Below are 57671 nucleotides of genomic sequence, written 5' to 3' on the forward strand. Positions count from 1 at the left end.
TGTCGTTGAGCAAATACCATGGTTCGCCCTTAAATATGGTCTGCATTCAATAACCAAGCAATGATATTAGTCTTTCAATATTTAATGATCTTCTATCCCAAAACGGGACACGTATCTTATTTCAAACCTACAGATTACGCCGATGCTAAACAGGTGAGACGTGGACGGACTTGAACAACATCCCTATTCAACGGTCAGTTCGCCATCCATAGCTCTCGTTCATAAGCTCAGAAACCCTAGGTTTCTATTCACCGTGTTGGCGAGCAAATGCCATGGTTCATCCATCAATCGGCTCCAGCTTTTAAATGTCTTACCAATAAGTCATTTGGTGGCACAAACCTTCCCTCTTTACCCTACAAACTCCCAAATACAAAAAAGCGGTAGCGCTTTATGCCCTACCGCTTTTTACAACGCATAATCACAGAATCGAGAATTACAATCTGCGCGCTTCTATCACGCTATCGACTTGGGAGAGCTTAGATAACACCCGCGATAAGCCATCGAGGTTGTATAGCTCTAATTCCAGCTCGATGGCTGCCGTCTGATTCTTAATATCCGATGAGGAGCTCATGGCGAGCACATTGGATTTTTCGGCGGCAAGTACCGAGGTGAGATCCCGCAATAAGCCGCTGCGGTCATGGGCTAAGACGCGCAAGCGCATACGATAACCACCAGAGTAATTTTCGCCCCAAACCACATCGACGCCACGTTCTGGGTGAACGCGCATTAACTCTTTCACCTGCTCACAGTCGGAGCGATGTACCGAAATACCTCGCCCTTTGGTGATAAAGCCTAAAATTTCATCCCCTGGCACGGGCTGGCAGCAACGGGCGATATGACTGAGTAAGTTACCCACGCCATTCACTTCCACCTGCCCACGGCTGTTGGTGCCAGATTTAGGTTGGCTCTTCTTAACTAATTCTTCAACCGCATCTTCTTCACTGGCTTCATCGAGGCGCAACTTACTTTGGATATGGTTAACAACCTGATGTAAACGAACATCACCGCCACCGATTGCCGCAAGCAAGTCGTCCATACTCGCCATATTAAAGCGCTCAACGGCAATGGCGGCATCTTTGATTTTAAGGCTGACTCGCGCCAGCTCGGCTTCGAGCATTTCTTTACCGGCGATAATATTTTTATCGCGGTCTTGCTGCTTAAACCAATGCTGAATTTTCGAGCGCGCCCGCGAGGTGCGGATATAGCCTAAGTTTGGATTGAGCCAATCGCGCTTAGGATTGGGGTGCTTCGAGGTAATGATCTCGATGCGCTCGCCCGTTTCAACCTGATAAGTAAAGGGCACAATGCGGCCATCAACCTTAGCACCAATACACTTATGACCGACCTGCGAGTGAATATAGTAAGCAAAGTCGAGCACGGTTGAACCGAGCGGCAAGTCGACCACTTCACCGCTTGGGGTAAAGACATAGACTCGGTCTTCAAACACTTGGCTGCGGACTTCTTCGACCAAGTTGCCGCTTTCGACCACGTCTTCCTGCCATTGCAGAATTTTACGCAGCCAATTGATTTTTTCTTCGTAACCGCTTTGTTTGCCGGAGTGATTGCCCTCTTTGTATTTCCAGTGCGCGGCAACCCCAAGTTCGGCATCTTCATGCATATCTTGGGTACGAATTTGAATTTCAACGGTCTTGCCCTCAGGGCCTACAACAACGGTATGAATCGATTGATAACCGTTAGGTTTAGGATTGGCCACGTAGTCGTCGAACTCGCGTGGAATATGGTGCCAAAGTGTGTGCACCACCCCTAAGGCGCCGTAGCAGTCCTGCAAACGCTCGGTGACAATTCGTACCGCACGCACGTCAAACAACTCATCAAACTTGAGGTGTTTGCCCTTCATCTTGCGCCAGATGCTGTAAATATGTTTTGGACGACCATACACCTTAGCGCGGATATGATCCTCATCGAGGCGTTGTTGCAACTGTTCAACAAATTTTTCGATAAAGACTTCGCGATCTAAACGTTTTCCGTCTAGCTGTTTCGCGATCTCTTTGTAAGTATCTGGGTGCAGATAACGGAAGGAAATATCTTCTAATTCCCACTTTAACTGACCAATCCCCAAACGGTTAGCGAGCGGCGCATAGATATCGGCGATTTCGCGGGCCAGCAAGACGCGGGTTTCTTCGTCGGCATTTTTTACGGCGCGCAGCAAACAAACACGCTCGGCCAGTTTTATCACCACGGCGCGCACGTCTTCGACCATCGCCAGCAACATGCGGCGGATATTGTCGATTTGCGGCTCGGTTGAGCGGCTATTGGGATTGATTTTTAACGCGCCAATGGCATTCATGGTCACCACACTGGCGACTAAACGCGCGAGTGGCTCACCAAACTTTTCTTTGATCGCTTCTTCGTTTAATAAGCCAGCATCAAACACCACAAACAGGATAGCTGCTTGCAGTGTTTCTATGTCCATATTCAGTGGCGCGAGGATTTCAATCATCTCGCGGGCATGCTCAAGCAGTTCTCTTTTCGCGGCAGGACTCTTAGCGGGTAAGGCGTCCACCTGCGCAATCAGTGTGAGTAAGGTTTGCGCCTCATCGACATGACTAACATAACGAGCCACCCACTCTTCAAGATGAAAATCGGGATCATTAAAGTGCGCTTCGCGAACAGAGACCATCTTAATTTATTTCCTTATTCGTGCTCAAAGAAAAGTGGCACCACCTCGGCACTCCTATCTTCAGCATTGGCACGGACTTGTCAAACCCAACGAGACTAAACTTCACATTTTTTACGTTATTCAAACGCTTTGCTTACTTTACACTCGGATAAAGCGCACAAATTTGGCTGCTAAGTTTGAATACGTAGTACGAAGGACTCTGCTGCGCAATTTACTATGTCCTTCTTAAGGCTTATTTTGCCAACTCAAACAATGCCATCGCTTCGATATGATGTGTCTGTGGGAACATATCGATTAAGCCTAACTTTTGTAACTTGTAACCTCGTTCAAGTAATACCGCACTGTCGCGGGCCAAACTTGCCGGATTACAGGACACATACACCACTTGACGTGGTTTCATCTTTTTAAGCCATTGCAAGCTCTCAAAGGCACCAGCGCGGGCTGGATCGAGTAGCAATTTATCAATCTTGCCCATCCAAGGCTCTGAGGATAAATCGGCACTTAAGTCGCCATGGTAAAAGGTTAAATGACTTAAGCCATTTGCCGCCGCGTTTTCACGGGCTTGGCTGACCATTTCAGGCACCCCTTCAACCCCAATCACATCGGCGCCCATTCTGGCTAAGGGTAAACTGAAGTTGCCCATGCCACAGAAAAGGTCAAGAATGCGTTCACCCGGCTGCGGCGCTAACCAGTCTAACGCCTGTGCTACCATCGCCTTGTTAATTTGCCCGTTGACTTGCACAAAGTTACCAGGGGTAAACGTTAAGCTCACTGGCTGTACATCAGTTTTATCATCGAGTAATTGGTAAACAGGCAATAACAGCTTGCCATTCACACCATGGAACTCGCCTTCATTATCTTGCAAACAAATATGGATTTGGTGTTGCTCGGCAAACTGCGCAAGCTTTGCCATATCCTTATCGTTTAAGCTTTTAGTGATCCGAATCACCGCAAAATGGCCATTGTCGGCTGCAATTAGTTCTAAATGCCCTAAGCTTGATTTGGCCGCGAGTTGATTCAGCAACTTAGCAAAAGGGGCGATTAAATCTGATAAAGGTTTAGCCAAGACTAAACACTCAGTAATCGGCACCACGTGATTGCTACTCGATGCGCGAAAACCTAGGCTCAAGTGCTTGGTGTTTTTATCAAATAAGGTTGCAAGACGGGCGCGGCGACGATAATGCCAACCTTCGCCACTTAATGCGGGAGCTAAAGAACCTTCAGCGCCGGCAAATTTTGCCATAATATCCACCAGAGCCGCCGACTTATGCTCGCGCTGCGCCGTTAATGACATATGCTGTAAATCACAGCCACCACAAGTGTGGTAATGGGGACATAAGGGCAAAACCCGCTCAGTGCTTGGCGTCTCGACCTTAATTAACTTGGCTCGGGCATAGTTTTTCTTTTGTTCGGTCAGCTGCGCTTGCACGGTTTCACTGGGCAACGCGCCAGGGATAAAGACGATTTTCCCTTGATGATGTGCTATACCTGCTCCGAGATGATCGAGCTGCTGCACGCTGAAGGATTGCTTCGCGGACAACTGTTTGGAACTATTTGGTTTTGCTTTAAAAAATTGTGCCATTTCGGCCTCTAAATCAATAAAAAACTGGTAAAGACCGCCCTTTTTCTGGCAGTCTTATAACATTCTCATTGTCCCCTAGAACTTAGGAAACTTCGCTGCGGCTATGAACCCTGTCAACAACATGACCAAATACAGCTTACGTTCCTGGGTTCTGGTGCTAGCGCTTGCGCCGACGATCTTAGTCGGTATTCTGCTGGGCAGCTACTTTACCATAAATCGCTTCTATGAACTCGAAGATACGCTGATTGAACAGGGCAGCAATATTATCGAGCCCTTAGCAATTGCCAGCGAAGTGGGACTGGTTGGCAATGACAGAGAAGCGACTAAGAGACTCCTTGCCGCCGCCCAACTCAATAAATCCACGCTGGTTAAATCCATTGCCATTTTTGACATTCATAATCAACTCTTTGTCACATCGCATTACCACAAAGATTTCGAAATCATGCGCTACAAAGAAGCGCTAACCAATCTGCACAAAACCGAAATAGAACATGTAGGCGACAGTCTTATTCTACGCACACCTATCTTTGCAACTGCAACGCCTACGGGTAAAGAGCCGGCAAATTTTGATATCCAAACAGATAATGGCGAGCTGCTTGGCTATATTTCGGTAATTATCAATAAAGAACGCGCCTTGCTCGAACAACACAGAGCCGCTGTGGCCGCCTTTATTATCGTGTTGATTGGGGTGCAATTAAACCTGTTATTTACCTTTCGTCTGGTTAAAAACGTCACCCAACCCATTACCGAAATGGTGCGAGTCGTCGCTAAAATTCGTGAGGGTAAACTGGATGCTCGGCTTCAAGGAAATCTGATTGGTGAGCTGGATCTGCTTAAACGCGGTATTAACGCCATGGCAGGCTCGTTATCGGAATATCACGATGAGATGCAACAAAATATCGACCAGGCGACCTCTGATTTGCGGGAAACCTTAGAGCAAATCGAGATCCAAAACGTTGAGCTCGATTTAGCGAAAAAACGCGCGTTAGAGGCCAGCCGGATTAAGTCTGAGTTTTTGGCGAATATGTCCCACGAGCTGCGCACACCACTTAATGGCGTGATTGGTTTTGCGCGCCAGCTAGTAAAAACCCCATTGCACTCTAGCCAAGTGGATTACATTAATACCATCGAGCGTAGTGCCACTAATCTGCTAGCCATTATCAACGATATTCTCGACTTCTCTAAACTCGAAGCCGGTAAAATGGTGCTAGAAAGCATGCCATTTGGTTTAAGGGAAACCCTAGGTGAAACCATTACCTTAATCTCCGGTAGCGCACAGGCCAAGGGGCTTGAGTTAGTTGTCGATATCGCGCCGAATGTCCCCGACAATGTCAATGGCGATTCGATGCGTGTTTGTCAAATTATCAATAACTTAGTTGGTAACGCTATCAAGTTTACTGACTCAGGCAGCGTACTGGTTAAATTAGAATTACAAGCCCAAACCGATGAGCAGGTTGTGCTGCGCTGTGATGTTATCGATACCGGGATTGGGATTGATGAAAGCCAGCAGGACTTCCTGTTCCAAGCCTTTGGTCAAGCAGACTCCTCGATTTCTCGTCGCTTTGGCGGAACAGGGCTTGGGTTGGTGATCACTAAGCGGCTCGTCAATCAAATGGGTGGCCAAATAGGCTTTACCTCGTCAGTGGATAAAGGCTCTAACTTCTGGTTTACCCTGCCGTTAGGTCTTGGTCAGTTCCAAATTGGTGATTCGTTACCTCTTGAAAAACTTAAAGATAAAACCGTGCTGTTTTATGAGCCCAGAGTGCTCACCCATTCGGTGATTAGTCGTCAGTTAAAGCAATGGGATACAAAAGTAACCCACCATCAACACATTCCGAGCTTGTTGACTACGCTCTCAACCACTGAGCATCAGTTCGATTATGTGTTATTGAGTTGCCATGGGTTTAACAATACAAACCATTTGGTCAGCACCTTAATTCAAGCCAAAGCTAAAACGGATTGTTTGATTGTGCTGTTCGACTGCCAAGAACAAGATATGTTAAGCCAATTTATTCGCCCCAATGCTGACGTGGTGTTATCACTGCCCGTAAGCGAGCACCAACTGGCGCGTAATATGCTCTACCCACCGATGGAATATGACCTATTACCGCCCGCAAGCATTACAGTACCGGCAGCCCGCCAATCGCTTACCGTATTAGCAGTGGATGATAACTTCGCCAATTTAAAGCTTATAGATACCTTACTCAATGAATTAGTCACTACGGTTATCGCCGTCAATAGCGGTGAAGAAGCGGTAAAACAAGCGAAGAGCCGCACTTTTGATCTTATCTTTATGGATATTCAAATGCCGGGCACCGATGGCATCAGTGCCACCAAGCAAATTCGCCAAGGGTCGATGAACCGCAATACGCCGATTATAGCCGTGACCGCCCATGCGATTGCCGAGGAGCGCGAGCTAATTTTAGGTAGTGGCATGGATGGTTATTTGCCAAAACCTATAGATGAAGCTGCCCTTAAAGCGGAGATTAACCGATGGATCACGCGGCCTAAATTCACTCACTTTGATTTACATACCCTCAACTGGGACCTATGCCTGACCCAAGCTAACCATAAGTCAGACCTAGCGTTAGAGATGCTACGTATGCTGCTCGATTCTCTGCCTCAAACTGTGTCTGCCATAGAAGCGGCATTGAGTCAGAACGATCAAGTAACGATGCTCAGCACCATCCACAAACTCCATGGCGCAAGTTGCTATTGCGGGGTACCTACCACCCAGCGTTTATGCCAAGAGATTGAATCTGCATTAAAACGTGAGGCCCGTGTTGAAGATCTCGAACCGGAAATACTAGAGTTACTTGATGAGCTAACTAAGGTAGAATCTGCAGCAAAACAAGTGCTATCACAGCTATCAGCGGAAATAACAGATGACCAAAAAAACGGGCTTCTTTAAGCGTTTAAAAGCGCTAGAACTACCACAGAAAAAACTCTTTGCCATTGCCCTTTGCCAACGAATGTTACCCAACTATCAATTGTTTTCAGAGGTTTGCGAGTTTGGAGATCCTGCGGTACTAAGCACTGTGCTCGAGCTTCTTTGGCAATCCCAGTACGATAATAAGCTGAAGTTCAATATTGATGTGCATTTACAGCGCTTAGAGGACAACACCCCAGAACCCGCCGATTTTGATACCTACGGTGTTTATCCAGCGATGGATGCCGTGGTTGCCCTCTCGACGTTACTTGGGGCGATTCAAACCAATCTAGAGGAAGATATCACCAATATCAGCAAGTTATCCTCAAGCACTGTAGCAAACTACATTGAAACCATTAGCGATGTGGATTTAACCGATGACGCCTTAGATGACTATGTCTTCGCCCATGAAGTAATGGAAGAAGAAAGAGCACTGCAAAATACGCTGCTCGAAATCATCGAAGAAAATCCCAAAATTACCGCCGAATTAGTTAAAGGTTTGCGTAAAGATATTATCGAAGCGGGCGTATCGAATATCGGTATCAGCGTCGCGTAAACATCAAACCCAAACAAGCTGAAGATCTAGGATTCATATTTTCAGTTGCCTTGAGCATCTCGCCTATGTTACCTAAAGTCATTTACGGTTTAGGTAACATGATACGGCAGATTTAAATCACGGGAGGATTGGGGTAAATTAACACCCCATTCAATATGAAAAAACTCGTTTATCAAGGATTTATCTTAACAAACAGCGAAGGCCGTACCGATACTTGGAAACTCACCATCGGCGAGCAAAACCGTATTGGTTCTTTGTTTGAGCTGCGCCGTTTAGTCAATTATTACCTTGAACTCGGCATTGTGCCCGCCACCCGTGCTAGCCTGCAAGATGCAAAGCAAACGCAAAACTCCATGAGCAAAAATACCCTTAAACCCCGTAAACGCGAATCTTAAGCCATTGAAAAAAGTTCGGGCGCCTTAGACTGCATAAACTCGATAAACACCCTCACCTTCAGCGGTTGCTGACTACGCTGGTGATAAAGAATCGAAATCCTACGTTGTTCGCCAATCCACTCTGGTAAGAGCACTTTTAAACGCCCCTCTTTAATTTGTTGTTTTACAAATAATTCTGGCCCATAGAGAATGCCGCCATGATCTAAAGTCGCCTGAATCGCGCCATGGAGATCCGTGAGCGTGAGTTTTGTTGGGCCATTAAAATAGAAAGACTCGCCATTAGGATGCTTTAAATGCCAATTAAACAGCGGCCAAACTTTGATCAGCTGATGATTTTCAAGATCATCGGGATGGGTTAATTCAGGAGCGTGGGCTAAATATTCCGGTGTCGCAAAGAGTCGATAATCAAGCTCACCTAAAGTGCTCGACACCCACGAGGAGTCAGGTTGCGCACCGCCTACAATCGCGACATCAATCCCTTTATCAATTAAATCCACTAACTCATTGCTTTGGGAAATGTGTAAGCGGATATCGGGATATAAACGGCCAAACTCGTTTAATGCGCGAATAAAAATAATTGAAATAATCGAAATCGGCGCCGCAATCCGCAATGTGCCTTCGGGTTTATCGCTGCCTATGCCACTGAGTTCATCGAACTGCGCAATCACGCTTTGATAACGCTGAAATAACGCTAGACCTTCCTCGGTTAACCTCAACTTGCGGGTACTTCGCATAAACAACTGCTTATCGAGTTTTTCTTCAAGCTTTGCCAGCTTACGACTCACTGTAGCGATAGGCATATCAAGATCTTTAGCAGCTTGGGAAAAACTCCCCGCATTGACTAAATGCACAAACAGGTAAATTAACTGTAGCTCGCCGCCAACATCATCCGCCATCTTCAATCCCAATCGTTTAGCGTGAGTACCATTCATCGATATAAGGCACTAACTCATTGTGTTTTAAACGTAGAATTATTCATTTCTACGACCATAGCGCAATAGCCTCGAAGGCTAATCCTATGCTATTTTGCCCATAAATTTACTGTGCTAGCACCGATTATTGTCAATTCGCTGAGATAGTCGCTGGGACGCTCTTGCTCAGCATGAATAAGATTAAGCGTCAGTAAGCTTGTATTACAGGATAAGAAACACAAAAGGATGAGTGAGGGATATGACCATTTTAACCCCTCTGTTTGCCGTCTTCGGGATCATGCTACTGGGCACACTTGTGCAAAAACTGCGTTTTCTCCCAGTAGAAACCGACCAAGTGCTTAATCAATATGTTTACTATATTGCGTTTCCTGCCGTTCTCTTGATTGCTCTGGCACAGCAACCGATTGAGGAAATTCTGCAATGGCGGTTTATCGCGGGCTACAGTGCCGCCATGCTGGTGATTTATATCATTTGTATTGGTATATCCTTTGTCGCCAACCCTAAGCAACACGCTATTGCGGCAGTTCGCGCCCTCAATGCCACTTTTGGCAATACCGCATTTATTGGTATCCCGCTGTTGATCATTTTGTTTCCTGAGCAGCAAAGTGCTTTAGTGGCCGCCGCCATCGCCAGTTTACTGTCCGTGCTTATGTTTGCCGTTGCATTAGTTTCGCTTGAGCTCACTACCAATACGCAAAGAAAACATCATGCCCTAGTGATTATGTGTTTAGCCGTCACTAAAAACCCCATCGTTATCGGCTGCTTTATCGGCATGAGTATCTCGGCGCTTGGGATCACACTGCCGTCTGGCCTGGCATTAATGATCCAACAAATAGGTAATACCTCAAGCCCCTGCGCCCTATTTGCCGTGGGCATGGTATTAGCTAAAGCCATGCGTTACCAAAAAGATAGTAAGTTATTCAGCCTGACAAATTTTGTCGAACTGTGCCTTATCAACCTCTTTAAATTAATCCTACAACCCGCATTGGTTTTCTTCATGCTTAAAAGCATTGGCGTTACAGGAGATTACTTAGTAATGGGCGTTATCCTCAGTGCCTTACCTACGGCGGCCAGTGTCTATTTACTTGCTCAGCGCTATAACACCCAAGCCTCAACCAGTGCGCAGGGGATATTATTTGGCACTATTGTGACTTTTTTCAGCTTGCCCATTTTAGAACAACTTGTTAAAACCTATTCATAAACAAGCTATTAGACTTTAGCTTGTCGCAATATGTCGATTATTCACCGAAAGTCACTTTACTGTATATAAAATCAGTATATACTGTTTATCAATACAGTGATTTGGTAAGTTTTTCGACAGGAACTCACTATGCTTTGCCAACTCAGCATCAATAATTTCGCTATCGTCCGTTTTCTCGAACTGGATTTTCGCCCCGGTATGACCAGCATTACCGGCGAAACTGGCGCTGGTAAATCCATCGCCATCGACGCCTTAGGCCTGTGCCTAGGCAATCGCGCCGATGCCAGCAGCGTACGTCCTGGCGCGAGTAAAACCGAAGTCAGTGCCCGATTTTCGCTGCACGATGTTCCCCTTGCTAAACGTTGGCTCGAGGATAACGATCTCGAACTTGATGATGAGTGTATTCTGCGTCGAACCATTGGTAGCGATGGCCGCTCACGCGCCTATATCAATGGCAACCCCGTACCGTTAACTCAACTCAAATTACTCGGGCAATTACTTGTGGGGATCCATGGTCAGCACGCCCACCACGCCATGCTGAAGAGTGAACATCAACTCACCTTGCTCGACAGCTATGCTAACCATAGACTACTGATTGATACCGTCACGGCCAGTTATCAACGCTGCAAACAAATCGAAGCCGAACTCAAGCAATTAGAAGCCTCACAGCATGAACGTATTGCCCGTAAACAGCTGGTGCAATATCAAGTTGAAGAGTTAGATGAATTCGACCTCAAGGTCGGTGAATTTGAAGAAATTGAGCAAGAGCATAAACGCCTCGCCAATGGCACTGAACTGGTGGATAGCTGCCAAGCCAGCCTATATTTACTCACTGACGGAGAAGAGAGCAATATTGAGTCACTGCTTAACAAGGTAGTAAGCCTTGCCGAAAACCTGCAAAGCTACGACCCTGCATTGACCAATGTCAGCACAATGTTGAATGAAGCACTCATTCAAGTGCAAGAGAGTGCGGGAGAATTACAGCATTACCTGAGTAAACTCGAACTCGATCCAGCGCATTTTGCCTATCTAGAGGAAAGACTCTCAAAGGCCATGCAACTGGCACGTAAGCACCATGTTAGCCCTGACAAATTAGCCGAGCATCATTTAGCACTCAAAGCGGAACTCACGACGCTCGATGACGATGAAACAAAGCTAGAAGAAATCCAACTCCAAGTTGAAGCAAGTAAAACTGCATACTTAGCGAACGCACAAAAACTGAGCCTGAGTCGCGCCCGCTATGCAAAAGAGCTGGATAAACTGGTGACGCAATCCATCCACGAGCTGAATATGCCCAAGGGTAAGTTCACCATTGAAGTGAATTTTAATCCCGATATCATGTCTGTAAATGGTAGCGATAACATCGAATTTATGGTCACAACCAACCCAGGACAGCCTTTACAACCGATTTCACGGGTCGCCTCTGGCGGTGAATTGTCCCGTATCGGTTTAGGCATCCAAGTGATTACCGCGAAAAAGGTTGCAACACCTACCCTTATTTTTGATGAAGTGGATGTCGGAATTTCAGGCCCGACCGCTGCTGTGGTTGGCAGAATGCTGCGTAGCTTAGGGGAATCGACTCAAGTGCTTTGTGTAACCCATTTACCTCAAGTTGCAGGTAATGGTCATCAACATATGTTTGTGAATAAATTCAACAAGGCTGGCAGTACGGAAACCACAATGACGCCTTTAGATAAGGAGCAACGTATCCAAGAATTAGCCAGACTTCTCGGTGGCGATACAATTACCTCTAACACTCTCGCCAATGCACGAGAACTATTACAGTAAGAGCACTATTACAGTAAGCCACAGCAAAGAGAATAACGCGTGATAGCCAATGCCTTATCGACAACAGATAAGGCATTGGCATTTATAAGGTAACGAACTTCTGGCTCGGTTAACTAAGATGAATAACCTAAAGATATTATTGGCTAATAACGACAATCACTTGCAGACAAATAAGTGCAAAAAAACCAGCTAACACATCGTCGATCATAATGCCAAAACCACCTTCAACTTTGGCATCAAGCCATCGAATCGGCCAAGGTTTTAGGATGTCGAATAGCCGAAACAGCACAAAACCGACAGCGAGCCACAGAATACCGGCGGGGGCGGCAATCATAGTGATCAATAAACCTGCAACTTCATCCCATACAATCGCACCATGGTCATGTACCCCCATGTCCTTAGCGGCCTTATCACAGATATAAATCCCTGCAATCACGCACACTAAGGTCACGGCTAAATACCAACTCAAGGGCAATTGCGCCAACAACAAATAGAGCGGAACGGCCGCCAAAGTGCCAAAGGTGCCGGGCGCCTTAGCTGCTAAACCACTGCCAAAACCTAATGCTAAAAAATGGATCGGATTTTTAAGGGACAGGCGCGACAGCGCCTGATCTTGGGATAACAACTTCATTAAAAATGCTCAAAACCATGGTACGGTGGCGTAAATAGCTCACCATTAAGTTGCAACTTAAGCTTACTGCCCGCACAGATTTGCCCAACACGAACAAACTTAGTACCTGCATGGCTGAGGGCAGTTTCTAACGCACCTTTTTGCGCCTCTGGCACAGTAAAAAGCAGCTCATAATCCTCGCCACCCGTGAGTGCGTAACCTAAAGCATGCTCTTCACTCACGGTGTCTTGCATCGCACGCGATAAAGGAATAGCGCCAACATCAACCACCGCACCGACCTTCGATGCTTTGAGGATATGCCCAATATCCGAGATAAAACCATCGGATAGATCGATGGCGCTGGATGCCAAAGAGCGCAATGATTGCCCAGCTAATACTCTCGGTGTCGGACGATAATGGCGATTAATTAAGAACTCTTTATGCTCTGCTCGCGCATGCTGCACGCCGCGGATCAAGTCCAGCCCTAACGCAGAATCACCAAGCGTCCCCGTCACATAGATCCAGTCGCCAGCTTTAGCACCATGACGAGTCAATGCTTTACCTTGCGGCACTTGTCCATGCACTGTGATATTAATCGCTCTGGGACCACGGGTTGTGTCACCACCAATTAAGGCAATACCGTAATAATCTGCCGCTTCAAACAGGCCTTCACTAAAACCACTTAGCCATGTCTCGTTAACCTCTGGCAAAGTGAGTGCAAGCGTCATCCACGCAGGCTCAGCCCCCATTGCCGCTAAATCAGAAAGATTTACCGCTAAGGCTTTGTAACCTAAGGCTTGAGGTGGAATATCAGGGAAGAAGTGAACATTTTCGACTAAGGTATCGCAGGAAATTGCGATCGACTTGTTTTCGGCGGGCTGCACAAGGGCGCAATCGTCACCAATACTTAATTTAACATCACGGCGCGTTGGGCCGCGGTGATTGAAATAACATTCAATAAGTTGGAATTCTTTCACTGTACAGTTTGGCGCGACTCACATCGGCCACCTTTGTTAGCAATGAAAAACGGTATCCTAAGATACCGTTTGTCCTTATTACTTACGTGCAACCAGTTTGTCGAGTAATCCATTAACAAACTTATGGCTTTCATCCGCACCGAAAGCTTTAGCCAATTCAATCGCCTCGTTAATGGCAACTTTAAATGGCACATCTTTACGGAAAGTCAACTCATAGGCAGCTAAGCGAACTATGGCTTTCTCCACTGGAGACACCTCATCAATGGGGCGATCTAAGTGTGGAATGATCAACTCATCCAGTTGGGTTTTCTTAGTTGCGACGCCTGCAAATAGCTCACGAAAATAAGCTACGTCTACACCATCGAGACTCTGTTCAGTTAAAAACTCATGCTCGACATCGGCAATATTATTCCCGCTTAGTTGCCATGAATAGATGGCTTGAACGGCTAAACGGCGGGCCTTGCGGCGCTCAGAAGGCTTCATTATGTTTCCTACTATTACAACTGTTGTTCAAGCTGTTGCAGAACGTTGACCATTTCAAGCAAGCTTAGTGCAGCTTCGCCGCCCTTGTTACCCGCTTTAGTACCTGAACGCTCAATAGCTTGTTCAATGGTATCTGTAGTCAATACACCGAAAGCAACGGGCAGATCGAACTCTAATGCAATTTGAGCCAGACCTTTGTTACATTCGCCTGCAACAAAATCAAAGTGAGGGGTACCACCACGGATTACCGCACCAAGTGCAATAATGCCGTCAAACTTACCACTTGCAGCAACACGACGTGCAGCCAGCGGTAACTCAACCGCACCAGGTACACGGACGACAGTGATGTTTTCATCACTGACTTGGCCAAAACGTTTCAGCGTGTCAAGTGCACCTTCAAGCAGGCTTTCGACTAAAAAGCTGTTAAAACGCGAAATTACAATCGCAACTTTGGCATTCTTCGCTTCGATATTACCTTGAACTACGTTCATTTTCTTACCTAATTTAGCTAAAGCACCCAGCTCTGGGCGAAAAGTGGCGACATGATACCACAGTCAATTGCCCACAGCCTTATGCAAATGATAGAAATGGTTAATTTTACCTTAGTGCAACCTATTACCAGCTTAACCTGTTACTCAGCTACGTATTCGGTCACTTCAAGGCCAAAGCCTGAAAGTGAGTGATAACGTTTGGGCGAGCTTAAGAGTCGCATTTTTGTCACGCCTAAACTGGCCAGAATTTGTGAACCCACACCGACGCGGCGCGACGTACCTTGCCATTTAGCCGATACAGGCGTTTGACCTTGATCTTCCGCTTCAAAGGCTTTGACTTTAGCGAGAATTTCACCGGAATGTTCTTGATTGCCAAGCAATACTAACACACCACCTTCGGCAGAAATCCGCGCCATGGCTTTTTCCAGCGGCCAGCTACGTTGCTGATCACGTTCAGAGTGAAGTAGATCGTTAAACGTATTCTGTAAATGTACCCGCACTAAACAGTCAGGCTTCACCTCGCCTTTCACTAAGGCAAAGTGTAATTGATTGTCGATAGTATCCCTAAAGGTCACCATATCGAACTCACCAAAACGGGTTGGCAGTTTGCATTTGGCTTCACGCACAACGGTCGTTTCTTTGGTGTTACGGTATTCAATCAGGGCCGCAATAGTGCCGATTTTAATCCCATGTAATTCAGAGAAAATCTCTAAATCTGGGCGACGGGCCATAGTGCCGTCTTCATTGAGGATCTCAACAATCACCCCTGATGGTTCAAGCCCCGCTAAACGGGCTAAATCACAGCCTGCTTCAGTGTGACCAGCGCGGGTTAATACGCCGCCGTCCTGCGCCATTAATGGGAAGATATGCCCAGGTTGAACTAAATCCGACGCTTTAGCATCTTTTGCTACGGCCGCTTTCACCGTCACCGCGCGATCGTGAGCCGAAATCCCTGTGGTTACGCCTTTTGCCGCTTCAATCGATACCGTAAAGTTAGTCGAAAACTGCGCATTGTTATTAGTCACCATCAAGGGCAGATTTAACTGCTGGCAACGGGCCTTGGTCATGGTTTGGCAGATTAACCCGCGGCCGTATTTCGCCATAAAGTTAATCGCTTCTGGCGTCACCATTTCGGCCGCCATGATCAGGTCGCCTTCGTTTTCTCTATCTTCGTCATCCATCAAAATAACCATTTTGCCTTGACGAATATCCTCGATGATCTCTTCTATACTGTGCAGCGCCATTGTAGGACCTTTATGATTTTACTGTTGTTATGAAATTCTATACCTAAGTGAGCTAAGTGCCAGTGCCCTAACGCACAAAGCCAGCACGGGCTAACATTTCCATGGTCACCCCACCGCCTTGGGTTTCTTTAGTATCAAAGCGCATTAAACGCTCTAAATAGCGGGCGATTAAGTCCACTTCAATATTCACCTTATCGCCGGCTTTTAAATCCACCAGCGTGGTTTCACCTGCGGTATGGGGCACAATCGTTAATCGAAAACGGTGTCCATCGACTTCGTTTACCGTCAGGCTCACACCATCAATCGTGATAGAACCTTTATGGGCAATATAGCGAGCAAGCTCCGTGGGAGCCGCTAACCAAAATTCGATTGCTTGACCACGAGCAAGACGCTGCTCAACAGTAGCAATCCCATCCACATGACCACTCACCATGTGTCCGCCAAGGCGAGTTGTCGGGGTAACCGCTTTTTCAAGATTGACCTTAGTACCCACTTTATAGTTTGCAAAACCTGTGAGACTGACAGTTTCAGCCGACACATCCGCCACATAGCCATCGGCTAATTGTTGCACCACAGTCAAACATACACCGTTGGTGGCGATACTGTCGCCTAAACGCACATCGCTTAAATCCAGTTTGCCACTGGCGACCGTTAAACGAATATCATCGCCCTTACGTTCAAGCTTTCGCAGCGTGCCAACGGCCTCAATAATCCCAGTAAACATGGTTAACTCACTTATTTGCTAAAGATGGATTGGACTCGAGCCGCAAGGTAAAACGCGTATCCGCGCCCACTTTACGCTCATCGACCAGTTTGAGGGTCGGAATATCGGCCATCATTTGATAATCGGGTAATTCGAGTAGATTACGTCCTTGTGCGCCAAGAATTTTCATCGCTTGATACAGTACTAACTCATCGGCTAATCCCGCGCCGATAAAGGCACCTGCTAAGGTCGCGCCCGCTTCGATAAGCACCTGATTACAGCTTTTGCCTAAATAGCTTAAGAGTGTGGGCAGCGAGATGCGACCATCAATCGCCGGTAATTGAAGACAAGTCACATGGGACGGCAACTGCGCCATAAAGGCTGGCGAGTATGGCTCAGTTGAGACTAATAAAATCGGCGATTCAATCGCAAGCAAGGCTGCCTTAATCAGCATGCGGCAGCGACTGTCTAAAATCACCCGTAGCGGTTGTAAAATTTGCGCCTCACTCAATAGTGAGTTAAGACTGCCAAGCTCTGAGTAGCGCACATTGAGGGATGGATCATCGGCCAGTACGGTTTCAATCCCAGTGACCAGTGCGCAGGCGCGCAAACGTAAGCGCTGCACATCGCGGCGAGCTTCGGGGCCTGTAATCCACTTAGAGACACCGTTGGATAATGCGGTTTTACCATCGAGACTCGCGGCAAGCTTTACCGTCACCCAAGGTAGGCCCGACTCCATGCGCTTCATAAAACCAAGATTTAAAGCATAGGCCTCATCGCGATGTAAGCCGACATCCACTTGAATGCCCGCATCGCGCAGCATTTGAATACCGCGACCACCGACCTGCGGATTAGGATCTTCAACCGCCACCACGACTCGTTTTACGCCAATATTGATCAGCGCTAAGGCACACGGCGGCGTACGGCCATAATGGCTACAAGGTTCTAAGGTGACATACGCAGTCGCGCCACGAGCAAGCTCGCCAGCCATGCGCAGTGCATGCACCTCGGCGTGTGGCTCGCCAGCTTTTTGATGATAACCTTCACCTACAATCTGATTATCTTTTACGATAACGCAGCCCACACTGGGATTGGGGCGAGTGGTAAAAAATCCTTTGCGAGCCAGTTGTATGGCTCGGCTCATCATCTGGTTATCGAGTTCTGACCAATTCATATAAACCCTATGAAATCTTGAGGAAGCGTGCCCGAATGCGGCGCAAAACGAGGCACTAACCTAAGCACGAACCTAAGATAACCCACGTTACTTTTGCAGTTTCGCAATCGCCTCACCAAATTCGGAGACATCTTCAAAGGCGCGATAAACCGAGGCGAAACGAATATAGGCGACTTTATCTAGGTTCATTAATTGTTCCATCATCAAGTTACCTATCATCTCGGATGGCACTTCACGCTCGCCAGTAGCCCGCAGTGTCGACTTAATTTTACTTAAGGCCTGCTCGATTTCATCCATGGACACGGGGCGCTTTTCGACCGCACGCAACATGCCCGCTTGCAGTTTTTCTTCATCGAAGGGTTGGCGCGTACCATCACGTTTAATCACCCGAGGCATCACCAACTCGGCACCTTCGAAGGTGGTGAATCGTTCGTGGCATTCAGTGCATTCTCGACGGCGACGCACTTGATGGCCTTCCGCCACTAATCGGGAATCGATCACTTTAGTATCTGTCGCGCTGCAAAATGGACAATGCATTGAGCCTCCTGCCGTGAATGGGGTATAGCCTTTGGCTTTACGATGCTATCTAAGATTAACTCGTTTGATTTAAGTCTACGATTTTAGCAATAAAAATGGCCGCTTAACGCGGCCATGGGATTTTATCCTATTTATCGGCTAAGGTTAACCACCTAAGCTTAACGACCTAAGCAGTTGTGAGCTAAGCCGATATATTCGGATACGTTAACGAATTAACCGTAAACAGGGAAACGAGCGCACAGTGCCAATACTTGGCCTTTAACGCGCTCGATGACTGCTGGATTGTGGGCATCGTCGAGGATGTCACAAATCCAACCGGTTAACGCTTTCGCTTCGGCTTCTTTAAAACCACGGCGAGTGATCGCAGGCGTACCGATACGTACACCAGAGGTCACGAATGGAGAGCGTGGATCGTTTGGCACAGAGTTTTTGTTTACTGTGATGTTGGCGCTACCTAACGCGGCATCGGCTTCTTTACCGGTTAAGTCGCGACCAATTAAGTCCACCAGCATTAAGTGGTTGTCAGTACCGCCTGAAACGATTTTGTAACCGCGTTCTAAGAACACTTCAACCATGGCTTTAGCGTTCTTAACCACTTGTTGTTGGTAAGCTTTAAACTCTGGCTCTAAAGCTTCTTTGAAGGCGACCGCTTTACCCGCGATAACGTGCATCAAAGGACCGCCTTGACCACCTGGGAATACTGCAGAGTTCAGCTTCTTGTATAACTCTTCATCATCGGCAGCGGACAGAATGATACCACCACGAGGACCCGCTAAGGTTTTGTGAGTGGTTGAGGTCACAACGTGAGCGTGTGGCACTGGGTTTGGATACACACCAGCGGCGATAAGACCCGCAACGTGTGCCATGTCGACAAATAAATAAGCACCGATTTTGTCTGCGATTTCGCGCATTCTTGCCCAGTCAACGATGCCTGAGTAAGCAGAGAAACCACCGATCATCATCTTAGGCTTATGTTCTACGGCCAGACGTTCCATTTCGTCGTAGTCGATCTTGCCGGACTCATCGATACCGTAAGGAATGATGTTGTACAGTTTACCGGAGAAGTTTACAGGTGAACCGTGGGTCAAGTGACCACCGTGGGCTAAGTTCATCCCTAAAACGGTATCGCCTGGTTTTAACAATGCCATGTAAACGGCGCTGTTTGCTTGAGAACCGGAGTGAGGTTGTACGTTTGCGTAGGTCGCGCCAAACAGTTCTTTAGCACGCTCAATCGCTAAGGTTTCAACTACGTCCACATACTCACAACCACCATAGTAACGCTTGCCAGGATAACCTTCGGCGTACTTGTTGGTTAATTGTGAACCTTGCGCTTGCATCACGCGGGGACTGGTGTAGTTTTCAGAAGCAATCAGCTCAATATGCTCTTCTTGACGCAGAGTTTCGCTCTGAATTGCGTTGAACAGTTCCGGATCATAATCTGCGATATTCATATCTTTTTTCAGCATTGCTTACTCCAGCAGCCAATTCTTATAGGTAGGGTTGCGCGGTATTCTACTCGTAACGAACCGACAATCCCAGTCTCTGAAACATGAAAATCCTACAGTTTTAGCTTGAATGCGCCTCAATGCCGAGTTGAGTTCGGCGCGCAATCGAGTAGAATTAGCCGCATCATTAGTCACTTATAGATGCAGAAAAATGGCTCAGTTTGTTTACAGCATGTTGCGGGTGGGCAAGGTTGTTCCGCCTAAGAAGCAGATCCTTAAAGACATTTCCTTAAGCTTTTTCCCCGGCGCTAAGATCGGTGTGTTAGGTCTTAACGGCTCAGGTAAATCAACCCTACTGCGCATTATGGCCGGTATTGATACTGAGATTGAGGGTGAAGCACGCCCAATGCCAGGGCTGAAGATTGGTTACCTACCACAGGAACCTAAGCTCGACCCGAATCAAACCGTGCGTGAAGCGATTGAAGAAGCAGTTTCTGAGGCGAAAAATGCCCTCAAACGCTTAGATGAAGTTTATGCCGCCTATGCAGAGCCCGATGCGGACTTTGACGCGCTTGCCAAAGAGCAAGGTGAACTTGAAGCGATTATTCAAGCGCAGGACGCCCACAATCTAGATAACATCCTTGAGCGCGCAGCTAACGCGCTGCGTCTGCCCGATTGGGATGAAAAAATCGAAGTGCTATCGGGTGGTGAGCGCCGCCGTGTGGCGATTTGCCGTCTGCTGCTAGAAAAACCAGAAATGCTGCTGCTCGACGAGCCGACCAACCACTTGGACGCTGAATCAGTTGCATGGCTCGAACACTTCCTGCAGGAATACTCAGGCACTGTTGTGGCAATTACCCACGACCGTTACTTCCTCGATAATGCTGCGGGCTGGATTTTAGAACTTGACCGTGGTGAGGGTATCCCATGGGAAGGTAACTACTCTTCATGGCTTGAGCAAAAAGATGCACGCTTGAAGCAGGAATCTGCCGCTGAAAGCGCGCGCCAAAAGACCATTGCGAAAGAATTAGAGTGGGTTCGCCAAGGGGCCAAAGGCCGTCAGTCTAAGGGCAAGGCCCGTATGGCGCGCTTTGAAGAACTGAACACTAACGATTACCAAAAACGTAACGAAACTAACGAGCTGTTTATTCCACCCGGACCACGTTTAGGTGACAAAGTGATTGAGGTTAAGAACTTAACCAAATCCTATGGCGACCGCGTCCTTATCGACAACCTGTCCTTCTCTGTACCTAAAGGCGCTATCGTCGGTATTATCGGTGCTAACGGTGCAGGTAAATCGACCTTGTTCCGCATGTTGTCTGGTAGCGAGCAACCGGATAGCGGCACCATCGAGTTAGGTGAAACCGTGCAACTGGCGTCGGTTGAACAGTTCCGCGACTCAATGAATGACAAGAACACCATTTGGCAAGAAATCTCTGGTGGTCAAGACATCATGCGCATCAACAACATGGAAATTCCAAGCCGCGCCTATGTGGGCCGCTTCAACTTCCGTGGGGCGGATCAGCAAAAGATTATCGGTACTCTATCGGGCGGTGAGCGCAACCGTGTTCACTTAGCTAAACTGTTGCAGGCTGGCGGTAACGTTCTGCTCCTGGACGAACCCACCAACGACTTAGACGTTGAAACCCTGCGCGCACTGGAAGAAGCGATTCTCGAATTCCCAGGTTGCGCTATGGTGATCTCGCACGACCGTTGGTTCTTAGACCGTATCGCGACCCACATTCTGGATTATCGCGACGAAGGCCAAGTGAACTTCTACGAAGGTAACTACACCGAATACTCGGCGTGGCTGAAGAACACCTATGGCGCCGATGTGGTTGAGCCGCACCGCCTAAAATACAAGCGCATGACGAAATAGATCGAGAATCTAGAAAGTCTGCATCTGAGGAGCTTAACTCGAAAGAGTTAAGCTCCTTTTTTATTGCATTGAATTTAGGGTGTGGATTTTCCACTATATTCAGGCTGGCACTATTTTTCAGGCTGACACTATTTTCATGCTGGCAAAATAGGCGACCAACATATCCATCATGACTCTTAATGCCGGCTGCATATGTTTACGGGATTGATATACACCGTGTACGCCCAAGGTTTGAGGTTGAAACTCCCGCAACAATGGCACTAATTCGCCAGTGTCGAGATAGGGCTTCGCCGCCCACAGGGGCTGCATGGCAATCCCCTCCCCCGCCAAAGTAGCGTTTAACACCACCATAGAATCATTGGCACTTAAATTACCTCTTACGGGAATATTAAAAAGCTGTCCCGCCTCGATACCATCAGGATGATTAATTTGAGTAAAACGCCACATCACATCGCCAAAGTAGGAATAGGTCAGGCAATTATGCCGGGTTAAATCCTCGGGATGTGTGACAGCCGAATGAGTGGCAAGGTAACGTGGCGAGGCGCATACAACGGATCCGCATTCCCCTAAGCGCCTAGCGATAAGTGAAGGATCGAGTTCGTTGGTGATACGAATAGCAAGATCGATGCGCTCAGCGACTAAATCAACGGTTTGACTCGTTACATGAAAGTTCACACTCGCCTGCGGGTATTGGGCTAAATAGGGGCGCACAACCGAAGGAAGAATGAGATGCGCCATAAATTGCGAACAGCTAATCCGCAATAAGCCTCGAGGTTGGGCGCTTTGGGCATGGCTGACCGCGGGGACTTCCTGCGCTAATTCAAGTAAACGCTGGCAATAATCGAGCACTTGTTCGCCCGCACTGGTTAGACTCAAACGTCTTGTGGAGCGGTGCAGTAAGCGTGCGCCGGACCATTCTTCCATCTCACTTAAATAGCGGGTCACCATAGAGCGAGACATATCCAACGCTTCGGCGGCGCCAATCATGCTGCCCCGCTCAACGATAGTCACAAATACCTTTGCCGCTTCGAGTCTATCCATGGTTTATCCGCCCCTTGTGTTGATTGCGTTGCACTAAATAATCGGTTTTAAACGTGTATTCACCCGAATTATGCAACAAACAAGCGCAATTTGTCGTGTTTATCTAAGTTTTTTTGCAACCTAAACTAAGCTCACTTTTGCAGCAGTGCAAATCACCGAATCCTATTTGAATGAATAAGTGAGAACAGAAATGACACTATTGAATGCTCTAAAATTAACCTCTTTGAAACCCCAGTTAGCCGCAACCATGCTGGTAGCGGGAATGGCTACTGCTCAGGCAGCACCTTTGCAAGTGAGCCATTTTAATCCGGGCGAAAACAGTATTTTTGCGGTGTCTTCAAGCTTTATCAGCGGCGAACATGAAATGATGCTGGTCGATGCTCAATTTCAAAAGAATGATGCCCAAACCTTAGTGGATACCATTAAAGCCAGCGGTAAAAAGCTGACCTTGGTGTATATCAGCCATAGCGATCCGGATTTTTACTTTGGGTTGGATGTAATAAAACAAAACTTCCCCGAGGTCGAAATCGTCGCCACTCAAACTACGGTCGATGATATTAAAGCCTCGATGGAGGGCAAACTGGCCTACTGGGGACCGATTTTAAAGGACAACGCCCCGAGCCAATTAGTACTGCCAAAGGTGGTCACCACCAATCGCTTTAGTATCGACGGTGAACAAGTGCTGATTGAAGGGCTAGAGGATGCTCACCCTAAGCATACCTTCCTGTGGGTACCGTCGGCTAAAACCATCACTGGTGGCGTTGAAGTGTTTGATAACACACATGTTTGGATGGCAGATACTCAAAGTGTAGAGTCGCGTAAAGCTTGGTTAACCCATTTAGAAAAGATGGAAGCATTATCCCCCAAAGAGGTTATCCCTGGACATTATCTCGGTGATGCCAGATTTGATAAGCGCGCCATCGCCTTTACTCGCGATTATATTAATGCCTTTGAAAAGGCAGCCAAAACAGCAAAAGATTCTGCGGACTTAATCGCCAAGATGCTCACGCTCTACCCACAAATTCCTTTAGATGCAGGGCTTGAGATCAGTGCCAAAGTCATCATGGGAGAAATGCGCTGGCCAATGTAACCAAATTGGGGCATGGCTAATCCTGCCCCACTCATTCAAAGGTTATGCATTAACTCGCGAGTCACAGCACAAGATAGTTTTGTAGGAAGCACATAAATGAATACCACAGAAAATCCCAAGGCCGTTTTACATGCCATTATCGATCCTCTGTGCGGTTGGTGTTACGCGGCCGCACCGCTGTTTGATGCTGCAGCCGCTGCCGGATTTACCATCAAACTCCACGCGGGCGGCATGCTCACAGGGCCAAGGCGCAAACAGATTGATAACCAATGGCGCGATTATGTGATGCCCCATGACCAACGGATTGCCGCGCTAACGGGTCAACCCTTTGGTGAAAACTACTACGAAGGCCTATTGCGTGACACGAGTATCGTATTAGATTCATCACACCCCATCAGAGCAATGCTCGCGGTCTCCAGCTTAGGGGGCAATGCGTTAGCCTACTTACATTCGGTACAACTCGCCCATTATCGCGATGGCAAATGTGCGAGTGATGAAGGCAATTTGCATCTTTTAGCAGAAGAATTAGCGCTAAACGGTGCCGACTTTGCCCAAGAATACGCTAAAAATGAAGACGCATTCTATCAACATATATTGGAAACTCGGGCGTTAATGAATCAGCTCGGCGCCCAAGGGTTTCCGACGGTAGCGTTAGAAACCAGCGAAGGCAATTTAAAACTGCTCAACCACAGCCGCTTTTACGGCCAACCTTCAACTTGGCTTGAGTATTTGAATGAACAGCTATCCTAATCGGTAGCTTTCTTATCAAGTTAGTGATTAAAAGTATGCGTCTTAGGGAGTTGACTACCTAAGGCGTAATACCTTCGTCCCGAGCATAAAGCGATTAGCTAAGTCTTTTTTAAAGGCTTAGCCAATCTATTAGCCTTGATTTTCTGGGGCAAGTTCAGCCAACTTAGCCTCTTCAAGAGTAAAACTCTCGGTGTTTTTCACACACTCAAGTACCGCTTTGGCGTAGAGTGGAATCGACTTATCTCGAGGTAAACGGGGTAATTCTGTCCCTGGTAAAGAAAGCAGATACTGATTGACCTTAGATTCAAACCACGAGAAACGCATCAGCTTAAATCCTTGATTAGTTTCTAAATAGCATTTGTAATCCTGTCGCTTCTCATTTTCTGCCGCCATCGCTGACCATTGGAGTCCCAATACCAGCAACAAACCAAGGGCAGCGTACTTCATCATAAGGTTATCACTCATCTCAACTCGTTAGCTCTGTGCATCATTGACTGATGTAATAATAAATTTTGTTCGTTGTTGGCCCGCCCCCAATACACTTAGGGTTACCACTTTCACATGTCGCCTCATCAGGTACCGCATTACCAATACCAATCAAAAACATATCTGGCGTAGGTACTTTGGCATTCGGGTCCTTAGGCTGCTCGGCGGGCGGGATCACCAACTGTGGCGTATCCAGTACCAGTTCGCCTGCATATAAATAATCCGTTTTGTAACCACGAGTGCCTCTATGTAGATTCATTTTATAGAGATAACCCTTACCCGAACTTAAGCATTGATTGACTGAAGCATCGCTGCCAGGCACAAAACTGGTGAAATATACTTCCCCCCCAATTATGGTCGCGGGCGAAAGGCTCTTTTCGCCTTTACGAGAGAAGTTATAGTACCAACCGCGTTTTTGACCAAAGGCTATCTCGCTGGCTTGATCGCTTGGTGCCGCTGCCGTGACATCATATAAGTCACTTAGTTGCAGCGTTTTAGGCACAGGCTTTTGATTCGACTTACCTTGGAATGATTGGGTCACTATGTTTCTATCTTGCAATGTAAAAAACATATCCGAGCGAGACAGATCACTTGGTTTTGCCCTATGACCACTGCCGACAACAATTGCGTCGTAAGGGATGTTCTGTGACGTGACCACTTTGGTCGATTTTCCATTGACGACTTTAGTTAGCTCAAAGGTATTCGTAATAATGCTTTGCGCCACTGTTGGCCCAGAAAAGAATCGCCGATCGCCCGCTACCGAACTCTTATCCCCCAATGCAGCAAATTTAAATCCTGACCAAGTCGCAGTATTCGCAGAAGGCATATCCATTCGCCACACATTACCTTGTATATCAGTGGCATAAATCCTATCCGTAAGACCATCGCCATTGCCGTCCAATACAGCAACACTGCTAGGAATACTATTAGCAATACCTGGCAATGGGGTGTTCGCCCCGCTGCCGCCAAATTGATGGATTAAACTGCCAGTTTGCGCATCGACAATAAATACGCCACGGCCACGGCTGTCATCAGTGCCAATCTCAGCGCCATCTTTAGTTGAAGGGGAATATCCGCCACCAAAAATCAATACTGGCTTATCGCCAGTGGCACTGGGGATTGTCGTCACCACAGGCGTCGACCAAGATTGCCCTAACTCGCCCATACCGGGTGAGCTTGCATCAATCTTCCACATAAAACTGGGGTTATCGGGGCTGGTCACATCGAGGGCATAATACGCATTGCCACCACGACGCATCCCCACAAATACCCATGCCTTTTCAATACGTTTCCCCTGCATTTTGGTATAGGCAACGGGCGAGCCATCAAGACCATAAACGGAGTGCACCCCTGTTGGTGCATTCGCCTTCAAATCGCGAAGCTTAGGCAGCAACTCATAGGGCATAAATCCCCAAGTCTCTGACACAGTATTGCCTTCGTCCTTAAACATATGCAGGAACCCATGATTAGTCCCGACAAGAATTCGGATATCGGGCTTATCTTCAGTTCCAAAGTTGAGTGCTAAGGGTTTGGAATGTAAAGCATCCCCCATTATATCGGTGCGCCAATTAGGGGTTGCGCCACTGGCGGCACTTAAGTCCTGATTCTTATCGTTATCAACGTCGATCCCCTTAGCCCAGTCAAACAGCCCTGTGAGCTCCGTTTCATCAACGCCCATATAGCTCGCTAAACGCGCATTACCACCTGCTTTTCGAGAAGCATTTGACAGAGTAAAAGCGCTCAATCCACTGCCTAAATTACTGTATAGAGTGCGACTACTCGCCTCTTGCATCGCGGCTAATACACCACCACGCTTAACATCGTTACCATCGCCACTACTTCCGCATTCTTCGGCCGAGGTCCAATAGGAGCACGCATCAGCTTTGATATTGCCATCCTCTCCTATCGCGTTTTTGCCTTTGCTATCGACGACATCACCGCTACTTGTCACTTTGAACTTTTTAATATTCCCAAGCCATCTTGGCCCTTTGTTGGGTAAGAACATAGAGTAATAAGCAGAATCAAAGGTTTGAGTTCGATTAAAGTTATTACTCGCTACCGAGGGCGAGGTAAAACTGGCGTTTTTTTCAAGGATATTATTTAAAGCCGTTTGCAGAGAAGAGCGCAATTGACTGGCATCGGTAGCATCAAAATACTTACCACCACCATTTTCAGCGGTTTGTTTCAGTAAGTGTTCGGCACTAGCAGCACCTTCACTAAACCCAATAGTAAAGGTTCTAACGGTTTGCTTTCCGGCTAAATTGGGATTCACGTCCTCAGTTCGCATCCAGCCAGAAAGCGCACTGAGATAACTTTTCGGATTGGAAGTATGCTTACCCACACCATTGGTTAAACGTTCAATAATGCCATCGGCCGCACTATCCAGCGTCGGCTCACCGTCGGTGATATAGACGATATAAGCTTCATTTTGGCAAGGCTTAAAGGGCGACTGATAGTTATTAGTCCCAGGAGTTAATGCTTTCGGATCAGTAAAAGGGTTTTTGCTCGCCTCGTAAGTGCCCTGATAACGCCCCCAACGATCGTAGTAATTGTAATCGCTATCATCATCACCAAAATACTGTTCCTGCCCACCAAAATAACGATAGGCTTCATAGAGGGTTTCGCATAACGGTGTATTTTGGGCATAACTAATAAGATTGACTCTTTTTAATAAATCAATTTTGGCTTGGGCGGACATGGTCTTAATCCCAGAGATAATCCGCCCACCATCACGCGCAAAATCAGTCGGGCCATTCATATTAAAAACGGCTAAACCAAAATCCACGCCTGGAGTAGTTAAAATCACACTTTCAATCGCATCTTGCGCCAACTCTAGACGGGTTTTATTGACCTTCTTTTTAGTGCCATGGTGCCAGTTTAAATAATCTTCGGTATAAACAGTGACTACTTTGCCAGTACCAAAACCGGTATTTTCTGCTTTTTCCTTAGCGGCGGCCTTGGCACTATCTGATGAGTTAGCATTGACCGCGGTGTAACGTACAGGTTTATTCGGTGTTCCTAAACTGTCTACAGGTAAACCTTGTGCCTCAGATGCAGCATTACCGAATTTGCCCTCTTGGATATCTTCAAAACAATCGACGGCGAGGATCGAACCACCATTTAACTCAGAAAACTCTCTCCAAGAACCTGAACTACCCGAAAAACCATATTCCCTAAAGAACCCAGTAAAGGTGCCGTAACGATTAAGATATTCCCATGAACTTTCGCAGCCATTGAGCGCGGCATTAAACTGACGCTTTTCACGCTGAGAGGCAGGATTAGGTAACTCCGCATTATCAGCCGAACCTCGGCTATAAAATAACTTTCCCGACTGGGCATAATTAGCATTACGTTTATTCTCGTAAGGAGCATCAACGCCATAGGCAAGACTACTCATGCTGCCAGAGTTATCAAAAATAATCAGCACTTGGGGGCGAGACCCATTTCGTGCTGACGCTTCGAACACATAAAGCTCTGTATCATCCGCAATGCTTGATGCCGAAAATAAGCCGGCAGCAACCACAACTAAGCACGAAATAAAAAAGGACATAATCGACTTTAGCGTATGAGAAACGCTTAATAATTGCATCTTGAGTATTATTTTAGAGAAAACAAAATCAAACGCGGATATCAACACAGATTTCTGCTGACATTTAAATAAAAGCTGAATCATACAGTATGCACATCAGTTATTAAGAAAAAAATAAAAGCACCCGCACCCAACTGTTTTATAACGTAAATAAGCTTAAAAAAAATCGAAATTACCGAATAAAAAACAGTAAAATTATAAAACCAGAAGATTGCCATTGACTTTTACCATTAACAACACTTACTTGGCAATAAATAAACATTTAAATTTTAATTAAACTTTAAAACCAACACTACCAAATTAAAACGAGATAGTAATAAAACGTAATTTAAACACTATTAAAGAAACCGTATTTAATTCTATTAAATTTAAATCTCTCTACGTAATGTGTGGGTGACTAAAAAAACACCATTTTTATTTATCCCCTCCTGGGTTAGTCAAAAAACAACTTATAAATCGAAGTTTGAACCATTTCCCTACTGAAAAGATCCTGTCGTAGGAGCCTTGCCGTATCTAATTATTAACATTATGCTAACCAACCCGATGTCAGCGACATATAACAACTCAAGGACCTTAGAATGCACATGCTCTCCCACCGTGGTTTCAGTCACACTAAACCTCAACCACAGGATGTGTATTCGCTCGCATCGAACAAAAAATATGCTGCGACTCAAGCTGCACTGTTTTCTTTGCTAAGTTTATTTTCCGTTACCGCATTTAGCACAGAGACGGTGCCATCATCCGTCACCGACGGCCCTTATGTTTTCCTCGACCAAGCGAATCAAAATACCGCCTATTGGATCTGCCAAAGCCAGCTCAAGCAAACCCAAATTGCGGATAATCAATTAGCGCGACCAACAGATTGTGGCAACCTGCCCGAACCCAAACGCCATACCGATGCGCCCAAAGTAGAAGCTGATACCTACACTCATGCGGGCAAAATAGTGGCCTTAAGCGATGTGCATGGACAATTCGATGTAATGATTAACCTGCTCAAAGCCCACAAGATCATCGATGCTGATAATCACTGGGCCTTTGGTGACGGGCATATGGTAATGACAGGTGATATGTTCGATCGCGGTCATCAAGTAAACGAAGTTCTGTGGTTTTTATATACCTTAGATAAAGAAGCCCAGACCGCCGGCGGCCGTTTACATTTGCTCATGGGTAACCATGAGCAAATGGTATTTCGTGGAGATCTGCGCTATATCAATGAGCGTTACAAAACCTCGGCAGAACTACTCAATCGTCGCTACGATGCCCTCTATAATAAAGATACCGAGATCGGTCGTTGGCTACGCAGTAAAAACACCTTAGTGAAGATCAACAACCTACTGTTTATGCATGGTGGGATAAGCCCTGAATGGATAGAACGTAAACTCAATATCAGCGATGCTAATCAATTATTTCGCCAGCATTTAGACGATAAAAAAGAAGATTTAAAACAAAACGACCTGTTGAATTTCCTGTTTTTCACCAATGGCCCCACTTGGTATCGTGGCTATTTTAAAGATGCACTCGCGGAGCCCGAGATTGACCAAATCCTAAACTACTTTAAGGTTGACCACATCATCGTCGGGCACACCTCGCAGGAGCGAGTTCTTGGGCTTTACCATAATAAAATCATTGCGATCGATAGCAGTATTAAAGATGGTCAATCGGGAGAAGTCTTACTGATAGATGGTAGCAAGCTCACCCGCGGTCTATATAAGGGTGAGCAAGTGCCACTCTAATCAATACGAGGGCTTATGGGTTTAATTCATAAGCCCTTTTTATTATTATCCAGAAGGATAACTAGGGCGTGTTGACGTTTCAGGGTTATTTTTGCAGCAATTTGGCTGGCTTTTATGCAAGGCAAAGTCCGGGCAGTGTAGTTATTCTACATAAGCGGACGATAACGCGGCAGAAAAGCCAGCCAAATGCTGCCCGAAGGGTTCGTCTGGCAAGCCCTTGCTCTTTGTCACTCGTCATTTGAGTAGAATAACTACACATCATTCCTCGTTTCGTGAGCACAAACTTGCCAGAACGAACAAAATTTAATCTCGAAACGTCAACACGCCCTAGACTATTCCCCCACCGAATAACTGATAACTTATCGCAAATACAAAAACTCAACTCATCCGCTTAACAGCCCCTATACTCTGCAAATAACTCTCTACTGTTAAGGGATGAGTATGGATTTCAAATCGCCAATCAATATAAGCCTTGTATTGCTGTTCTTAGGGTTATCGTCCCCCTGTTTTGCTGGACGAGATTTGCACTTAGTGGCAACGAATTATCCGCCCTTTTATGCAGACGCCTTACCCCAGCAAGGTGGCGTTGCACAAGTGGTTAAAGAGGCTTTTAAACGCCAAGACTACAATGCCAGCGTTAAGTTTTATCCCTTTGCGCGAGCAGCATTACTGGTAAAAACCGGCCAAGCCGATGGCATTATTGGACTTTGGTACCGCAAAGAACGTGAGCAATGGGTGCATTACTCTGCGCCGCTACAAGCCGTACAGATTGTCTTCTACAAACATAAAGATAATCCGTTAAGTTTTAGTCGATTAAGCGAACTTAAACCCTTTACCATCGGCATCGGGCGCGGTTACGCCAATCCACCCGAAATAGCCGCTGCGGGACTAACAACTGAAGAAGGTAATTCCGACGAAATTAATCTTAAGAAATTGTTTCTAAAACGGATTGACTTAGTGTTAATCGGCCACAACCTTGCTCAGTATTTAATCAAACAACACAAAGGTGAATATGCCGATATCTTCGAGCAGGTGGGCGATCCCATCGCTACTGAGGTATTTCATCTAGGTATCTCTTTGGCAGTATCAGATCAATCCACTTTGAGCGATGAATTTAATAAAGGGCTTGAAAGTATGAGAAAAGATGGTCGTCTTGCCAACATTTTACGCCAATACGCTCAAATCCCAGCAAATGTAGATCCAATTGAAAAAATACGAACACAAGCACATCCATAGCACGCTAACTCGGCTATGTTAGCCAATTCAAAAGCAACAGAAAAAATTGCCATGGGTGCCTCGAGTGTAAAACACAATTTCTTTCACTTTCGTGTGCTTAACTTTACAAACTTTTACCCAACTGATGACGGTTATTCACTAGAATAGCGTCATTAGTGCGAACACCTCTTAACTGTTTTTGTGCGAGATAATTATCCCAATGAAAAAAACTATAATAGCCATTGCCTTAATTGCTACGGTTGCTACTGCTGTGAGCTTTAGTGATGTACTGCAAGCGGCCAAACCTGAAAGCGCTCCCCAGCCTATGCGCACCGTACCAGTGGTAACAGGGGAAGTCGTTGAGCACCCACTGGCACAATCTGTTTCGTTGATTGGTAAATTGGCCGCCGATCGCGCGGTCGTCATTGCGCCGCAAGTCACAGGCAAAATTAAGCAAATTGCTGTAGTGTCAAATCAAGCAGTGAAAAAAGGTCAGCTCCTTATCGAACTCGATGATATGAAAGCGCAAGCCGCCGTTGCCGAAGCCAATGCTTTTTTAAATGATGAAACCCGTAAACTCAAAGAGTTTGAAAAACTCATCAGTCGTAATGCCATTACCCAGACGGAAATCGATGCTCAAAAAGCCAGTGTCGATATTGCTAGGGCTCGTCTAGCCTCTGCACAAGCGGATTTACATTACCATTCCCTTATCGCACCTTTTGCTGGACAAACTGGCCTGATTAACTTCAGCGAAGGTAAAATGGTCAGCACGGGTAATGAGTTGATGACATTGGATGACTTGTCTAGCATGCGAATCGACTTACAAGTGCCAGAGCATTTTCTGTCTCAAATCAGCATAGGCATGCCCGTATCGTCCACCAGCCGTGCATGGCCGGGGGAAACCTTTATCGGCAAAGTGGTTGCCATCGATCCCCGCGTGAATGAAGAAACCTTAAACCTGAAGATCCGCGTGCAATTTGAAAACACCGATAATCGCTTAAAACCCGGCATGATGATGTCATCCACCATCACCTTCCCGCCCATTTCAGCCCCGATTGTGCCAGTGCAAGCCTTAGAATATTCAGGCACTAAACGCTATGTCTATGTGGTTGGCGAGGATCATATCGCCCATCGCACCGAAGTGATTTTAGGTGCGCGGGTGGGCGATCAAGTGCTCATCGATAGCGGCCTTAAAATTGGCGATAAAGTAGTGGTTCAAGGGCTTGTAAATATGCGCGATGGCTTAAAAATCAATGAAGTCGCTCTTGAAGCTAAGAATAGTAATAACCGCCCAGCCAAGTCAGACGTCAATACTGCGGAGACGAAATAATGTGGCTGTCCGATGTCTCAGTTAAACGCCCCGTCGTTGCGATCGTTTTAAGCCTACTGCTGTGCGTCTTTGGCTTAGTGTCTTTCACTAAACTTTCAGTACGGGAAATGCCTGATGTTGAAAGCCCAGTGGTGACGGTCAGCACCAGTTATTCCGGTGCGTCGGCTGCCATTATGGAAAGCCAAATTACCAAGACCCTCGAAGATGAACTTACAGGGATCAGCGGTATCGATGAAATCACCTCCACTACCCGCAATGGTAGCTCACGGATCACGGTCAAATTCCTTCTCGGTTGGAACTTAACCGAAGGGGTGAGTGATGTGCGTGACGCAGTGGCCCGCGCCCAGCGCCGCCTGCCGGAAGACGCTAACGATCCAGTGGTCTCCAAGGACAATGGCTCAGGCGAACCGTCAGTGTATGTGAACTTAAGTTCAACCGTGATGGACAGAACCCAACTGACCGATTACGCCCAGCGCGTATTAGAAGATAGATTCAGTCTTATCAGTGGTGTAAGTTCGATTAGCATCTCTGGCGGTCTATACAAGGTCATGTATGTCAAACTCAGACCCGAGCAAATGGCGGGGCGCAACGTCACCGTCACCGATATCACTAGCGCCCTACGTAAAGAGAATATCGAAACCCCTGGCGGCCAAGTGCGTAACGATACGACAGTGATGTCGGTGCGCACCAAAAGACTTTATTACACCCCACAGGATTTTGATTATTTAGTCGTACGCACCGCCAGCGACGGGACACCAATCTATTTAAAAGATGTGGCCGATGTTGCCGTGGGCGCACAGAACGAAAACTCCACCTTTAAGAGCGATGGCATTGTTAACCTAAGTCTAGGGGTGATCACTCAATCCGACGCTAACCCCTTAGTCGTTGCACAGGAAGTGCATAAAGAAGTCGATAAAATTCAAGACTTTTTACCCGATGGCACCAGTCTTGTGGTCGACTTTGACTCCACCGTTTTTATTGACCGCTCAATCAATGAGGTTTACAACACCCTCTATGTCACTGGCGCGCTTGTGGTGTTAGTGCTGTATATTTTTATCGGTCAAGTAAGGGCAACCCTTATCCCCGCGGTAACGGTCCCAGTGTCTCTGATCTCGGCCTTTATCGCCGCGAATATGTTTGGCTACTCGATTAACCTATTAACCTTAATGGCATTAATTCTCGCTATTGGTCTCGTGGTCGACGATGCGATTGTGGTGGTCGAAAACATTTTCCACCATATCGAAAAAGGCGAAGAGCCGCTGCTTGCGGCTTACAAAGGCACACGGGAAGTCGGCTTTGCCGTCGTGGCAACCACCGCAGTGTTAGTCATGGTGTTCCTGCCGATTTCCTTTATGGAGGGCATGGTCGGTTTACTCTTTACCGAATTTTCCGTGATGCTGGCAGTATCAGTGCTGTTCTCTTCCCTCATCGCCCTCACACTAACGCCAGTATTGAGTAGCAAGTTACTCAAAGCCAATGTTAAACCCAACCGTTTCAATCGCATTGTGGATAGTGGTTTTGCGCGCATGGAGAGGGTTTATCGTGTGGGTGTGACCCATGCGATCCGCTTTAGATTACTGGCGCCGCTGGTTATTCTGGCCTGTATTGGCGGTAGCGTATGGTTAATGAAGCAAGTCCCCGCGCAATTAGCGCCGCAGGAAGACCGCGGTGTACTCTACGCCTTTGTGAAAGGCGCTGAGGGCACTAGTTATAACCGTATGACGGCGAACATGGATATTGTCGAAGACAGATTAATGCCACTCCTTGGCCAAGGTGTATTAAGGTCTTTCAGTGTGCAAGCCCCTGCCTTTGGTGGTCGTGCTGGCGATCAAACCGGCTATGTGATTATGCAGCTAGAGGATTGGGAACATCGCAATGTCACGGCGCAACAGGCGCTAGGGATTATTAGTCAGGCATTGAAAGATATTCCCGATGTGATGGTTCGCCCTATGATGCCAGGCTTTAGGGGCCAATCGAGTGAACCAGTACAATTTGTACTGGGTGGCTCTGATTATGCCGAACTCTTCAAATGGGCACAGGTGTTAAAAGAGCAAGCCAATGCCAGCCCTATGATGGAAGGCGCCGATCTGGATTACGCCGAAACCACACCAGAACTGATTGTCACCGTTGATAAAGAGCGCGCAGCAGAACTTGGGATCAGCGTCGATGACGTCTCCCAAACTCTAGAAGTCATGCTCGGCGGTCGTAAAGAAACCACCTATGTTGATCGCGGCGAAGAGTACGATGTGTATCTGCGCGGTGATGAAAATAGTTTTAACAACGTCGGCGATTTAAGCCAAATCTACATGCGTTCAGCCAAGGGCGAATTAGTCACGCTCGATACGGTCACCCATATCGAAGAAGTGGCCTCGGCGCAAAGATTAAGCCACACCAATAAACAAAAATCCATCACCCTTAAGGCCAACATCAGTAAAGGTTACACCTTAGGCGAAGCCTTAACGTTCTTGGAAAACAAGTCCATAGAGTTATTACCTAAGGATATTTCCATCGGCTATACTGGTGAATCAAAAGACTTTAAAGAAAACCAAAGCAGTATTTTTATTGTGTTCGGTTTAGCACTACTGGTGGCTTACTTGGTGCTCGCTGCGCAATTTGAAAGCTTTATCAACCCCTTAGTGGTGATGTTTACCGTACCAATGGGAGTATTTGGAGGTTTCCTCGGCCTGTTAGTGACCAGTCAAGGTATTAACATCTATAGCCAGATCGGCATGATCATGTTGATTGGCATGGTGACCAAAAACGGGATCTTAATTGTCGAGTTTGCCAACCAACTGCGTGACCGAGGTTTAGCCTTAGATAAAGCCATTATCGATGCCTCAACCCGCCGCTTACGCCCGATTTTGATGACGGCCTTCACGACCTTAGTCGGCGCCATACCGTTGATTTTCTCAACGGGCGCAGGCTCTGAGAGCCGGATTGCCGTGGGGACTGTGGTGTTTTTCGGCATGGCCTTTGCGACCTTTGTCACCCTGTTCGTCATCCCGGCAATGTACCGTTTAATCTCGGCCGCCACCCATTCACCGGGTTATGTTGAAGCAAAACTCGAAGCGGCCATCAAAGCTCAAGAATTAGCCGCACAAGAGGCAGCCAAACAGCAGGAGCAAACGGCAAAAGCTTGATAACAAAGCGGTGATGGAAAACCAAGAGACGTAAATCACCAGCTCGGATCATAAAAAGCCAAGGTACAAATACCTTGGCTTTTTGATTTATGCCGGAGTTGAATTACTCGCCACGGGCGCGACTCATACTGAGCACTGTACAAAGTATTGCCGCCAACGTAATCACGCCGCCAAGATGGTTAATCAGACCGACAACACCCAATCCCGCGCCGAGCAAAATATAGAAAAACAACCCAAAGAGTGCGCCAAAGCCTAACAATAAGCCACTCATACCAAAGATAAGCGTCGATAACCCTTGCGCCTCAAACATAAATGGCGCCAGTGAAAAGTAGCTAAACCACATCAGGTTAAACGCTGCCACTAGCAAGGTATTCTTAATAATTCCGCAGTCACTAAGCATCTTAATCGCTAACTCACCTATGGCAATTACCTGGGTGTGTGCGGGTTTGGTTTCGGGTAAGGATTTTACCGACAAAAGCAGCAACACAATGCCTTTGCTCTACTTTGCGAAGAGTTGGAAAATGCTAAGGCAGAAAATCTAGCTTTGCCCTTACCACAGGATAAGCGGTTACAAACTTGGCTTAAGCAAGTACTGCAACAGGAGAAGCTGCCAGCCAATCTAAAAGAGATGGCTATTGAAATTGGCACCAGCGAGCGCACGATTAGTCGTATTTTTAGCTCACAGACTGGGATGGCTTATCAGGCATGGCGGCAACAATGGCGCTTACTGTCGGCGATAAAGCCATTAGCTGCAGGCACATCAGTGGCGCAGGCTGGTTTTAATTTACAGTTTTCCCAGCGACAGCGCCTTTATTCGTTTTTTTAAACAATATACAGGAACCACTCCTGCACAGTATTTTAAATAAATCAAATGATTGAAGTGTTCTATAACCTAGATCAAGCCGCCATTTCGTTTAGTTTTCTTTCATGCTAAAGACCGTCATTTACATGGCAAACGACAGATTATTTTCCTCTGACTGACTTAAGATTGTCAGAGCACACCTGAGGTTATATTAACCCCCTACACACTCAAAGTGCCCGAATTTCAATTCATCACAACCTGATTTCGGCCACCGTTTTTTGCTTGATACAATGCCTTATCAACCCGAAACAATAGGCTTTGCAAACTCTCATTTGCTTGATATTGCACACAGCCGAAACTCATCGTTAATTGCATATGTTGACCATAGGATTGATAATCTGTTGCCGCTATCAGCTCCCTTAATTGCTCACAAAGAACGCCTGCAGATTCTGGAACAACGTGTTCTAAAACGATCAAGAACTCTTCTCCTCCCCAACGGGCAATACAGGTTGCAGCTTGGGCAGAATGTTGCAATTGAGACGCGACAATTTTGAGTACGTCATCACCACAAAGGTGACCAAAGTTATCATTGATATTCTTAAAAAAATCGATATCACACATCACAACACACAAAGAGGATTGGGTGCGATCACTTTTTGCCATTGCCGCCGCGAGCACATCCTCTACCAATCGCCGATTAGCTAGGCCCGTTAATAAATCGGTTTTTGATTGCCGTTCATTTTCTTCTAGCAAGAGCTGTAACTGATGGACATCTCTCATCGTAACGATGTTTAAATTGGATTGGTTTTCCGTGGTCAATTGTGCATTAATTAAAAACCAGCGGAACTCGCCAGTGCCGCAGCGAATAAAGGTTTTAAAGCCTGCAGTACTCAGTCCTTGTTGTTCACTTTCATAAACGACGCTATCCCACTCAAGCATGGCTTGCTCTCTAATAATAGGATCGGGATAAACAGTATCAAACCATGCAGCAATATTGGGAATTTCACTTAGGTTGTAGCCTAATTGCTCAACAAAAGCATGATTCATAAAATGATGTACTCGATGTGTGCTTGGGCGTCGTCCCTCAACCTCTAACCCCTCAGACAATAAAATTGGAATGGGGATATAATTTAACGTCTTAAATAATAACGCCTCGCTCTCCTCTGGAAATAATCGCCGCATTCGCCCTCCCAATTACAACATGCAGATAACATTTAATTGATAGAAACACATAAGATTTATAGGGACAAGACAACAAATAACCTTCGCTGAAAAATAAATGAAGCATCAAAAGACGAATAATGCATTTATGTATAAATAAAATTTTATTAGACAGATAGTTAACTCACTTTATTAAACGCTAACTTGTTTTAATCCATTTATCCTAAACACAAATTGACAGCTTATTATTTAACCACCCAGTTTAAGGGCTGCCATACCAAATAATGGTTTTGTCTCAATTTGACCTAATGTCTATGCTATAGTGACGATGACATTCACTCATTGCTGACATTCCTTTGAACAAAATCGCTCTCTTTGTCGATGTGCAAAATATCTATTACACATGTCGCGAGGCATATCAGCGCCAATTTAACTATCGCAAACTGTGGCAACATTTAAGCACACAGGGAGAAATTGTCAGTGCTGTCGCGTATGCCATTCATCGGGGCGATGATGGTCAATTAAAGTTCCAAGATGCCTTAAGGCATATCGGCTTTGAGCTAAAGCTAAAACCCTTTATTCAACGCAGTGATGGCTCGGCAAAAGGAGATTGGGATGTAGGGATCACGATTGATGTACTCGATGTAGCTCCCAATGTCGATACAGTAATACTGCTCTCTGGCGATGGTGATTTTGCGATATTGCTTGAGAAAATAACGCAAAAATATGACGTTAAAGTAGAGATCTATGGCGTACCTCAACTGACTGCTAAAGCCCTGATGGATGCCGCAACGCAATTTAACCCGATTGATGATGTTTTACTGCTCTAACAACAATGAATATTAAGCTGAAAACTCTTGGGTTGATAATTGATAAAAATTATCTATGTCAGCCAACAAAATACTGTAAACACCTGCATCTAACTGCCCCTTATCGACCATGGGCTGCATAATGTCGAAAATCTCAGATAGCGACAAAGAGCCTCGATATGGTCGCTTTTGAGTCAGCGCCTGAAAAACATCGACCACAGCAAGAATACGTGAAGGTAAATCTAATTGTTCCTGATGCTTACTAAAAGGATACCCTGAACCATCGAGACGCTCATGGTGATTTGAGGCCCATTCGCCAATCACCGACTTAGGGAAAAAACGATGTAAAGTATGCTCTGTATCAACAGTATGGCGTTTTACAATCGAATACTCTTCCTTCGTTAATTTGCCTTCTTTATGCAGCAATAGGTCAGGCGTTTTAAGCTTACCGACATCATGTAATAATCCCGCGACGTACAATAATTCAGCGTCGGTATCTGATATACCGCAGTCCTTTGCCACTAATTTTGCTAACAGTGCGACTTTTTCTGAATGGTGAAAGGTAAAGGGACTCTTAGCATCAACTATTCGAGCTAAAAATCGCGCTAATTGCTTCACGCCTCCGATATCTAACTCTTTGTCGTAAAAGTGATTAGCTTTGAACTCCAAGCCTAACAACTCAATATGAGTTGCATCCATGTTGTACCAAAAGCCATCCTTCTTAACCAGTTGGCACATTACATTGACCATTTCTGGTTCAAATAAGGTTCCGCAGTGAGCCAATAAATTCTCAGCAACCATACTTTCATGCAATGTAATCAACTCCTCATGGCAACCATGGGTATATCTGGCCCTTAAAAAGTCGGTACGATCCGCTAAGAAAATCAGTGCAGCAATATCACGGTCAAAGACAGAAAGATCATGGGATTGCAGCTCAAGCCAAGGCGTGTGGTGGTATAGAACGATAGGAGCAAAAACATCTAAAATCGGGCATTCAAGCAATGCCTCATAGCCACGTTTGCTATGACAATGGGCATCTTCTGGCTGCATTAATTTGAGCAGACGTAAGTGTTCTTCGGAGGAGGAAACGCCGCAATCATGGATAAGCCCCGCAAAATAGGCAAACTGCTTTTTTTCATCAGGCCACCACAACACACTTGCACACTCATAAGCCATATAGGCAACCCTATGCCCGTGGTGCAAATCATCTACCCCAACAAAATCCAATGCCGTGGCAACGGCTAACAACGCATGCCTCACATCAATATTAACTTTGAAGTCATGGGGCTGAAAGGCATCCATTGAATTTTCCTAATTAATGACTTATTCCTCAGTAAAATATAGTCAATACCTTGATAATTAGCTGCTAAGTTCAAAAAAAGACCTGAAATTTCAGGTCTTTTCTATCGATATTAAATAGAACTTATCACACAGTGAGCTCAGACCTCTGACGCCATGTTACGACGGCCACGTTTTGCTAAGGCATAGTAAAACAATGGTGTCAGGATCAAACCAAACAACGTCACCCCAATCATACCTGCAAATACTGCCACTCCCATCGCTTGACGCATTTCAGCCCCCGCGCCTGTCGAAAACACCATAGGCACCACGCCCATAATAAAGGCGATAGAGGTCATCAAGATGGGGCGTAAGCGTAAGCGCGCCGCCTCAAGAATCGATGCCATAACCTCCATACCATGGTCTTGTTTTTCCTTGGCAAATTCGACAATCAGAATCGCGTTCTTGGTCGCTAAGCCCACGAGGACGATAAGACCTATCTGGGTGAAAATATTATTATCGCCACCATAGAGAAGCACACCACTAAGCGCCGAGAGTAAAGTCATTGGAATGATTAAGATAATCGCCAATGGCAAACTTAAACTCTCGTACTGGGCGGCGAGCACCATAAACACCAGCACAATCACCAGCGGGAACACCAACAAGCCAGTGTTACCGGCGAGGATCTGCTGATAGGTCAGCTCAGTCCACTCGTAGGTCATGCCTATCGGCAAAGTCTCGGCGAGGATTTTCTCAATCGCCGCCAGTGCTTGGCCCGAACTCACACCAGGTGCTGGGCCACCGTTAATCTCAGCCGTGGTGAAACCGTTATAGTGCATCACGCGATCGGGCCCTGCACTCTGGCTCACATTGATAAAGGAGCCGAGTGGGATCATATCGCCATTCACATTAGGCACTTTTAGCTGACTGATCTGCTGCGGGCTTTGACGAAACGCTTCGTCGGCCTGCATATTCACCTGATAGGTTCGACCGAAACGATTGAAGTCGTTGACATAGGTCGAGCCCATATAGGTTTGTAATGTCTGGAAAATTTGATCGAGCGACACTGCCTGCTGTTTCGCCTTAGTCCGATCGATATCCAGTTCAAGTTGTGGCACGTTCACTTGGTAGCTGGAGAAAATCCCCGCTAATTGTGGATCGGCCCACGCCTTGTACATCACTTGTTGGGTCACCTGATACAAGGCCTCATAACCAAGGTTGGCTCTGTCTTGAATTTGCAGACGGAACCCTCCAATAGTGCCGAGGCCTTGCACAGGTGGCGGCGGGAAGATGGCAATAAATGCATCCTGAATACCAGCAAACTGCTGATTTAATTGGCCGGCAATCGCATTCGCTGACAGCTCAGGACGCTTACGTAACTCAAAATCATCTAGGGCAACAAACACGACACCCGAGTTAGGACTATTGGTAAAACCGTTGATACTCAGACCGGGGAAGGCAATCGAGTGCGCCACACCGGGGTGATTTAAGGCGATGTCGGACATTTTCTTGATCACCGCGTCGGTACGCTCGAGTGAGGCCGCATCCGGTAATTGGGCAAATGCCACTAAATACTGTTTATCTTGGCCGGGCACATAGCCCGTTGGGGTATTTACAAATTGCATGCCCGTAAGCGCAACCATGCCCAGATACACCAGTCCGATAATGCCACCAAAACGGATCACCTTACGTACTAAATAGCCATAACCCTCTGATGCACGTTTGAATAAGCGATTGAATGGCGTAAATAACCAGCCTCCAAACAGCTTATCCATTAACCGAGTGAGCGCATCTTTAGGCGCATCATGGCCCTTGAGTAACAACGCCGATAATGCAGGGCTCAAGGTGAGCGAGTTAATGGCCGAAATAAAGGTCGAAATCGTGATAGTTAGCGCAAACTGCTTATAAAATTGCCCCGTTAATCCGCTCATAAAGGCGGTCGGAATAAACACCGCAGCCAACACTAAAGTGGTTGCCACAATCGGCCCGGTCACTTCCTTCATGGCTTTCTGTGTTGCAGCAATCGGGTTTAAGCCCGAGGCGATATTTCGCTCGACGTTTTCTACCACCACGATGGCATCGTCGACCACAATACCGATGGCCAGCACCAGACCAAATAGTGACAGCGCATTGAGCGAGAAGCCCATCAAGTACATAAAGGCGAAGGTTCCCACCAAAGACACAGGCACGGCCACCAGCGGAATAATCGAGGCGCGCCAAGTTTGCAGGAACAGCACCACCACGAGTACCACTAAGAGCACGGCTTCAAGTAAAGTTTTAACCACAGCTTCAATCGAGCCACGCACAAACACGGTCGGATCGTACACAATCTCGTATTGCAACCCTTCGGGGAAAGACTTCGCCAGTCTAGCCATTTCGGCGCGCACATCGTCGGAGATTTGAATCGCATTCGAGCCTGATGCTTGGAACACGGGGATCGCTACCGCGTCTTTGTTATCCAGCAATGAACGCAGCGCATAGCTGGTTGCACCGAGTTCGACACGCGCCACATCCTTAAGACGGATCACCTCACCGTTTTGACCGACCTTGATAATAATATCTTCAAATTCTGACAGTTCACTAAGCCGGCCCTTTACGTTAATCAAGAGTTGGAAGTCGGCATTGCCACTGGGCTGCGCCCCTAAACTGCCCGCTGCCGCTTGCTGATTTTGCTCACGAACGGCGGCGATAATATCCACTGGTGACAATCCAAGTGCTGAGACTTTATTCGGGTCAAGCCAGATCCGCAGACTATATTCGCCCGCACCGAATAACCGCACCGCTCCCACGCCTTTGATCCGTGCTAACTCATCTTTTACGTTGAGCGCCGCGTAGTTAGACAAATACAGCATGTCATAACGGTTATCCGGTGACAGTAAATGCACCACCATGGTTAAGTCGGGCGATGATTTTTCGGTCACAATTCCGAGGCGTTGAACCTCCTGCGGCAAACGTGGCATAGCGCGGTCAACTCGGCTCTGCACTTGGGTTTGCGCTCTGTCCACATCGGTGCCAATGGCAAAGGTGATGGTCAAGGTCATGCGTCCATCGGACGTCGCCTGCGATGACATATACAGCATGTCTTCGACGCCATTGATTTCCTGCTCTAGGGGCGAGGCAACCGTTTCGGCAATGACTTTAGGGTTCGCGCCAGGGTAGTTGGCGGTCACTACGACTGTCGGAGGCACCACTTCAGGGTATTCGGTAATGGGTAATTGCCAAACGGCAATCGCCCCTGTGATAAAAAACAGCAGCGAGAGCACGGCTGCAAATATCGGTCTTTTAATAAAAAACTGCGACAACATTCTGTTGGATTCCTTAACCGCGGCTCGCTACTTCAACGTCTGGGGTGGTGATATTTTCTTGATGTTTATCAAGCAGTAATTGAGCTTGACGAAGCGCATCTAGCTGCTCGCTATCGGCCATGTCGACTAGCTGTGGCTCAATTTCCATCTTAGGACGAACCCTTTGCATGCCGTTGACGACGATTTTGTCGTCTGCCGCTAAACCTTGCTTAACAATGCGTAAACCTTGAACTTTTTCACCTAGGATGACGCCGCGATACTCAAGCGTGCCATCGTTTGCCACCACTAAGACGAACTTGTTGTTCAGATCCGTACCCACGGCTTTATCGTCGATTAAGATGCCGTCGTAGGCGCTGCTGCCAGCAGTACGCAGCCTAGCGAACAAGCCAGGGAGCAAGCTGTTGTCTTCATTGCTAAAAGTAGCTCGTACTCGAATAGTGCCCGTCTGTCTGTCCATAGAGTTATCGACAAAGTCCACTATGCCGATATGTTGATATTCGTGCTCGTTGGCCAGCGCCATATACACGGGATTGTCGCCAGCACGAGGGTCTTTACGCTTTTTCTCGGCGGTTAACTTGACGTATTTCAGATAGGTTTGCTCATCTACATCAAAATAGGCATACATGCTGGCGGTCGACACTAAGCTGGTTAATACACTCTGCCCTGCAGACACATAATTACCCGCGGTGACATTGGCGTAGGATGCTCGGCCATCAATCGGCGCGCGCACTTGGGTGTAATCCAAGTCCAGCTCAGCGCGTAGCAGCGCCGCCTTCACTGAGGCTACGGCCGCCGTGGTTTGACGTTTGTTGGACTCGCGGGTATCGAGTAACTCCGCCGATACTGCCTTTTGGGCAAAGAGTTTGCGGGCACGCTCTAAGTCGTTAGTGGCCAGTTGCTCAGCAGAGAGCGCGCTAGCAAGATCTGCTTTTAACCGAGCCACTTCCGCTTCGAACACACTCGCATCGATACGAAATAGCACATCACCTTTTTTCACTAAGGCGCCTTCTTTAAAGTTGACCGACGCGATATAGCCGGACACACGTGGCACTAAGGTCACACTTTCTGGCGCCTGCAAACGGCCGGTAAATTCATCCCACTCGGTAACGCGCTCCTGCAATACCTGCGCTACATCCACCTTGGGCGCCCCCATAGCGTGCTCTTGCGGGGCTTCGGGTTCACCACAGGCCGAAAGGACAAACGCCGCCACGGCAGTCAACATCAATGTCCGTAAAGGTTGGTTACTTTTCATCTTATAATCCTCATGTGGCAGGCATTTATCTCGTTTAGGGCGGACATCAGTGATGGACACTCGGTCAACACCAATAAATACCGACTGGTAAAAAATATTATGTACTGATCGGTAATATATAGTGTAAAATGACCCTGTCAACCAATTTTATACCGGTAGGTATTTAATTTTTGTGACAGCTTGAAACTATGTAGTTAAGCCTTTGAGGTAATTAGCCACAGTGAACATGCTATGTAGGCTTGAATGGACGATATATTTTGGTGTGTAACTCACCTAACCCGCAGACAGCAGGCAAGAGTGGCTGGACATGAACTAAACCCATGTCTATCCTAGGGGCTATTGAGAATTGAGGAGCCTAATGATGTCAACCGTCACCCAGACGCCCAGCGTCGGTCGCCCACGAGCCTTCGATGCCGACGATGCATTGGCCAAAGCCTTAGAAGTCTTCTGGCGAAAAGGTTTTGAAGGTACATCGTTAACCGATCTAACTCAGGCCATGGGAATCAACAAACCCAGCCTATATGCCGCCTTTGGTAACAAAGAGCAGTTATTTCTGAAAGCGATCGAGTTATACGAGCAGCGTCCCTGTGCATTTTTCTATCCTTCGCTTGAAAAAGAAACAGCCTATCAAGTGGTTGAGTCCATGCTCTATGGCGCAGCATCCTCCTTAGTGGATGAGAACCAACCCCATGGCTGCTTGATTGTCCAAGGCGCTCTCGCTTGTAGTGAAGCAGGACAAGCCATTAAAGAAACCCTGATCACCCGTCGCCGTGACGGTGAACAAGCATTATGCGAACGCCTGCAACGAGCAAAGGATGAGGGCGATCTCCCCGCGGATGCCGATCCCCTGCTACTCGCCAGATACATAGGTACAGTGCTACAAGGCATGGCCGTGCAAGCAACTAATGGCATTTGCCCCAATGAATTACGCAAAGTGGCGGAGTTAGTGTTAGCTAACTTTCCGAAAAATAACCAGTGATAGCACGATTAGCATATGACTATTGACATAAACCCCAGTGAAAACTGGGGTTTATGCTTTTAAGATGCTAAAACAAATCGAGGTTGCTATAGCGATTAATGCTGAACTTGGTGGGTGACTAAGCTTGGGCGCAGCAGATTGTCATGGACGGGGCAACGGTTACACACTGTATCTAAAAACTCATTCTTTTGTGCATCAGTTAAGTCGGCGTCAATGCTGGCATTGATGGCAATTTCCTTAAAACCTACCGGATCGTCTGAAGGCTGCCCAAGTAAACCTGCCGAGTTCATCACGGCTCTCACATGCACATCAAACTGATGAATGGTGATATTACGTTCACGCGCGACCATCTTAGCTATCGCAGAAATGCAGCCACCGAGCGAGAATAAAAAGGTCTCTAAAGGGTTAGCTCCTTCATTGGTAGCGCTGGGTTGATCAATAACCAGCAAATGCTCACGCACCTGCGCTGTAACCTTCCAACCGCTTCCCATATGTGTGGTGACTTCAACAACTTTTTCAGCCATAACAAACTCCATTAGTTTTATTTCAATCAGATTATCCTAATGGTGTTACCATGAAAAGTCACAAGCGAAGATCACAGTTTATAAAGTCAGGTTAGAAGTCGGTGTAAGGGCTTAACCTAGATGTCTAGGGTGTAAGGTTTTAAGAAAATCGCGATAAATGTGAGTTATTCTGCACAGACAAACCAATGAAAATCCAAACCATCGAAGTAAAAAAGGCAATAAAAGGCCCCTTTCAATAATATTAAAAGGGGCCCAAGTATGCGTTAAAGCGTTATAGCACTATCCACTTATAGCACTATCCACGTTGCCTTGATTTCAGTGTATTTATCAAAGGAGTGTAGAGATTTATCTCGGCCATTACCCGATTGCTTATATCCACCAAAAGGTGCCGTCATATCGCCGCCATCATAATGGTTAATCCACACCATACCACTACGCAATGCTTTAGCTGTTTTGTGCGCCTTACTGATATCCGCTGTCCAAACACCTGCCGCTAAACCGTAAATGGTATCGTTAGCGATCGCAATCGCCTCTTCCATACCATTGAATTCAATGACAGATAATACAGGGCCGAAGATTTCCTCACTGGCAATTTTCATTTGGTTTTTCACATTTGAAAACACCGTTGGCTGCACATACACACCGCCCGTTTCGGCCAGCACTTGTTGCCCGCCATGCACTAAGCTCGCGCCCTCATCTTGGCCCGCCTTGATATAGCTTAAGATGGTATCTAATTGCTGCTTATCGACCACCGCGCCGCTAATGGTAGCAGGATCCAGTGGATGCCCTGGCTGCCACGAGGCGAGCTCTTCTGCTATAAGTGCAACAAGCTGATCTTTAACACCAGCTTCCACCAACAAGCGTGAGCCCGCAGTACAAACTTCACCTTGGTTAAAAGCAATGGCTTCAGCGGCAGCCACAGCCGCTGCTTTAAGATCGGGCGCATCGTTAAATACGATGTTCGGGCTTTTACCGCCCGCCTCTAACCACACGCGCTTCATATTCGACTCGCCCGCATAAATCATTAATTGCTTAGCGATTTTTGTTGAGCCAGTAAAGACTAAGGTATCGACATCCATATGCAGCGCCAATGCTTTGCCGACAGTATGGCCATAGCCGGGTAACACGTTTAAGACACCTTTAGGGATCCCAGCTTGAACGGCAAGCTCGGCAACACGAATGGCGGTGAGCGGTGATTTTTCAGAGGGTTTGAGGATAACGCTGTTCCCCGTCACGAGTGCAGGGCCTAACTTCCAACAGGCCATTAGTAGCGGGAAATTCCAAGGCACTATCGCCGCCACCACGCCCACGGGTTCACGGGTGATCATGCCGATTTCATTATGTGCAGTAGGTGCCAGCTCATCGTAGAGCTTATCAATGGCTTCCCCCGACCAACGAATGGCCCGGGCAGCGCCGGCAATATCTACCGCCTTTGAAAAACGTATCGGCTTACCCATATCCAACGTTTCTAACAGGGCCAGCTCATTGGCATTTTCTTCCAATAACTCGGCAAAACGGATCATCACTTGTTTACGTTTAACAGGCGTAGCCTTTGACCATACCCCAGACTCAAAAACCTCACGAGCATTTGCCACGGCGATATTGGTGTCTAGCAAATCGCAACTGGCGACTTGCGCTAATAAACGACCATCGATTGGACTGATGCAATCAAAGGTATTACCCGATGACGCATCGCGGTATTCGCCATTAATAAAAGCCTTGCCATTGATTGTTAGGCTTGCAGCGAGGTTTTCCCAATCGCTCCGTGTTTTAGGTGTACTCATGATGACCTCTTAATCGTTTGTATTCGTTTATTTTATCTTTATTGGGATAAGGGCTATCTCGACTGACAAATGCCAAAGATGGCCTAAGGCTGTAACTGCCACTTAGATTACGCTTTTCAGACATCAATATTCAATATTTTTTACAAAAATAGCATTTTTGCCACAAATAACTGCACACCACTCTTCCATGTTCATTATTTCTGACATAGCATAGCAAATATTAGCCACCCTTAACGAAGACCTGACCCCATTTAACAAGGAAAAGGACAAGGTAAACATCTATGGCCGACTCACCCAACAACCTCGCCCACGAGCATCCTTCACTTGAACACTATTGGATGCCCTTTACCGCCAATCGCCAATTCAAAGCGAGCCCTCGTTTACTCGCCCAAGCTGAAGGCATGTACTACACAGATATCAATGGCAACAAGGTATTAGATTCAACTGCTGGGTTATGGTGTTGTAATGCTGGCCATGGTCGCCGTGAGATCAGTGAGGCCGTCAGCAAACAAATTCGAGAAATGGATTACGCTCCGTCCTTCCAAATGGGCCATCCCATCGCTTTTGAACTGGCCGAACGTTTAACCGAACTCAGCCCAGAAGGACTCAACAAAGTATTCTTTACCAACTCAGGCTCTGAGTCGGTTGATACCGCGCTTAAAATGGCACTTTGCTACCATAGAGCCAATGGCCAAGCCTCACGCACCCGCTTTATAGGTCGTGAAATGGGTTACCATGGCGTGGGATTTGGTGGGATCTCGGTGGGGGGCTTAAGCAATAACCGTAAAGCCTTCAGCGGCCAACTATTGCAAGGCGTCGATCACCTGCCCCACACCTTAGACATTCAACATGCCGCCTTTAGTCGTGGCTTACCGAGCCTCGGTGCTGAAAAAGCAGAGGTCTTAGAACAATTAGTCACACTCCATGGCGCCGAAAATATTGCCGCCGTTATTGTTGAACCCATGTCAGGTTCGGCGGGGGTAATTTTACCACCTCAAGGCTACTTAAAACGCTTACGTGAAATCACTAAAAAACACGGCATCTTATTGATTTTCGATGAAGTCATTACCGCATTTGGCCGTGTAGGTGCAGCATTCGCCAGCCAACGTTGGGGCGTTATCCCCGACATCATCACCACAGCTAAAGCCATTAATAATGGCGCGATCCCAATGGGCGCCGTGTTTGTGCAGGATTTTATTCACGATACTTGTATGCAAGGCCCCACCGAACTGATTGAATTTTTCCACGGTTATACCTATTCGGGCCACCCAGTCGCCGCAGCAGCAGCACTCGCCACGCTCTCCATCTATCAAAACGAGCAACTGTTTGAGCGCAGTTTTGAGCTTGAGCGGTATTTCGAGGAAGCCGTTCATAGCCTCAAAGGGCTACCAAATGTGATTGATATTCGCAACACCGGATTGGTCGCGGGTTTCCAACTCACCCCTAATAGCCAAGGCGTTGGTAAACGCGGATACAGCGTGTTCGAGCATTGTTTCCATCAAGGTACGCTCGTACGGGCAACGGGCGATATTATCGCTATGTCCCCACCACTCATTGTTGAAAAACATCATATTGACCAGATGGTTAACAGCCTTAGCGATGCGATACAGGCCGTTGGATGATGCACTCTTTTTTAAATTACACGCTGATAAATCAGGGGAATATAGGTTAGCTATGCTTAAGATCACACACTATGTAAATGGTCAACACACTCCAGCCAGTACAAGAAGCCAAGATATTTTTGAACCGGCCACAGGCGAATGCCGAGGTCAAGTCTCTCTCGCCAGTAACGATGAAGTCGCTGCCGCTATTGCCAGCGCCAAAACGGCTTTTGCGGCTTGGTCACAGGTAACGCCCCTTAATCGCGCTCGTGTACTCTTTAAATTCAAAGCGTTAGTCGAGCAGCATATGGATGAACTGGCACAGCTCATCACCCGAGAGCACGGCAAAGTGATCGATGATGCCAAAGGAGAACTTATCCGCGGCCTCGAAGTTGTCGAATTTGCCTGTGGTATCCCGCACTTACTCAAAGGGGAGCACACGCAGCAGGTTGGTGGTGGTGTGGATTCTTGGTCCGTTAATCAAGCTTTAGGTGTTGTCGCTGGCATAGCGCCCTTTAACTTCCCCGTGATGGTTCCCATGTGGATGTTCCCAATCGCGATTGCCTGCGGCAACACCTTTATCATGAAACCCTCAGAAAAAGACCCAAGTTCAGTGATGCGGATTGCCGAGCTGCTTAAACAAGCTGGCTTGCCCGATGGAGTGTTTAACGTCATCAACGGCGATAAAGAAGCCGTCGATACCCTGCTCACTCATCCAGATGTGCAAGCCATAAGCTTTGTCGGTTCAACGCCAATCGCCGAGTATATCTACAGCACAGCATCCAAACACGGTAAACGAGTACAAGCCTTAGGCGGTGCCAAAAACCATATGCTGCTGATGCCAGATGCGGATTTAGATCAAGCGGTAAGTGCACTGATGGGCGCAGCCTACGGCAGTGCGGGCGAGCGTTGTATGGCGATATCGGTCGTGTTAGCTGTGGGTGATGTGGGTGATGAATTAGTGGAAAAACTATTGCCGCAGATCCAAAACTTAAAAGTTGGCAACGGCCTTACCCCCGAGATGGAAATGGGCCCCCTTATTTCCAAACAACACTTAGCCAAAGTCACTGACTATGTTGAAACTGGAGTTCGGGAAGGAGCAACCTTATTAGTCGATGGCCGACAATTAACCGTTGCCGACCATCAGCAGGGCTATTTTTTGGGAGCTTGCTTATTCGATAACGTCACCCCGGAGATGCGGATCTATCGCGAAGAAATCTTTGGCCCTGTGCTATCCATTGTTCGAGTCAACGATTATCCCAGTGCACTTAAACTGATAAACCAACATGAATTTGGCAACGGCACAGCGATCTTTACTCAAAGCGGTGAAACTGCTCGTCATTTTTGCCACCATGTGCAGGTGGGTATGGTGGGCGTTAACGTGCCAATCCCAGTACCGATGGCTTTCCACAGCTTCGGCGGTTGGAAACGCTCGCTCTTTGGACCTTTGCATATGCATGGCCCTGATGGGGTTCGTTTTTATACCAAACGCAAAGCCATTACCGCTCGCTGGCCTGTAGGCAAACAGACTCAAGCTGAGTTTGTAATGCCAACCATGAAATAACATCGACTGGAGCCCTATATGACCATGAGCGTCACGTCGATCATTCGCTTTGCCAGCGCACAACCGCCAGTGGATAGCTATCAAGTCGCTCCTGAAAAGCGTATTACAGGCAATCCCACCCAGCAATTACAAAATCATTATTCTAGCCCTTGTAACCAATTTCATAGTGGAATTTGGCAAAGCGAATCAGGCGCTTGGAAAATCAACTACACTGAATATGAGTATTGTGAAATTCTCGAAGGAACCAGTGTGATTACCGATCTTGAAGGACAGTCTCAAACCTTCAGTGTCGGTGACCGCTTTATTATTCCGGCGGGATTTCAAGGTGTGTGGCAAGTCGTCACCCCCTGCCGCAAGGTGTACGTCATCTTCGAACAAAACTCACATTTATAGAGGTGCGTTTAACCTCGATGAACAAAGCTAAAGTGATGTAGCTTTACCGCCATGAGGTCACAGCAACGGAGTTTCCTTGGCTGTTGTTTGGCAAACAATCGGATGTACAAACCTGTTTTAAAACATAAAAGAACGTTGTGCATCCGTGTCAATCAAGAAAATGGGAGAAATACCGTGAATAACAACCTACAGAAAAAACGGCTGGCAAAACTGGCTGGGCTGGCGTTGACCACCAGCTTATTTTCCGGCATAGCGGCTGCTGAAGTATCTGGCGAAATTGGCTTAACTAACGATTACCGCTTCCGTGGCGTCTCACAAACGGCTGGCGACTTTGCCGTGCAAGGAGGCATCGATTGGAGTTTTGAGTCAGGCTTTTCCGTCGGCGCTTGGGCCAGTAATTTGGACTTTGATGAGCCCGATTATAACGGTCCAGATATTGAGTATGATTTCTATGCTGCCTACGGCGGTGAAATTAACGATAACCTCAGCTATGACGTCACTCTCTATCGTTACAACTATTCAGGTGAGAGTGACTTAGGCTATTTTGAAGTGACTGCTGGCGTCGAGTTTAGCGGATTTCGCGTAGCCTATTGGTTTACCAATGACTACGGTGGCAGCGATTTAGATTATCATTACGGCGAAATCAATTACTCCTACGAGTTTGTTGAAAACTGGAGTCTCGATTTACATTACGGCTACAACGTAGGCGATGCGTTAGATAATGGTGAAGGCTTTGATAGTTATTCAGATTATTCAGTTGGCGTCTCTACTGAACTAATGGGATTTGGCCTCTCACTCGCGTGGTTAAGTTCTGATTTAAGTGGTGAGCAAAAAGTCTCAGATGGCGTATTCCAAAACGATGATACCGCGCTCGCTCGCGTCAGCTACGCGTTCTAAACGCTGTAGTTCATCCGTCAAAACGCCCTTGTAACCAAGGGCGATTTTTTAGCACTAATGTCATTAAAAAAGCCCTCTTTTGAGGGCTTTAGTGATTTAGTGAGCTTGTCTATTATATCTTTATTATTTAGCAGACCAACTGCGCATCTTATGGCCTTTGACGGCATAAAAAAGGATAAACAGATAACAAGGTAGCATCACCATATAACCTCCCTGCTGCCCCATAGCCGTTGCCGAACTCATTAACCCCCAAGACACTGGACCAAATGCACCGCCGGCAATCCCCATGATAAGGAGCGCAGAACCTGTGCTCGTCAATTTGCCCATACCAGACAAGGCTAGAGGCCATACGGCAGGCCATACGATCGCATTGGCTAACCCTAAGAAGGCAATCAACAGCAAGGTATCAGGTAATGCTACACCACCAAAAGGAACCAATAGAAGATTCGCAATCGCGTAAGAGTTGTTATCCCCAAATAGAATACCTAAGGTTAACACTAGGCCAAGAATTGCAGAAATCATCAATGCGGTAGGCTGAGAAATAACACGAGGAATCAACAAGATCCCTAAGATATAACCAAGAACCATACAGACCATAGTGTAAGAGGTCATCACCCCGTAATTTTCAATCCCTAAGGATAATGCAAAGGTGCCAATGGTATCGCCGGCGATCACCTCTACCGCAACGTATACAAACAGCGCCAATACGCCAAATGCTAAGTTAGGGTGAGACAACGCCGCTTTAATTTGGCTTTTATCTGTATGATCAGCGACTTCGTCTTCATTAGCTAACTCTGGCAACGGGGATTTCTTCACAGCTAACGCCAAAACACCGATAAACACCGCCATACCTAAGTAAGGTAAGACTAAACCATTGGCCATTTCATCAATTTGTACTTGCGTCAACGTTGTGCCAACACGGTCTTTAAAACTATCTAAAATCAACGCCGAGAATACTAATGGTGCAATTACGCCCGCGCCTTTGTTCAAAATCCCCATGACACTAACACGTGCTGCCGCAGATTCTTCAGGCCCTAGACGAACAACATAGGGATTGACCGCTGTTTGCAGTAACGTCTGCCCCGCGCCCATCACTAGTTGGGCAAATAAAAACAGGGCGAAGATTTGGGTCTTCGCCGCAGGTATAAACAATAGGCCTGCGAGCATCATAATGCCCATACCTAGTGCCATCCCATTTTTGTAGCCCACTTTACGGATCAGCCACGCTGAGGGCAGTGCAGTAAAAGTCACCGCAATATAGAAAGAAAACAGGATTAACGAAGCTTGGAAGGGGGTGAGCTGCAAAATTTGTTTTAGGTAGGGCATTAAAGACCCATTCAACCAAGTTGCGAATCCGAGGATGAAAAAGAGTGCTGCCACTATCGCCATTGGGATAAAACTGCTTTTCTGCTGGCTTTTATCGAGTGTCATTTCCATAAACCTGCTTCTTATAGTAATTAATTTTAAGGTGATTGCGGGGTTAAAATCCGCTGAGTATTGCACACATCCCTATTGCAACTCATCTGCAATGGCTAATGTTATCATCCGAACTCACCATTGTTTCAGCGATGTTAAAACAAACAACACCAAAAGACAACGCTGTCATTTGTAATTTAATCCTAAAAATGCCGCCTTAAACGTCACAATAAACCCTAAACGCTTAGCGAGATCCTGATTTAAAACCAAAGATGCGTATGACAGCTATCTAATATGAAATAAAAAAGCCGCAGAGATCACTCTGCGGCCTGATAAAAGCACAAAATAACGAAAGATTAAATTCGCACAAAAATCTTGCGCCGATACATCCAATACAGCACTAGCCATTGTACTGTGAGTAAACTGACCACCGCCCCTAAAGGCTGGGCATATTCCGGCAATACCGCGATAACGCCGCCAAACACACTCAGGGCGATATACTTCCAATCCACTAGGCTCGATGCCAAATAAATAATGATGGCGTTAGTGCCTATCACCACAAAAATAAAGGCAAGTTTTTGCCATTTCAGCACATCCACAAGGGCATAAAACAGCGCTAACAGCAGCATGCTCCAACCAGTTGTGACCAACACAAAAGAGCTGGTCCACAGTTCTTTATTGACGGGAATAACGACATCCAGCAACCAGCCTAGGGCCAAACAAACACCACCGGCAACGCCCAATAGGCCAACCTTAGCCCACTCTCCTTTGGGATGTGATTTCACAATAAAGTGGCCAACAAATACACCGGCTAAGGCATTGACCACCGCAGGGAGTGTCGATAACACGCCTTCAGGATCAGGCGTTCGTCCTTGATAGCTCACACCCGGTAATAACAGACTATCGACATACGCATTGATAGAGTCAGTCGGTGATAACACTCCCGCTAGCCCTCCGGGGAACGGCAACCACAGTTGCATCGCGCCATAACCGACTAATATGCCCAAGGCCACCAGCACTTGGGTACGTAAACAGGTATGCCACACTAACAAGGCGGCAAAAAACCATGCGAAGGCAATACGGCCTAATACGCTGGCATAACGAATTTGGTCAGGATCGGCAGGCGCTCCCGTTCCCCAACCATGGTTATACAGAATACCGAGCAACAACAGTAAAAACAGCCGCTTAACGCCATGGCGATAAACCGGCAGGCGCTCATGCATCGGCAGTTTATCCAAACGTTTTGGCGATAATCCAAGGGCTACGCCTGAGAGGAAAATAAATAGCGGAAAAATCAAATCATAGAGGCGAAAGCCATGCCACTCACTATGGTGCATCTGGGTATCGCCCCATTGCCAACCAGCCCACCCCGTAAAAATCAACAGAGCACCAAATAGTGCTTCGCCTCCTAAAATCCAGAACATGTCAAAACCACGCAGGGCATCAAGGGACATCAATCTTGGCTTTGGCTGACTCTTGTTAGCGGTAGCGACCTGAGCATTAATACTCACATTAGCCGCCAGTTCAGGCGCAGTCGTACTCATACCATGTTCCTTTATTATTGTTATTTAATGATTTTTCTACATTTTGAGCGAAATGCAGACTGTACAATAAAAAAACTTAGCCCCTGTCATCAAAATACGACAAGGGCTAAGGCTAACTCACTACTGACTCAGCATTACGGGCGAATATACACCGCATTTCCGGCAATGTAGTTTGCCAGCACTTGATGCTGATTATCCAGCAGCACTATATCGGCGCGCTGCCCTAAGGCTAACCGACCAACGCTATCGGCAATGCCAAGGAACTCGGCAGGATACAAGGAAGCCATTCTCAACGCTTCACCTAGCGGTAAGCCGAGCATATTCACCGTATTTCGGACTGCACTTGCCATGTCTAAAACACAACCGGCCAGCTCACCTGTGACCGCATTTAATCTGTCACCGACACGCAGCACCTGAGTACCAAACAACTCAAAACTGGTTTCATCGTCCATCCCCACCGGCGGCATCGCATCTGTCACTAACATCATTTTGCCACGAGGTTTGGAACGCAGGGCAACTCGAGCTGCAGCGGGATGCACATGATGACCATCGACAATCAAACCACACCAAGCCGTTTCGCTCTCAATAGCCGCGCCCACCACACCGGGCTCGCGGGAGCCTAAGGGTGACATGGCATTGTAGAGGTGAGTAAAGCCTGTCGCCCCAGCCTTTAAAGCCGCAACAACCGTATCGTAATCGGCGTTGGAATGCCCTAAACAGACCTTAACTCCTGACTCGACTAATAAGCGGATCACCTCAGGAGAGACGTTTTCAGGTGCTAAGGTGACAACGCGGATCCCTAAATCCTGACGGCAAAAGATCGCCAGTTCGGCTTCGGTGATCTCACGAATAAAGCCTTGTGGATGAACGCCTTTTTTAGGCACAGATAAATGCGGACCTTCGAAATGCACCCCTAATACACCAGCACTTTTTTGCGCAACCGCAAGAGCAACGGCATCAGCCGCCTTAGCCATCACCTGCACATTATCGGTAATCAGCGTGGGTAAAAAACCTGTGGTGCCAAAACGCGCATGGGCCTTACCTATGGTCTCGATGCAAGCAACCGTCGGACTAGTATTGAATAATGCCCCGCCGCCGCCGTTAACTTGCACATCGATAAAACCAGGCACCAGCGTGCCTGTATAGCGGACTTCTTTAGCGCCAAGAGCGGTATCAAAGCTTGCAATCAGGCCATCCTCAATGGTGACAGGCACATCCTGATGGAAGGATTCGCCATCAAATAATTGCTCGGCAATTAAAGTGAATTTCATCCCAAACCTCTTTTTTAAATTAACACGGCGACAACAACCATCTTCTACAGCGTTTGAGTGACTTTTTTCAGCCCTGCGGGTTGGTCTGGATCAATACCACGGGCAATCGCTACTGCGGCAACATCAATATAAAAACGTTGCAGCAAAGCTAACGGCGCCACACGTGGGTGAATATCCGTCGATGTTTGATTTAAATGGACTAAATCGGCACCACGTTGGCTCACATTTTCAATCTGTTCGATATGGCTAGCGTAAGACTCATCGCCAATGCACACATCCACAATCGTGAGTTTTTTCTCAACTAAAGTCACCGGACCATGGAGAAATTCTGCACTACTAAAGGCTTCAGCGTGGATTGAGCACACTTCTTTTAACTTAAGCGCAATTTCCTTAGACACGGCATAACCTAAACCACGGCCTAACACGACTAAGTTTTTAACGTTTTCAACTGACTCAGGCGTCAGTTGTGGCTCAGCATCAACCGCCGTTTGCAGCGCTTGTGGTAAAGAGCTTACCGCTGCGGCAAGGGATTGGCTCTGCGTCCATGCCGAAGCTAATTGTAAAATCGCCGACAGAGTTGCGAGGTAACTCTTGGTTGCAGCAACGGCTTTTTCTTCGCCTGCACGTAATGGCACCACCACATCGACGATGTCCTTGATTGGCGCAGTTTCATCATTAACTAATGCCACACAAAAGGCACCGGCATTTTTTGCCATACGTGCCTGCGCTAAAATATCAGGGCTACGGCCAGATTGTGAAATCACAATCACTAATCCGCCTTCTAACTTCAAGGTTTTACCGTAAACGCTGGCCACCGATGGCGCAGCGGCAAACGTTGGCACGCCGACTTCAATTTCAAACAGATACTTAGCAAACACGCCCGCATGATCCGATGAACCACGGCCCACAATCATCACAAAACGAGGATCAAAAGCACGCAGTTTTTCACCTAACTGTTGCATAAGATCGGCGTTAGCAGCTAACTGACCCGCAATCTTCTGTGGTGCGGTACGCGCTTCTTGTTCCATAATAGTGTTTGTCATGTTTTTTACCTTCAGATCTGATACTGATTCAGTTTTAGTACTCATGTGCTAAAACGACTTATTTATTAAACTGTTGCTGAATTAAATTGCTGCTGTGCGAAGTACAT

At 46.9% G+C, this 57671-nt stretch carries 44 protein-coding genes and 2 pseudogenes (1 of these 46 running past the window's edge); 19 read left to right on the forward strand and 27 right to left on the reverse strand.

Annotation, left to right across the window (positions count from 1 at the left end):
* Window positions 1-433 precede the first annotated feature (433 nt).
* Both relA and rlmD read right to left on the reverse strand, forming a co-directional pair.
* Entirely contained in the window at window positions 434-2641 is a 2208-nt protein-coding gene (gene relA, locus H9J30_RS18480; RefSeq protein ID WP_240132351.1) for a GTP diphosphokinase, read from the reverse strand.
* 232 nt (window positions 2642-2873) lie between these two features.
* Window positions 2874-4223: a 23S rRNA (uracil(1939)-C(5))-methyltransferase RlmD gene (gene rlmD / locus H9J30_RS18485; RefSeq protein ID WP_240132352.1), complete on the reverse strand. Its 1350-nt coding sequence runs from the start codon at window positions 4221-4223 to the stop codon at window positions 2874-2876.
* Window positions 4224-4326: 103 nt separating this feature from the next.
* Here rlmD and barA point away from each other — a divergent pair, with 103 nt between their 5' ends.
* From barA to H9J30_RS18500, 3 genes are all read left to right on the forward strand, one after another.
* Window positions 4327-7134 (forward strand): two-component sensor histidine kinase BarA, encoded by a 2808-nt coding sequence (gene barA / locus H9J30_RS18490; protein WP_240132353.1) that lies wholly within the window; start codon window positions 4327-4329, stop codon window positions 7132-7134.
* On the forward strand, window positions 7109-7708 hold the full coding sequence (locus H9J30_RS18495) for a YjaG family protein (protein ID WP_240132354.1): 600 nt from the start codon (window positions 7109-7111) through the stop codon (window positions 7706-7708). The genes barA and H9J30_RS18495 overlap by 26 nt, the downstream gene beginning before the upstream one ends.
* A 155-nt stretch (window positions 7709-7863) precedes the next feature.
* Window positions 7864-8103 carry a DUF3319 domain-containing protein gene (locus H9J30_RS18500; protein WP_240132355.1) on the forward strand — a complete coding sequence of 80 codons (240 nt, stop codon included), beginning with the start codon at window positions 7864-7866 and terminating at the stop codon, window positions 8101-8103.
* On the opposite strand, the gene lldR is transcribed toward H9J30_RS18500, so the two are convergent.
* Window positions 8100-8999, reverse strand: a complete 900-nt coding sequence (gene lldR, locus H9J30_RS18505; protein WP_240132356.1) for a LysR family transcriptional regulator LldR — start codon at window positions 8997-8999, stop codon at window positions 8100-8102. The genes H9J30_RS18500 and lldR overlap by 4 nt on opposite strands.
* A gap of 274 nt (window positions 9000-9273) precedes the next feature.
* Between lldR and H9J30_RS18510 the strand changes: the two genes are divergently transcribed.
* Window positions 9274-10236 (forward strand): AEC family transporter, encoded by a 963-nt coding sequence (locus tag H9J30_RS18510; RefSeq protein WP_240132357.1) that lies wholly within the window; start codon window positions 9274-9276, stop codon window positions 10234-10236.
* A gap of 129 nt (window positions 10237-10365) precedes the next feature.
* Entirely contained in the window at window positions 10366-12024 is a 1659-nt protein-coding gene (gene recN / locus H9J30_RS18515; protein WP_240132358.1) for a DNA repair protein RecN, read from the forward strand.
* Between the two features lie 136 nt (window positions 12025-12160).
* On the opposite strand, the gene H9J30_RS18520 is transcribed toward recN, so the two are convergent.
* From H9J30_RS18520 to glyA, 9 genes are all read right to left on the reverse strand, one after another.
* Window positions 12161-12655 (reverse strand): phosphatidylglycerophosphatase A family protein, encoded by a 495-nt coding sequence (locus H9J30_RS18520; RefSeq protein WP_240132359.1) that lies wholly within the window; start codon window positions 12653-12655, stop codon window positions 12161-12163.
* Window positions 12655-13611, reverse strand: a complete 957-nt coding sequence (thiL, locus tag H9J30_RS18525; RefSeq protein ID WP_037426252.1) for a thiamine-phosphate kinase — start codon at window positions 13609-13611, stop codon at window positions 12655-12657. Before thiL ends, H9J30_RS18520 begins: the two co-directional genes overlap by 1 nt.
* A gap of 78 nt (window positions 13612-13689) precedes the next feature.
* On the reverse strand, window positions 13690-14094 hold the full coding sequence (gene nusB, locus H9J30_RS18530) for a transcription antitermination factor NusB (RefSeq protein WP_011073312.1): 405 nt from the start codon (window positions 14092-14094) through the stop codon (window positions 13690-13692).
* A 14-nt stretch (window positions 14095-14108) separates the two neighbouring features.
* Window positions 14109-14585: a 6,7-dimethyl-8-ribityllumazine synthase gene (gene ribH / locus H9J30_RS18535; protein WP_011073313.1), complete on the reverse strand. Its 477-nt coding sequence runs from the start codon at window positions 14583-14585 to the stop codon at window positions 14109-14111.
* A 140-nt stretch (window positions 14586-14725) separates the two neighbouring features.
* Window positions 14726-15829: a bifunctional 3,4-dihydroxy-2-butanone-4-phosphate synthase/GTP cyclohydrolase II gene (ribBA, locus tag H9J30_RS18540; RefSeq protein ID WP_240132360.1), complete on the reverse strand. Its 1104-nt coding sequence runs from the start codon at window positions 15827-15829 to the stop codon at window positions 14726-14728.
* Between the two features lie 67 nt (window positions 15830-15896).
* Entirely contained in the window at window positions 15897-16553 is a 657-nt protein-coding gene (locus H9J30_RS18545) for a riboflavin synthase (RefSeq protein ID WP_011716201.1), read from the reverse strand.
* 7 nt (window positions 16554-16560) lie between these two features.
* Window positions 16561-17706, reverse strand: a complete 1146-nt coding sequence (gene ribD, locus H9J30_RS18550) for a bifunctional diaminohydroxyphosphoribosylaminopyrimidine deaminase/5-amino-6-(5-phosphoribosylamino)uracil reductase RibD (RefSeq protein ID WP_240132361.1) — start codon at window positions 17704-17706, stop codon at window positions 16561-16563.
* A gap of 87 nt (window positions 17707-17793) precedes the next feature.
* Entirely contained in the window at window positions 17794-18243 is a 450-nt protein-coding gene (gene nrdR / locus H9J30_RS18555) for a transcriptional regulator NrdR (RefSeq protein WP_240132362.1), read from the reverse strand.
* 212 nt (window positions 18244-18455) lie between these two features.
* A complete protein-coding gene (gene glyA, locus H9J30_RS18560; RefSeq protein ID WP_240132363.1) occupies window positions 18456-19709 on the reverse strand; it encodes a serine hydroxymethyltransferase in 1254 nt (417 codons plus the stop codon).
* A 190-nt stretch (window positions 19710-19899) separates the two neighbouring features.
* Between glyA and ettA the strand changes: the two genes are divergently transcribed.
* Window positions 19900-21567, forward strand: a complete 1668-nt coding sequence (ettA, locus tag H9J30_RS18565) for an energy-dependent translational throttle protein EttA (protein ID WP_240132364.1) — start codon at window positions 19900-19902, stop codon at window positions 21565-21567.
* Window positions 21568-21684: 117 nt separating this feature from the next.
* On the opposite strand, the gene H9J30_RS18570 is transcribed toward ettA, so the two are convergent.
* Window positions 21685-22608, reverse strand: coding sequence for a LysR family transcriptional regulator (locus tag H9J30_RS18570; protein ID WP_240132365.1), 924 nt, complete (start codon window positions 22606-22608; stop codon window positions 21685-21687).
* Between the two features lie 190 nt (window positions 22609-22798).
* On the opposite strand from H9J30_RS18570, the gene H9J30_RS18575 reads away from it, so the two are divergent.
* Both H9J30_RS18575 and H9J30_RS18580 read left to right on the forward strand, forming a co-directional pair.
* The gene (locus H9J30_RS18575) at window positions 22799-23698 is read left to right on the forward strand and encodes an MBL fold metallo-hydrolase (RefSeq protein ID WP_240132366.1); all 900 of its coding nucleotides are present in this window, start codon (window positions 22799-22801) and stop codon (window positions 23696-23698) included.
* Window positions 23699-23794: 96 nt separating this feature from the next.
* Window positions 23795-24448, forward strand: a complete 654-nt coding sequence (locus H9J30_RS18580) for a DsbA family protein (protein ID WP_240132367.1) — start codon at window positions 23795-23797, stop codon at window positions 24446-24448.
* A 129-nt stretch (window positions 24449-24577) separates the two neighbouring features.
* Here the strand turns inward: H9J30_RS18580 and H9J30_RS18585 are convergent, their stop codons facing one another.
* Both H9J30_RS18585 and H9J30_RS18590 read right to left on the reverse strand, forming a co-directional pair.
* Window positions 24578-24913, reverse strand: a complete 336-nt coding sequence (locus tag H9J30_RS18585; protein WP_240132368.1) for a TapY2 family type IVa secretion system protein — start codon at window positions 24911-24913, stop codon at window positions 24578-24580.
* Between the two features lie 22 nt (window positions 24914-24935).
* Window positions 24936-28484: a pilus assembly protein gene (locus H9J30_RS18590; protein WP_427915932.1), complete on the reverse strand. Its 3549-nt coding sequence runs from the start codon at window positions 28482-28484 to the stop codon at window positions 24936-24938.
* Between the two features lie 617 nt (window positions 28485-29101).
* Between H9J30_RS18590 and H9J30_RS18595 the strand changes: the two genes are divergently transcribed.
* From H9J30_RS18595 to H9J30_RS18610, 4 genes are all read left to right on the forward strand, one after another.
* On the forward strand, window positions 29102-30256 hold the full coding sequence (locus tag H9J30_RS18595; protein WP_240132370.1) for a metallophosphoesterase: 1155 nt from the start codon (window positions 29102-29104) through the stop codon (window positions 30254-30256).
* Window positions 30257-30697: 441 nt separating this feature from the next.
* Window positions 30698-31492 carry a substrate-binding periplasmic protein gene (locus tag H9J30_RS18600; protein ID WP_240132371.1) on the forward strand — a complete coding sequence of 265 codons (795 nt, stop codon included), beginning with the start codon at window positions 30698-30700 and terminating at the stop codon, window positions 31490-31492.
* 199 nt (window positions 31493-31691) lie between these two features.
* Window positions 31692-32801: an efflux RND transporter periplasmic adaptor subunit gene (locus tag H9J30_RS18605; RefSeq protein WP_240132372.1), complete on the forward strand. Its 1110-nt coding sequence runs from the start codon at window positions 31692-31694 to the stop codon at window positions 32799-32801.
* A complete protein-coding gene (locus tag H9J30_RS18610) occupies window positions 32801-35941 on the forward strand; it encodes a multidrug efflux RND transporter permease subunit (RefSeq protein WP_240132373.1) in 3141 nt (1046 codons plus the stop codon). Before H9J30_RS18605 ends, H9J30_RS18610 begins: the two co-directional genes overlap by 1 nt.
* A 103-nt stretch (window positions 35942-36044) precedes the next feature.
* Here H9J30_RS18610 and H9J30_RS18615 read toward each other — a convergent pair.
* A pseudogene (locus H9J30_RS18615) lies at window positions 36045-36431 on the reverse strand (MFS transporter); the annotation flags it as partial.
* Between H9J30_RS18615 and H9J30_RS18620 the strand changes: the two are divergent.
* Window positions 36423-36807: pseudogene (locus tag H9J30_RS18620) on the forward strand (helix-turn-helix domain-containing protein); the annotation flags it as partial. The pseudogenes H9J30_RS18615 and H9J30_RS18620 sit on opposite strands and share 9 nt — an antisense overlap.
* Before the next feature lie 179 nt (window positions 36808-36986).
* On the opposite strand, the gene H9J30_RS18625 reads toward H9J30_RS18620, so the two are convergent.
* Window positions 36987-37925 carry a sensor domain-containing diguanylate cyclase gene (locus tag H9J30_RS18625; protein WP_240132376.1) on the reverse strand — a complete coding sequence of 313 codons (939 nt, stop codon included), beginning with the start codon at window positions 37923-37925 and terminating at the stop codon, window positions 36987-36989.
* Between the two features lie 335 nt (window positions 37926-38260).
* Between H9J30_RS18625 and H9J30_RS18630 the strand changes: the two genes are divergently transcribed.
* Entirely contained in the window at window positions 38261-38734 is a 474-nt protein-coding gene (locus H9J30_RS18630; RefSeq protein ID WP_240132377.1) for a LabA-like NYN domain-containing protein, read from the forward strand.
* A gap of 12 nt (window positions 38735-38746) precedes the next feature.
* On the opposite strand, the gene H9J30_RS18635 is transcribed toward H9J30_RS18630, so the two are convergent.
* The 3 genes from H9J30_RS18635 to H9J30_RS18645 all read right to left on the reverse strand — a co-directional run bounded on the left by H9J30_RS18635 (window position 38747) and on the right by H9J30_RS18645 (window position 44548).
* Window positions 38747-40015 carry an HD-GYP domain-containing protein gene (locus H9J30_RS18635; RefSeq protein ID WP_240132378.1) on the reverse strand — a complete coding sequence of 423 codons (1269 nt, stop codon included), beginning with the start codon at window positions 40013-40015 and terminating at the stop codon, window positions 38747-38749.
* A gap of 137 nt (window positions 40016-40152) precedes the next feature.
* Window positions 40153-43296 carry an efflux RND transporter permease subunit gene (locus tag H9J30_RS18640; protein WP_240132379.1) on the reverse strand — a complete coding sequence of 1048 codons (3144 nt, stop codon included), beginning with the start codon at window positions 43294-43296 and terminating at the stop codon, window positions 40153-40155.
* Between the two features lie 13 nt (window positions 43297-43309).
* The gene (locus tag H9J30_RS18645) at window positions 43310-44548 is read right to left on the reverse strand and encodes an efflux RND transporter periplasmic adaptor subunit (RefSeq protein ID WP_240132380.1); all 1239 of its coding nucleotides are present in this window, start codon (window positions 44546-44548) and stop codon (window positions 43310-43312) included.
* Window positions 44549-44906: 358 nt separating this feature from the next.
* Here H9J30_RS18645 and H9J30_RS18650 point away from each other — a divergent pair, with 358 nt between their 5' ends.
* Entirely contained in the window at window positions 44907-45527 is a 621-nt protein-coding gene (locus H9J30_RS18650; RefSeq protein WP_240132381.1) for a TetR/AcrR family transcriptional regulator, read from the forward strand.
* A gap of 95 nt (window positions 45528-45622) precedes the next feature.
* Here H9J30_RS18650 and H9J30_RS18655 read toward each other — a convergent pair whose 3' ends face one another.
* On the reverse strand, window positions 45623-46051 hold the full coding sequence (locus tag H9J30_RS18655; RefSeq protein ID WP_240132382.1) for an OsmC family protein: 429 nt from the start codon (window positions 46049-46051) through the stop codon (window positions 45623-45625).
* A 287-nt stretch (window positions 46052-46338) separates the two neighbouring features.
* Entirely contained in the window at window positions 46339-47835 is a 1497-nt protein-coding gene (locus H9J30_RS18660) for an aldehyde dehydrogenase (RefSeq protein ID WP_240132383.1), read from the reverse strand.
* A gap of 281 nt (window positions 47836-48116) precedes the next feature.
* Between H9J30_RS18660 and aptA the strand changes: the two genes are divergently transcribed.
* The 4 genes from aptA to H9J30_RS18680 all read left to right on the forward strand — a co-directional run bounded on the left by aptA (window position 48117) and on the right by H9J30_RS18680 (window position 52290).
* On the forward strand, window positions 48117-49457 hold the full coding sequence (gene aptA, locus H9J30_RS18665) for an omega-aminotransferase AptA (protein ID WP_240132384.1): 1341 nt from the start codon (window positions 48117-48119) through the stop codon (window positions 49455-49457).
* A 52-nt stretch (window positions 49458-49509) separates the two neighbouring features.
* Window positions 49510-51000 carry a CoA-acylating methylmalonate-semialdehyde dehydrogenase gene (locus H9J30_RS18670; RefSeq protein WP_240132385.1) on the forward strand — a complete coding sequence of 497 codons (1491 nt, stop codon included), beginning with the start codon at window positions 49510-49512 and terminating at the stop codon, window positions 50998-51000.
* Between the two features lie 18 nt (window positions 51001-51018).
* Window positions 51019-51393, forward strand: a complete 375-nt coding sequence (locus H9J30_RS18675; RefSeq protein ID WP_240132386.1) for a cupin domain-containing protein — start codon at window positions 51019-51021, stop codon at window positions 51391-51393.
* A gap of 174 nt (window positions 51394-51567) precedes the next feature.
* Window positions 51568-52290, forward strand: coding sequence for a TorF family putative porin (locus tag H9J30_RS18680; RefSeq protein ID WP_240132387.1), 723 nt, complete (start codon window positions 51568-51570; stop codon window positions 52288-52290).
* 123 nt (window positions 52291-52413) lie between these two features.
* Here H9J30_RS18680 and nagP read toward each other — a convergent pair whose 3' ends face one another.
* From nagP to nagK, 5 genes are all read right to left on the reverse strand, one after another.
* A complete protein-coding gene (gene nagP / locus H9J30_RS18685) occupies window positions 52414-53721 on the reverse strand; it encodes an N-acetylglucosamine MFS transporter NagP (RefSeq protein WP_240132400.1) in 1308 nt (435 codons plus the stop codon).
* A gap of 341 nt (window positions 53722-54062) precedes the next feature.
* The gene (nagX, locus tag H9J30_RS18690; RefSeq protein WP_240132388.1) at window positions 54063-55250 is read right to left on the reverse strand and encodes a transmembrane glucosamine N-acetyltransferase NagX; all 1188 of its coding nucleotides are present in this window, start codon (window positions 55248-55250) and stop codon (window positions 54063-54065) included.
* Window positions 55251-55384: 134 nt separating this feature from the next.
* Window positions 55385-56521 (reverse strand): N-acetylglucosamine-6-phosphate deacetylase, encoded by a 1137-nt coding sequence (nagA, locus tag H9J30_RS18695; protein WP_240132389.1) that lies wholly within the window; start codon window positions 56519-56521, stop codon window positions 55385-55387.
* Between the two features lie 44 nt (window positions 56522-56565).
* Window positions 56566-57564, reverse strand: a complete 999-nt coding sequence (nagB-II, locus tag H9J30_RS18700) for a glucosamine-6-phosphate deaminase NagB-II (protein WP_240132390.1) — start codon at window positions 57562-57564, stop codon at window positions 56566-56568.
* Window positions 57565-57629: 65 nt separating this feature from the next.
* Window positions 57630-57671, reverse strand: partial view of an N-acetylglucosamine kinase gene (gene nagK / locus H9J30_RS18705; RefSeq protein WP_240132391.1) — the final stretch only. It continues 861 nt past the right edge of the window; only the last 42 of its 903 coding nucleotides appear in the window; its start codon lies off the right edge, out of view; its stop codon occupies window positions 57630-57632.

The organism is Shewanella cutis (assembly GCF_022410515.1).
Lineage (GTDB): Bacteria > Pseudomonadota > Gammaproteobacteria > Enterobacterales > Shewanellaceae > Shewanella > Shewanella cutis.

Excerpts from the sequence above, each read along its gene's own strand:
- glyA (WP_240132363.1), bottom strand. The coding sequence starts at position 19,709 with ATGCTGAAAAAAGATATGAATATCGCAGATTATGATCCGGAACTGTTC.
- aptA (WP_240132384.1), top strand. The coding sequence starts at position 48,117 with ATGGCCGACTCACCCAACAACCTCGCCCACGAGCATCCTTCACTTGAA.
- ettA (WP_240132364.1), top strand. The coding sequence starts at position 19,900 with ATGGCTCAGTTTGTTTACAGCATGTTGCGGGTGGGCAAGGTTGTTCCG.
- H9J30_RS18655 (WP_240132382.1), bottom strand. The coding sequence starts at position 46,051 with ATGGCTGAAAAAGTTGTTGAAGTCACCACACATATGGGAAGCGGTTGG.
- nagB-II (WP_240132390.1), bottom strand. The coding sequence starts at position 57,564 with ATGACAAACACTATTATGGAACAAGAAGCGCGTACCGCACCACAGAAG.
- H9J30_RS18510 (WP_240132357.1), top strand. The coding sequence starts at position 9,274 with ATGACCATTTTAACCCCTCTGTTTGCCGTCTTCGGGATCATGCTACTG.
- nagA (WP_240132389.1), bottom strand. The coding sequence starts at position 56,521 with ATGAAATTCACTTTAATTGCCGAGCAATTATTTGATGGCGAATCCTTC.
- H9J30_RS18625 (WP_240132376.1), bottom strand. The coding sequence starts at position 37,925 with ATGCGGCGATTATTTCCAGAGGAGAGCGAGGCGTTATTATTTAAGACG.
- nusB (WP_011073312.1), bottom strand. The coding sequence starts at position 14,094 with ATGAAGCCTTCTGAGCGCCGCAAGGCCCGCCGTTTAGCCGTTCAAGCC.
- H9J30_RS18545 (WP_011716201.1), bottom strand. The coding sequence starts at position 16,553 with ATGTTTACTGGGATTATTGAGGCCGTTGGCACGCTGCGAAAGCTTGAA.
- H9J30_RS18500 (WP_240132355.1), top strand. The coding sequence starts at position 7,864 with ATGAAAAAACTCGTTTATCAAGGATTTATCTTAACAAACAGCGAAGGC.
- nagX (WP_240132388.1), bottom strand. The coding sequence starts at position 55,250 with ATGAGTACGACTGCGCCTGAACTGGCGGCTAATGTGAGTATTAATGCT.
- barA (WP_240132353.1), top strand. The coding sequence starts at position 4,327 with ATGAACCCTGTCAACAACATGACCAAATACAGCTTACGTTCCTGGGTT.
- H9J30_RS18645 (WP_240132380.1), bottom strand. The coding sequence starts at position 44,548 with ATGAAAAGTAACCAACCTTTACGGACATTGATGTTGACTGCCGTGGCG.
- H9J30_RS18570 (WP_240132365.1), bottom strand. The coding sequence starts at position 22,608 with ATGGATAGACTCGAAGCGGCAAAGGTATTTGTGACTATCGTTGAGCGG.
- rlmD (WP_240132352.1), bottom strand. The coding sequence starts at position 4,223 with ATGGCACAATTTTTTAAAGCAAAACCAAATAGTTCCAAACAGTTGTCC.
- nrdR (WP_240132362.1), bottom strand. The coding sequence starts at position 18,243 with ATGCATTGTCCATTTTGCAGCGCGACAGATACTAAAGTGATCGATTCC.
- H9J30_RS18585 (WP_240132368.1), bottom strand. The coding sequence starts at position 24,913 with ATGAGTGATAACCTTATGATGAAGTACGCTGCCCTTGGTTTGTTGCTG.
- H9J30_RS18590 (WP_427915932.1), bottom strand. The coding sequence starts at position 28,484 with ATGTCCTTTTTTATTTCGTGCTTAGTTGTGGTTGCTGCCGGCTTATTT.
- H9J30_RS18640 (WP_240132379.1), bottom strand. The coding sequence starts at position 43,296 with ATGTTGTCGCAGTTTTTTATTAAAAGACCGATATTTGCAGCCGTGCTC.
- lldR (WP_240132356.1), bottom strand. The coding sequence starts at position 8,999 with ATGGCGGATGATGTTGGCGGCGAGCTACAGTTAATTTACCTGTTTGTG.
- H9J30_RS18675 (WP_240132386.1), top strand. The coding sequence starts at position 51,019 with ATGACCATGAGCGTCACGTCGATCATTCGCTTTGCCAGCGCACAACCG.
- relA (WP_240132351.1), bottom strand. The coding sequence starts at position 2,641 with ATGGTCTCTGTTCGCGAAGCGCACTTTAATGATCCCGATTTTCATCTT.
- H9J30_RS18575 (WP_240132366.1), top strand. The coding sequence starts at position 22,799 with ATGACACTATTGAATGCTCTAAAATTAACCTCTTTGAAACCCCAGTTA.
- H9J30_RS18600 (WP_240132371.1), top strand. The coding sequence starts at position 30,698 with ATGGATTTCAAATCGCCAATCAATATAAGCCTTGTATTGCTGTTCTTA.
- H9J30_RS18605 (WP_240132372.1), top strand. The coding sequence starts at position 31,692 with ATGAAAAAAACTATAATAGCCATTGCCTTAATTGCTACGGTTGCTACT.
- recN (WP_240132358.1), top strand. The coding sequence starts at position 10,366 with ATGCTTTGCCAACTCAGCATCAATAATTTCGCTATCGTCCGTTTTCTC.
- ribH (WP_011073313.1), bottom strand. The coding sequence starts at position 14,585 with ATGAACGTAGTTCAAGGTAATATCGAAGCGAAGAATGCCAAAGTTGCG.
- H9J30_RS18635 (WP_240132378.1), bottom strand. The coding sequence starts at position 40,015 with ATGGATGCCTTTCAGCCCCATGACTTCAAAGTTAATATTGATGTGAGG.
- H9J30_RS18595 (WP_240132370.1), top strand. The coding sequence starts at position 29,102 with ATGCACATGCTCTCCCACCGTGGTTTCAGTCACACTAAACCTCAACCA.
- H9J30_RS18580 (WP_240132367.1), top strand. The coding sequence starts at position 23,795 with ATGAATACCACAGAAAATCCCAAGGCCGTTTTACATGCCATTATCGAT.
- H9J30_RS18495 (WP_240132354.1), top strand. The coding sequence starts at position 7,109 with ATGACCAAAAAAACGGGCTTCTTTAAGCGTTTAAAAGCGCTAGAACTA.
- H9J30_RS18650 (WP_240132381.1), top strand. The coding sequence starts at position 44,907 with ATGATGTCAACCGTCACCCAGACGCCCAGCGTCGGTCGCCCACGAGCC.
- nagP (WP_240132400.1), bottom strand. The coding sequence starts at position 53,721 with ATGACACTCGATAAAAGCCAGCAGAAAAGCAGTTTTATCCCAATGGCG.
- H9J30_RS18610 (WP_240132373.1), top strand. The coding sequence starts at position 32,801 with ATGTGGCTGTCCGATGTCTCAGTTAAACGCCCCGTCGTTGCGATCGTT.
- H9J30_RS18520 (WP_240132359.1), bottom strand. The coding sequence starts at position 12,655 with ATGAAGTTGTTATCCCAAGATCAGGCGCTGTCGCGCCTGTCCCTTAAA.
- H9J30_RS18660 (WP_240132383.1), bottom strand. The coding sequence starts at position 47,835 with ATGAGTACACCTAAAACACGGAGCGATTGGGAAAACCTCGCTGCAAGC.
- ribD (WP_240132361.1), bottom strand. The coding sequence starts at position 17,706 with ATGAATTGGTCAGAACTCGATAACCAGATGATGAGCCGAGCCATACAA.
- ribBA (WP_240132360.1), bottom strand. The coding sequence starts at position 15,829 with ATGGCGCTGCACAGTATAGAAGAGATCATCGAGGATATTCGTCAAGGC.
- H9J30_RS18670 (WP_240132385.1), top strand. The coding sequence starts at position 49,510 with ATGCTTAAGATCACACACTATGTAAATGGTCAACACACTCCAGCCAGT.